The organism is Amycolatopsis sp. NPDC104863, assembly GCF_055582965.1.
The window spans coordinates 333,994-391,664 of the sequence record NZ_JBVJOW010000011.1 but is presented as its reverse complement, the minus strand read 5'-3'; the positions used below and the strand labels follow the sequence as shown (position 1 = coordinate 391,664).

Below are 57,671 nucleotides of genomic sequence, written 5' to 3'. Positions count from 1 at the left end.
AACCGGGTCGCCGTGATGTACCTCGGCAAGATCGTCGAGATCGGCACGGACGAGGAGATCTACGAACGACCGTCCCACCCGTACACCCAGGCGCTGCTGTCCGCGGTGCCGGTGGCGGACCCGGCCGTGCGCGGGCAGCGGCAGGTGATCCGGTTGACCGGCGACGTGCCGAGTCCCCTGGATCCCCCGTCCGGCTGCCGGTTCCGCACGCGGTGCTGGAAGGCGCAGGACAAGTGCGCCGAGGAGGTTCCCGAGCTCGTGCCGCGGACCGACGGTCACTTGTCAGCTTGTCACTTCGCGGAGCAGAAGTCGGTTGTTCCATAACGTACGTTTGGCCGTTGTAACCACAATGTCCGATCTATACGGTGCAGGAACCGCTTTCCGAGGAGGAGAAACGTGAAGAGACCCAGGCTTCTCGCCGCCGCGCTGGCCGTCCCGTTGTTCGGGGCGATGTCGGCCGGCGCGGTCCCCGTCGCGGCGGCGCAGCCCGCGCTGTCCGGCCCGGCCACCGAATTCACCGTGCTCGCCAAGGACACCCAGAGCATCGGCACCGCCCAGCAGGCGATCCGCGCCGCCGGCGGGACCGTGCTGGAGACCAACAGCGCCGTCGGCCTGATCAAGGCCAGCGCCCCGGCCAGTGGGTTCACCGAGCGCGTCTCGGCGAACCGGGCCGTGTTCGGCGCGGCCAAGGCCCAGGTCATCGGCTCGCTGCCGAAGGACGGCAAGAAGACCAAGAAGGACAGCACCGAGAAGGAAGGCCGCGGCGCCGCCGCCAAGAAGGCCGCCGCGAACAAGGCCGTCGGGATGGACCCGCTGGACGACCAGCTCTGGGGCCTCAAGTCCGTCCGCTCGGACCTCTCGCGCACCAAGCAGCCCGGCAGCAAGCAGGTCAAGGTCGGCGTCATCGACACCGGCATCGATGGCACGCACCCGGACATCGCGCCGAACTTCGACGCGGCCGACTCCCGCAACTTCGTCAAGGACATCCCGTTCGACGTCAACGGCGTCGAGGTCGACGGCCCGTGCGAGTTCCGCGGCTGCGTCGACCCGGTCAACCACGACGACGGCGCGCACGGCACGCACGTCGCCGGCACCATCGCCGCCGCGGCGAACGGCTTCGGCATCTCGGGTGTCGCCCCGAACGTGACGCTGGTGAACATCCGCGCCGGCCAGGACTCGGGCTACTTCTTCCTGCAGCCGACCGTCGACGCGCTGACCTACGCCGGCGACGCGGGCATCGACGTCGTCAACATGAGCTTCTACACCGACCCGTGGCTGTACAACTGCACGGCGAACCCGGCCGACTCGGCCGCGGAGCAGGCCGAGCAGCGCACGATCATCGAGGCGACCCAGCGCGCGCTGAACTACGCCCACAAGAAGGGCGTCACGATGGTGGTCGCGCTGGGCAACCAGCACACCGACCTCGGCGCGCCGCAGCCGGACACCACGAGCCCGGACTACCCGGCCAACTCGACGCACCCGCGCACGGTCGACAACAGCTCCTGCCTGAACCTCCCGGTCGAGGGCAACCACACGATCGGCGTCGGCGCGTTCGGGCCGTCGCAGGCGAAGGCGGACTACTCGAACTACGGCACCGAGCAGATCTCGGTGTCCGCGCCGGGCGGGTACTTCCGCGACGGCTTCGGCACGCCGTGGTTCCGCACGGTCGAGAACGAGATCCTCTCGGCGTACCCGAAGAACGTGGCCGTGGCCGAGGGCAACGTCGACGCGGCGGGCAACGTGACGCCGGCCGGTGTCGCGCTGGGCGTCCAGAAGGCGACGGCGGCCGACGGCCGGGTCGGCTACTACCAGTGGCTGCAGGGCACGTCGATGGCGACGCCGCACGCGGCGGGTGTCGCGGCGCTGATCGTTTCGCAGTACGGCAAGAAGTCGGGCGCCGGCTTCGGGCTGGACCCGGACAAGGTCCAGCGGGTCCTCGAGGGCACGGCCTCCGAGATCGCCTGTCCGGTGCCGCGGACGGTGGACTACCTGGACGAAGGCCGGGACGCCACGTTCACGGCGACCTGTGAGGGCAGCCCGTCGTTCAACGGCTTCTACGGCAACGGCGCGGTCGACGCCTACGCCGCCGTGACGCGCGGGACGCAGTACCTCAAGTAAAGAAAGTTCCGGAAAGAGCGCCCCGAGGAGGCAACCTCCTCGGGGCGCTCCGCGTTTCACAGGGGAACGAGGGGGGACTTCGGGGTGGACGTGCGTGAGCCGGCGTTGCCGGTGGATCCGAGACTGCCGGGCGAGCCGACGGTGCTCGAGGTGGGCCGGACCCGGATGTGGCTGGTCAAGCGCGGGGTGCGGCTGTGGCTGCCGACCAGGCTGCTCGCCCTCCGCCTCGGCGGGCGGGCCCTCGGGGGCCAGGGGGTGCCCACCTTCGCGATCGTCATCGCGGTCCTGTGGTGGTTCACCTGGTTCGTGCTCGACACCGCGGAGCTGCCGGGTTCGCTCGCGGTCGAAGTGGTGCTCTTCGCGGTGTTCCAAGCGCTGCGCTGGCGCCGGGTCCAGCGTCGTGAGCAGGTCGCCGAGCGGCTGGCCGGCACCGGCGAACCGCCCCCGTTCCGGGTGGCGGCGAAGCAGGTGGGCTGGTGGTACCTCGGCTCGACGGCCATCACGTTCCTCGGCGGCGCGGCGCTGTGTGCGGCGACCTTCCTGACCATGCCACAGGCCAACCCGAAGCACTGGTACCCGCCGGTCGTGGAGATCGGGATCCACACGTTCGCGCTGGCCCTGGGGGCCGGCGCGACCGCACTGGTGCTCGGCCGGGTGCTCCGCGCACCGGTGATCGCCGAGGACGAGACGTCCCGCCGGGTCGACGACCTGCTGCGCGCCGAGGACCCGTACCGCTTCGCCCCGAACGCCGTGTACGCCGTGCTGGCGATGCCGGTCTTCGGGGTCGACTGGGCGACACCGGGCTGGCTGGGCTGGTCGGCGCTGGCGTACCTGGTGGTCGTGGTCGTCCTGCAGCTGATCGGCTGGCTGGTCACCTACTACCGGTACCGGCACCTCCCGCCCGGGTACTACGGCAGGTAAACCTTTTCGCCCGGTGGTGCGTGTTCTCCTCGAAACGGGGAGGTTTTGATGCGTGAAGTGGTGCCGACACGAGGCGAGATCGTGACGGCCGCGGTCTGGCTGGGCCGGCACGGGGTCCGGGTGGGGATCCCGACCCGGCTGCTGGCGACCCGGCTCGGCATCCGCGGGCGCGCGCTGCCGAAGGGGCTGCTGGTCGCGCAAATGGTGATCATGCTCGCCGCGATCGGCTGCGCGGTCGCCTACCAGTGCCTGCAGTACCTGCCCGGCGTGCGCGGGGTGGAGATGACCGAAAGCAAGGTCGCGTACTTCATCGTCTTCGGGGCCCAGAGCGCGACCTGGTTCTGCTTCCGGCGCCGGGACCGGCAGGCCGCGGCCGCGCTGGGCCCGCGGGCGCTCCACCACCCGCGGCCACCGCGGCGCGAGGTGCTCGACGGCTGGTTCCTCGCGTCCGCCGTGGTGACCTTCGCCGGGGGCGCCGCGCTCGGCCTGACGATGTACTTCGCGACGTCGTACCGGACCTACGCCTGGAGCTGGCTCGGGCTGCTGGCGTTGGCGTTTGTGCTCTTCGCGGTCGCCGTGACCCGCCTCGTGCGCCGGCCGGTGATCGCCGAAGACGAGCCGTCGCTGGCGGTCGACGCCGTGCTGCGGCGCGACGACCTCGCCGTCACGCTGCCCGCGGGTTACGCGTTCCTGGTGCTCACGGACCTCGTGACGACCCACCGCCAGCCGCCCGGGTTCGCGCTCTGGCTCGTCGGGTACGCGGTGCTGGCGGCGGCCCTGCAGATCACCGGCGCGCTGGTGTCCCGCGGGCGGCGGCCGATCCTCCCGGCGGGCGACTACGGCGTCCCCTTGCCGGCTCAGGCCGGTGTCCGGTGATCACGCTGACGGCCCGGGAGCGGGCCGCGGCGCAGTGGCTCGCGCGGCGCGGGATCCGGGTGGACGAGCCCACGACACTGCTCACCGCACGGTTGAGCGTGCGCCGCGGGAAGTCGTCGCCGGGCGCCTTCACCGCGGTCTTCTTCTTGACGGCGCTGATGTGCGTCTGCGTCGGCGGGTACCAGTTCCTGCGGCTGCTGCCGTCGGTGGACGCCGCCGACCTGCCCGTCGGTGGACCGGCCTTCTTCACCATCACCGTGGCGGTGCTGGGGACCTGGCTGAACGTCCGCGGCGGTGACCGGGAGGCGCGCGCGCAGCTGGGCGACCGGCCGGTCCGCCCGCGCCTGTCGTGGCGGGAGGTGCTGGGCGGCTGGTACGCGGCCGCGTTCGCGGTCACCTTCGGCGGCGGCGCGGTCCTGGGTGCCGTGCTCGCCGCGTCGGGCCTGCTCTGGGCGTGGTTCTGGCTCGGCCTGCTGGCGCTGGGCGCGGTGGTGGAGACGATCATCGTGGCCGGGACGCTCCGGCGCCCGGTGCTCGCCGAGGACGAAGGCTCCCTGGCGATCGACTTCGCGACGCGGCTCGAAGACGTCCAGCTCACGATGCCGTCGGCGTTCGCGGTGCCGCTGGTCGGCGACCTCGTGTTCACGGACCTGCCCGGCAAGCCGTGGCTGGTCGTTTACCTCGTGCTCGCGGTCGCCACGCACGTCGTCGCGTGGTTCACCCAGCGGCGGCGGATTCCCGCGCTGCCTTCGGACGCTCACTACGGGGAGGTCTCGTGAAGACCGAATACGAGGTGGGCCTGCGCTGGCTCGCGAAACGCGGCCGGCCGGTCGCCGACGCGACGTCGTACATCGGCCAGCTGCTGGTCATCCGCAACGTCAAGTTCGACCGCTTTGCGCTGCGGTTGCTGCTGTTCGCCGTGCCCGGGTCCCTCGTCATGGTCGGCTACGAGAGCCTTTTCGGGGAGACCGCGGCCACGCTGGCGTACTTCATCTGCTTCTTCATCGAGCTGGGGTTGTGGCAGAGCGTCCGGAGCCGGCAGCGAGAGCTGGCTCGTCGCACTCGACCCTGGGAGGGCGCGACGCGCGACTACAGCGCGGCAGGCGGCTGGTTCGCGGCGGCGCTGGCCCTCGCGTACGGCGGCGGTGTGGCGCTGGCCGTGGTCATGCTCTCCACGGCGCCGGCCTACGCCCGGAGCTGGCTCGGGCTGCTCGGCCTGAGCGCGGTCTGCGCCGCCGTGGTGCTGACCGGGTTCCTGCGCGGCCCGGTGCTCGCCGAGGACCCGGAGTCCCTGGCGGTGTACCGCGGGATCCTGGCGGAGAACCTCCACACGGCGGCTCCTTCGCTGGTGGCGGTCCCGCCCCTGCTGGACGTCGCCGCCGGCGGACGGGTGCCGCCGGGGTTCGGGCCGTGGCTGATCGGGTACGCCGTGCTGGTGATGGCCGCGGAGTTGCTGGCGTACCGGCGGAACCGGCGGCCGCTCCCGCCTGGACACTACGGCGACCCGTTGCCCGCGCAGACCGCGGTGAACTGGGCACCACCGGAGTTTCGCTGAAGGATCCAGGTCGCAGAGTGGTGGCCCGCCCGCGGAACGGACCCGCGGCCGCAGGGCGCCTGGGGCGTCACGGTGATCAGCTTCGGCGGGAGAGCCGCGCTGGCGGGGCTGTGCGCTTGGCTGACCCGCAAGGCCGCCTGCACATCTCCGGCCACGGACGGCAGCCGCCCGGGTTCACCGGCTGGCTAATTGCCTACGTGATCCTGGCCTGGATGGCGCAGACTGTGTCCGTGATCCAGGTTCGCCGAGCCCGGGGGGTGGCCGCATGATCGACGACGCCGGGTACGACCGGTTCCTCGCCGAAGGCCGGACCGCCTTCGCGGCCGGGATCGCCCTCGACACCGTGCTGGTCCAGCTGCGCCGCCGGGGGTTCTCGCAGATCGACTGCGTCCGGGCGGTCCGCGACCTGACCGGCGCGCGGCTCGGCGAGGCCAAGGTCGTCGTGCACGAAAGCACGGCCTGGGCCGACGTCCGCGAGCGGAACGAAGCAGCCCACGCCGACCTGGCCGAGGCCCTCGAGAAGGAAGGCCCCGGCCCGGACGTCAGCGGTTCGACGCCTTCTTGACGAACTTCGCGAGGTCCTTCGACTGCTGCACCCGCGTCGGCTCGTGGACGTACATCATGTGCCCCGCCGGGTAGTACGCCGTGTCGATGTTCTCCCGCAGCTCCTCGGGGATCTGCAGGTGGGCCAGCACGTGCTCGGCCGCGAAGTACGCCGTCGCGCCGTCGTAGTGGCCGAACGCCACGTGGAGGTGCAGGTGCGGGTTCGCGCGCATCGCCGCGCTCACCGAGTCGGCCACCGACACCGAGCGGCCCTCGAAGTCCGAGTACGACCACGCCTTGAACGTGTCCTCGTGGATGATCTCGTACGGCAGGTCGTTCTCGTAACCCAGCTCGGCCCGCACGTAGTGGTTGAACGACGCCGCGTACGCGCCGATCACCCGGGAGATCGACGGGTCGTCGCTCATGTGCTCGCGGCCGCCGTCCGGCTCCCACGTCGTGAAGCGGCCGTCCATCCGGCCGACGGTCAGCGCGCGGTCGCGCAGCAGCTCGGTGAAGAACCGGACGTGCTCGATCCGCAGGTTCACCCGGTCCACATAGGACTCGGTGAGCCCGGTCAGCGACGCCAGCGCCGCCACGGCGTCCGCGCGGTCCTGTGTGGACAGCCGCGCGCCGCGGGCCAGCGCCCACGGCAGGTCCTTCGCCGCGAAGTCCTCGGCGTCGGCGAGGACGTCGTCGAGCGGGCGCTCGCCGTGGAAGCCGTGGTAGTGCGCGATCGCCGCGTACGTCGGCACGTACAGCGAGTACGGCAGGTCGTTGCCCTCGGTGAACCGCAGCGTGCCGAGGTCGAGCACGGACGAGATCAGCAGCAGGCCGTTGAGGTAGAGCCCGTGCCGCTCCTGCAGGTGCGCGGCCAGCCCGGCGGCGCGCAGCGTGCCGTACGACTCGCCGGCCAGGAACTTCGGCGACAGCCAGCGCTCGTGGCGTGACACCCAGAGCCGGATGATCTCGCCGACCGACTCGATGTCGCCCTTGAACCCGTGGAAGTCCTTGGTCTCGCCGCCCTCGGACGCGCGCGAGTAGCCGGTCGACACCGGGTCGATGAAGACCAGGTCGCTGTGCGCGAGCAGCGTCTCGGGGTTGTCGGCCAGCCCGTACGGCGGCGGCACGAGGTCGTCGACGTCCCCCGAAAGCACCCGCCGCGGGCCCAGCAGGCCCATGTGCAGCCAGATGCTCGACGAGCCGGGGCCGCCGTTGAAGGCAAACGTCACCGGCCGCGAGCCCGGGTCGGCGTCGTCGAGGGTGTAGGAGGTGATGAAGACCTCCGCCTTCGCCTTGACACCCTCGGACTTGCCGTCCTTCACGACCTCCTTGCGGAGGACGATCCGCCCCGCCTTCGCCGTGTACGCGAGCTTCTTCCGCTTCACGGTGATCGTGTGCTGGGTGGTGACGATGTCGTCGGTGGGCTCGGCCGGGATCTCCGTCGTTTCCGGAGCCTTCTTCTCGGGAGCCTCTTCGGGGGTCGTGTCCGCCATGGACCCAACCTAGTTGTGGCAGGGTGACTCGGTGCACACCGGGGACTGGCCGACGACGGTAGAAGACGCGCTTGCGGTGCAGGAACGCCTGCGCGGGCAGGTCGACGTGCGCGACGACTGCCCGGAGCTGCCGCCGACGGTGACCGGCCTTGACGTCGCCTACGACGACGCCGGCGACATCGCCGCGGCGGTCGTCACCCTCGAGACCGCGGGGCTCACCGTCGTCGAGGAGCGGACGCACCGCGCGCAGGCCGTCTTCCCGTACGAACCGGGCCTGTTCGCCTTCCGCGAGCTGCCGCCGCTGCTGACCGCGCTCGAGGGGCTCGACCGTGAGCCCGACGTGCTGGTCTGCGACGGTCACGGCCTCGCGCACCCGCGGCGCTTCGGGCTCGCCTGCCACCTCGGCGTGCTGACCGGGCTGCCCGCGTTCGGCGTCGGCAAGACGCGGTTCGTCGGCTCGCACGACGTTCCCGCGGCGGCCCGGGGCTCGTCGGCGCCACTGGTCGACGCGGGGGAGGAGGTCGGCGCGGTGCTGCGGACCCAGGACGGCGTCAAGCCGGTGTACGTCTCGGCCGGGCACCGGATCGACCTCGCGCACGCCTGCCGCCTGACCCTGGCGCTGACTCCGCGCTACCGGCTCCCCGAGACGACGCGCCGCGCCGACCACCTGTCCCGGGCGGCGCTGCGATGAGGACGCTCGCCGAGCTGGACGTGGCCGTCGCCGGGTGTCGTGCCTGTCCGCGGCTGGTCACCTGGCGCGAAGGCGTCGCGGGCACCAAGGCGGCGTTCCGGGGTGAGGAGTACTGGGCGCGGCCGGTGCCGGGCTTCGGGCCGGCGGACGCGTCGCTCGCCGTCGTCGGGCTGGCGCCTTCGGCGCACGGCGCGAACCGGACCGGCCGGATGTTCACCGGCGACCCGTCGGGTGACTTCCTCTTCCGGGTGCTGCACGAGGTCGGGCTCGCGTCGCAGCCGACGTCCGAGCGGCTCGGCGACGGCCTCGAGCTGTACGGCACGCGGCTCGTCTCGCCGGTGCGCTGCGCCCCGCCGGAGAACAAGCCGACGCCGGCCGAGCGGGACACCTGCCGGCCGTGGCTCGCGGAGGAGCTGACGCTGTTACGTCCGACACTGCGCGCGGTCGTCGTGCTCGGGGCGTTCGGCTGGCAGGCGTTGCTGCCCGTGCTCGCCGCGGCCGGCTGGCCGGTGCCGTCGCCGCGGCCGGCGTTCGGGCACGGCGCCGTCCTGGAGCTCGGCGACCTGCGCGTATTCGGCTGTTATCACGTCTCGCCGCGCAATGTCCAGACCGGACTGCTGACGCACACGATGGTGGCCGACGTCTTCCGTGCCGCGACCTCGGTGACGGCCTCGGACTGAATCGTTACGGAAGGTGCAGCGACGCTGGTCACAGCGAGATGGGGTCCCCTCGCAAGGTCCGTGTGAAGGTGCGACTATGAGGTCATGGCTGCTGCGAAGTCGAAGTCGGAACCGACTCGGATCCTCGTCCTCGGTGGTGGGTACGTCGGGCTCTACACGGCGTACGGCCTCCAGAAGATGCTCCGGGCCAACGAGGCCTCCGTGACCGTCGTTGACCCGCAGCCCCACATGACCTACGCGCCGTTCCTCCCGGAGGCCGCGGCCGGCGCGATCGAGCCCCGGCACGTGGTCGTGCCGCTGCGGCGCGTCCTCAAGCGGTGCCACGTGCTGACCGCGCGCGTCACCAAGATCGAGAACGAGAAGAAGTCCGTCACGGTCGAGGCGGCCGACGGCCACATCGAGCAGCTGGGGTACGACGTCCTGGTCGTCGCGCTCGGCGCCGTCGCCCGGATCCTGCCGATCCCGGGCCTGGTCGAGCAGGGCATCGCCTTCAAGACCATCGGCGAGGCGATCTACCTCCGCAACCACATCATGACGAAGCTCGACGAGGCCGCCAGCACGCTGGACCCCGAGCTGCGCAAGCGCCTGCTGACGTTCACCGTCGTCGGCGGCGGGTTCGCAGGCATCGAGGCGCTGGCCGAGCTCGAGGACATGACCCGGTTCGCGGTGGAGAACTACTACCCGAACATCCAGCCGGCCGACGTCCGCTGGGTTCTCGTCGAGGCGGCCGGCCGCATCCTGCCCGAGGTCCGCGAGACCCTCGGTGTGTACACGGTCGAGCAGCTGGAGAAGCGCGGCATCGAGGTGTACCTGTCGACGGCGGCGAAGTCGTTCGAGAACGGCCACGTCGTGCTCTCGGACGGCACGGAGTTCGACACCGACACGCTCATCTGGACGGCGGGCGTGAAGGCCAACCCGGTCCTGGCCGACTCGGACCTCCCGCTCGACAAGCGCGGCCGCGTCGAGGCGACGGCCGCGATGCAGGTGGTCGGCCACCCGGACGTCTGGACCGCGGGCGACAACGCGGCGATCCCGGACCTCTCGCGCACCGAAGAGGACCCGACGGCGACGTGCCCGCCGAACGCGCAGCACGCCGTCCGCCAGGCGACGCTGCTGGCGAAGAACATCATCAAGGTGATCCGCGGCGGAAAGCCGAAGGACTACTACCACAAGAACCTCGGCGCGGTGGCCAGCCTCGGTCTGCACAAGGGTGTGGCCGACGCGCTGAACCTGAAGATCAAGGGCTTCCCGGCGTGGCTCTTCCACCGCGCGTACCACCTCAAGGCGATGCCGACGTGGAACCGCAAGATCCGGATTCTCTTCGACTGGATCCTCGGTGGGTTGTTCCGGCGTGAGGTCATTTCGCTGGGTCAGATCAACAACCCGAAGGACGAGTTCGCGCGCGTCTCGAAGTCCTGAGTCAGAACCAAAAAACGGGGCCCCGGATTCTCTCCGGGGCCCCGTTTTTTGTGCTTACTTCTCCGCCTCGTCGTCCTCCGGCGGGTCGTCCTTCGCGGCCGGCGGGATGGCCTTCATCATGTCGATGATGGTCTTCCCGCCCAGGCCCTGGACGCCGTACGTCGGGTCGCTCATGACCTTCACGACCTTCTCGATGCCCTCCAACGCCTTCTTGGAGTTGCCGCTCGTGAAGGTGATCGGCGCGCCGGCCCATTTGTCGAAGTTTTCGAGGAGCTTTTTCATCTCATCCTTCTCCTCCTTCGTCGACGCTTTCGCTTCCAGTTCCTTGGCCAGCTTGTCGCGCACCATGCGGGTGACCTTGTCGCCGAGGGTCTTCGGCTTGTTCGGGTCGGGCGTGGTGTCCTCCGGCTTCTTCCCCTCCGGGGTGGTGTCCTCCGGCTTCTTCCCGCCGCCCGCGTTGGGATCGTGCTTGACCACCTGGTTGCCGCCGTGCGGTTCGCCGGCCGGCGGCTTGGGGGTGTGCGGCCCGGGCTTCGGCAGCTTGACCTTGCCGAGGCCGTCGCCGATCGCGTTCTTCACGACGTCGTCGGCCGCGCCGCGGGTCTTGGCCAGCAGCTTGAGCATCTCGGCGAGCTTCTTGGCGAGGTCGGCGATCTTCGTGCCGATCTTGCCGATCGCCACCCCGACCTCGACGATCGTGCTGGTGATCGCCGCGATGATCGAGCCGCCGAACGTCACCGGCGCCAGCGCCACCGCGATGATCGCGGCCTTGACGATGCCGGCCAGCGTCATCGCGATGAGGTCGCGGATGATGCCGCGCACCGTGCCGATGAGGCCGCCCGCGATCGCCATCTGCTTGCCGGCGAAGTCGACGTAGTCGGCCAGCGCGTCGATCTGGGCGGTGACGCCCTCCATGTCGGTGCGGAACTTCTCCGCCGCGTCACCCGACCAGGTCTTCAGGACCTCTTGGGTGGCCGTCTTGTGCTTCTCCGACTCCTCCCGGACCTTCTTGCCCTCGGCCCAGATCGCCTCCTTGGCCGCGTCGATGCCCTTGGGATCACCCATCAGGACGTCCAGCGGCCAGCGGAAGATGACCAGGTGCTCGATCAGCCAGCCGATCCCGGCGGTGAGCAACGACCCCAGCGGGTCGAGGACCATGCCGAGGATGTCGACCGCCATGCCGACCGACGCCATGCCGATGCTGAGGCTGTCGCCCTCGGCAACCGCTTTCTTCAGCCCGAACGCGGTGTCGAAGAAACCCGCGCCGGCGGTGTCGCCCCCGCCCGGGTTCTCCGGGTCCTTGAAGTCGTCGGCCTTGACCCCGGCGTTGTTGCCGAAATCGCCGCGGTGGTACTCGTCGCTCACTTGACCTTCACCTCTCCCAGGCCCTTGGCGGCGCCCGTGATCGTGGCCTCCGCCTCCTGGTCGCCCTCCTGGTACTTCTTCGTGGCGTCGCGGACCTTGTCCGAGAAGTCCTTCACCTTCGACGAATAGTCGTGCAGGTGGTCCCGCGCCTTCGCGCAGTGCATGCTGGCGCCGGCCCCGTAGAGCTGGCCGCCGGTGATGCCGAAGATGCCCGGGTCGCCCACGCAGCTGCCGACCATGTCCGCGCTCTGCTGCAGGGTCTGTTCGAGGTCGTCGAGGTACGTGGCGAAGGTGCCCAGTGCCTCCCAGCGTGCTGCGATCCCGTCGCTCACCAGGGCCTCATTTCTTCGTCGTCGAAGGGTTGCGACCGCCGCGGCGGCGCGGGGGGCGGTGGCGCGGGCCGGCCCGGCTGCGGCGGCATCGGACGCCCCGGCTGCGGCGGCATGGCCCCACCCGGCGGCGGCATCGGGCGCCCCGGGGGCGGCATCGGGGGCATCGGGCGGCCCGGCGGCGGCATCCGCCGTCCGGCCGGCTCTTCGTCGTGCGCTTCCGGAGCCCACTTGTCCTGCTCGGGAGCGCTTTCTTCGGCCTCCTCGACCTTCGGCAGAAAGGTCCGGACCAGCTGGGCGGCCTGGTCGTCCCCGTTGATCTCGGAGTAGGTGTCCACGACCTTGCCGGCGGTCTTGCGCTGCGCCTCGCGCACCGTCTTCATGACCAGCGCGCCGAGGTTGGCCGGTCCCAGCCCGCAGGCCCGGTTGCCGAACTCGATCGAGCTGAGCGAACCGTTGGCCTCCACGGTCACCGTCACCGAACCGTCCGGGGACCGCACGGTGGACCCGGCCGCGGCGAACGCCGCCGCCAGTGCTTCGCCGCGTTCCTGGAGTTTCCGGGCCTCCCGCTCCAGGAGCAGGGCGAAGTCCTCGCCCGGTTGAAGTTCAGGGTGCATGCGCCGCCTCGACTCGAACGTTCGGGCGAGGTGGAGCGTCACCTCGCCTTAACCTGAATGGGGTCTGTTGGACAGAGCGACGTTACTGCATGCTCATCGCCCGGCAGGCGCGAAGTGCCCGAAATAATCAAAAAGTATGACCTGGTCGGGCAGTGTGGGAGAGCGTCGCTCAGGGCTTCGAGCCCGGCTGGCTTGTCTGGTTTGTCCGCATTCGCAGGATCAGGGCGACGGCGTCCGCCGAGGGTGTTTCCGGGCTCAGGACCGCCTGCAGGAGCAGCCCGCGAATCGCGGCGATCGTGACGGTGGCCGTCGTCAGTGCTTCCTCGGCGCCGAGCCCTTCCTGTTCCGCGAGCGAGGCCAGCATCCGGGTCAGGTCGTCGAGCGAGTCGACGAAGTCGCGGAAGTCGTCCGGCCGGTACGCGGCCAGCCCCACGACGTGAAAGAAGCCGCGGGCGCGCGAGAGCTGTTCCGGGCGGATGTAGGCCCGCCAGATCGCGACGACGAGGTCGTCGAAAGTGGCGCCTTTCCGGGCGGCCTCGAAAAGCGCCTCGTTGTCCCGGGATCGCTGCGCCTCGAGCATGGCCGCCAGGACGCCCGAGAGGGACCCGAAGTGGTAGCGCAGCAGGGCGTGGCTGGTCTCGGCCCGGGCGGCGATCTCGCGGAGCGAAACGTCCGGCGAGGGAAGGGCCTCGTCGAAGGCGTCGAGAAGCCGGGCCAGGAGCCGCTCGCGCGCGTCGCCCTTCGGCGCTGAGCTTGACAGGTTCACCCCGGCAGTTTATCCATTGGAAAAGACAGGCTGCCAACGGAGGGGACTTGCGATGAGCGTCATGTGGCAGGGCTGCCTGGCCGACACCGACTACTTCGAGCTGCGGTCGAGCGGCGGGCACGACTACGGCGTCTGGGTCACGACGCCGCCGGGCTACGACCCGGCCTCGACACGGGCGCCGGTGGTGTACGTGCTCGACGGCAACTGGGCCGTGGGCATGACGGCGCCGCTCATCGTCACGCAGCTGGACCCGATGCAGCGGATCGAGCCGTACCTCCAGGTCAGCGTCGGCTACGCGGGCGAGGAGGCCCGGCACTGGGCGCGGCTGCGCAACAGGGATCTGGTGCCGCCCGGCGAGCCGATCGCCCCGGAGTTCGTCGACGCGGTGGAGCTGGGCCTGCAGGCCGGGGCGATGACGCGCGAGGAGGCCGACGCGTATCTCGCCGAGTTGCGCGACACTCACGCCGATGCGTTTCTGCACTTTCTCACCGCGGAACTGCATCCGCGAATCGAGCGTGACTACGGCACGGCCGCGGGCGGTCACGGCCTTTTCGGGTATTCCTATGGGGGACTTTTCAGCCTTTACGCGTGGCTCAGCGATTGCGCGCTCTTCGAGAGCGTCGGGGCGGGCAGCCCTGGTGTGGCCAGCGAGGGCAGCCGGGTCTTCGCTCAGCTTCAGGAGCTGGGTGACAGCCGGCTCGCCGCCAAGCTTCACGTGACTTTCAACGACCGGGAGCTTCTCGGAGATCTGGCCATCTATCAGAACCTCGCCCGGAACACGGCGGCTGTTCTGCACCGTCTCGGTTCACGGGGAACCGTCAGCAGTGCGGTCCTGCGTGAAACGCATGTGACCGGCCTGCAGGCTTCGTTCCTCAGCTACCTCAGGACGTGCCGCGCCCGGTAAGTCGTGTTGCGCGAGAGAACGGGTGTTTCAGGAGTTTTAAGGGGAATTGACCGACTGTGTGCCGGTGAGCGACATGGTCTGGACAACTGGGCCGCTGAGCGGGTATCCCTTTCTTCACAACGCGGAATAAGTCCGCTCCGGCTCCCTCCCCACGGTCCCCCTGGAGCTCAGTCATGCCCTTTTCCCGCACCAGAGCGGCACTCGTCGCGGCCTTGCCGGCCGTGCTGAGCGCCGCCGTCCTCGTGACCACCCCGGCGACGGCCGCCGCGGCCGGGCCCGCCTTCCCGGCCCACTACGCGGCGCCGTACCTGCAGATCAGCGACTCCGACGCCGGCGACATGGCCGCCGACATGAACGCCACCGGCACGAAGTTCTTCACGCTGGCGTTCCTGACCCCGCAGTCCGGCTGCACGCCGGTGTGGGAGGCGAACGGCACCGGCGTCGGCTCGTTCAAGTCGCAGATCAGCGCCCTGCAGGCCGCGGGCGGCAACGTCATCCCGTCGTTCGGCGGCGCGGAGGGCGGCGAGCTGGCCCAGACCTGCACGAACACCGCGAGCCTGACGGCGGCGTACGCCAACGTCGTCAACACCTACGGCACGCCCCGCCTCGACTTCGACATCGAGGGCGGCGTCCTGAACGACACGGGCTCGAACCAGCGCCGCAACTCCGCGTTGGCCGCATTGCAGCAGCAGAACTCGGCGGTCCAGGTCGACTACACGCTCGCGGTCGACCCGACGGGCATCCCGTCGAACGAGCTCGACCTGCTGCGCGACGCGAAGAACAAGGGTGTGAAGGTCAGCGTCGTCAACCTGATGGTGATGGACTTCTACGACGGCCAGCCGGTCCTGGGTGACGCCCTGTCGGCGGCCCGCGCGTCGGCGTCCCAGCTGGCGAGCCTGTACGGCATTTCGACGTCGGCGGCGTACGCGATGATGGGCCTGACCCCGATCGCCGGCCGCAACGACGACGGCGCGCAGTTCAGCCAGTCCGACGCCCAGCAGCTGGAGACGTTCGCGGCCCAGAACGGCGTCGCGGAGCTGTCGTTCTGGGAGGTCCAGGACTACGACCGCGCGACGGGCTACGCGTATTCGCGCATCTTCAACGCGATCACGGGCGGCACGACCACCCCGCCGCCTCCTTCGGGCGGCACGATCACCGGCTACGGCGGCAAGTGCGTGGACGTGGCGGGCGCATCGTCGGCCAACGGGACGACGGTGGACCTGTACACGTGCAACGGAACGAACGCCCAGCAGTGGACGTCGACCTCAGGCACGCTGCGTGCCCTCGGCAAGTGCCTGGACGTGAACGCGGCGGGCACGGCGAACGGGTCGAAGGTCCAGCTGTACGACTGCAACGGAACGGGCGCCCAGCAGTGGTCCCGATCGGGAAACCAGCTGGTGAACCCGACATCGGGCAAGTGCCTGGACGCAACGGGCCCCAGCTCGGCGGACGGCACCCCGCTCCAGATCTGGACCTGCACGGGCGCGGCGAACCAGTCGTGGACGCTGAACTGACGGCCATCACCTAGAGTGTGCGGTGCCCCCGTAGCCCAACCGGCAGAGGCAGTCGACTTAAAATCGATTCAGTGCGGGTTCGAATCCCGTCGGGGGCACCAACCGCATCGGCAAAGTCGAGCGGCATTGTGGACAGTTTCCGGACAATGCACCTGGACCTGCCGAAGCCTCGCCCGAGTGAGGCCCGTCTGGTCGTATCGTGGCCGTCTTCCGAGAGGGCACGGTGTTGACCAGTATCTTCGTGAACTACCGCACGCGGGACACGGCCTTCGCCGCATCGGCCGTGGCGCGGGAACTGACCGGGCATTTCGGCCCCGGTAGTGTCTTCCTGGACCACCAGTCACTCGAGCCTGGCCGCAGGTACCCGGACGATATCCGGGCGGCGCTGAAGCAGTCGCGGGTGCTGCTCGTCCTGATCGGGCGCGACTGGCTCGCCCCCGACCCGGAGAACTCCGGCACACGCCTGATCGATCGGCCGGGCGACTGGGTCCGGATGGAGATCCGGCAGGCCCTCGACCAGGGCACCGCGGTCATTCAGGTGATTATGGAGGACGGCGTCGCGCCTCGGGCCGAGGACCTGCCCGACGACCTCGCCGAGTTGGCCCGGCTGCAACGATGCCACTTGAGGTCCCGCGAGCTGGACGAGAACCTTCGCCTTCTCCTGGCGGGGATCCTTCGCTGTGCTCCGGAACTCGCGCTGCCGGATGTCATCGATGCCGACCCGAAGCCGCTGGACGGAGCTCGTGGCTTCACTCCCAGCGAGCTGCTGCGACCCGACCGCCGAGTGGTCGGCTTCGTCGAGGACGGCAGTCCGCTCGGCGAACTCGTGGAATGGCTCGGAGCGACGCCTGCGGTCGAAGCCAGGTTGATCGTCGGTCCCGGCGGCCGGGGAAAGACCAGGTTGGCGACGGAGATGATCCACCGAGCCCGTGACGACGGCTGGCACGCCGGGTTCGTCCGAGCCGACGCGACCCCTGAGGTGCTCGATCGTGTCAAGTCCGTGCCTGGCGACGTCCTGCTCGTCGTCGACTACGCCGAAGGGCGACCTGACCAGGTCCTCCACCTGGCCGAGGTGCTGCTTCACCGCTCACCGAGCGCCGACAGGTCCCGGCTGCTGCTCCTCGGCCGCGCCGCGAGTGCGTGGCACGACGCACTGATCGGCATCAAGGATGACGTGATCTCGAAGCTGTTCCTGGATCCTGTCAGCCACGAAGTCGGTGAACTACCCGTCGGCCCCTCCCGCGCCAAACACTTCGGCACCGCCACGCAAGCGTTCAGCCGCTGTCTCGGATACTCCGAAACAGCAGTCCCGTCGCCGATCGATCTGGACCATCCGCGCTACAACCAGTTTCTCGACATCCAGGCCGCCGCCCTCGCCGCTGTGCTGGACGCGCACGCCGGCGCGCAGCCGTCCGCCCCCGAAACCCCGGTGCTCCGCGTGCTCCATCACGAGCAGAGGTATTGGCAGGAGTCCGCCAAAGCAGCCGGCCTGTCCGGCAGGCTGAAGCCGCTGCGCCTGGCTGTGGCAGTCGCCACCCTGGTCGGGGCGCAGAACACGAACCAGGCTCTGGCCGCCCTCGAGGTGGTTCGACCGATCCGCGGCAAAGCCGCCGAATACCTCGAATGGCTCCGGGACTGCTTTCCCGGGCCGAACGTGGTGAACCCCCTTCGGCCGGACCGGCTCGGTGAACACCTCGTTGCCGATGTGCTGACCGAAGATCCGGAGCTCGCGGCTGCCCTCGCGCCCCTTCTGGACGATTCGCAGGTGACTCGCGCGCTGACCGTTCTCGCTCGCGTGGCGGAATGGCACGAGGACGCGCGTGAAGCGATGGCCGCCATCCTGTCCGCCGACCTGGAACATCGCCTGGAGCAAGCGAAGAACGTCGCGACACAGACCCCCAACCGAACGATCGTCGAGGTGCTGAAGGAACTCCTGAGCACCGGCGACCTCACCGCCGGGATGGCCGATCACCTGCCCCTGAGCAGTTTGGCCTTCGAAGACGTCGCCGTCGGTTTCTTCGAGCGGCTGGTGCGGCAGGAGACGGAACGCGACCCGGTCGATCCCCACCAGATCGCGGAGCTGCGGGGACAGTGGGCACGATGGCTGGCGAACACCGGGAATGCCCTCGAGGCGTTGAACGTCATGTCCGACGCCTTGGCCTACTGGAGGAGCACGGACGACACTCTGATGGTCGTCACGTCGCTGTGCGAAATGGCCGCGGCGTGCAACCAGCTCGGAGAGTTCCGGCTCAGCCAGCACCACGCGATGGAAGCCTTCACCACATTGAAGGACATCGAGGATGCACCGCCCTTGGCGACGCTCAGGACGTTGCACGAGCTGAGCGTCGCGACGGAGCGACTCGGCCAGACCGACCGGGCGGCCGACCTGGTCCTTCGCGCAGCGAGGTTGATCGACGAGTTCGCTCGGCAGAGCGGAGACGCATCGGAGTTCCTGGCCTTCCGCGCGGGTTTTCTGACGGTGCAGAGCCGGCTTCTCGACACTCTCGGCCGGCCCGAGGACGCCTTGGCGGTCAGTGCCGGGGAAGTACGCGCCTACGGTGAGCTGGCGAACGAGCAGCCGGACACGCATCAGCTGGGGCTGGTCGGGGCGTTGTTCAGGCTCTCGGACCGGTACAGCGAACTCGGACAGTGGCGGAAAGTGCTCCGGACCGCGCAGGAAGTCGCCGACCTTTCGACGGTGATGGCAAAGCAGTACGGCGCCAGGTACGGCGTCTTTCTCGCCGAGTCCCTGACGAGAATGGCGTCCGCACACTTGAACCTCGACGAGGCCCTGGACGGGCTCGGCCTCGCCGAGCGGGCGGTGGTGGTGCTCACCGAGCTGACTGACGATCAGCCCGCCGAACACGCAGGCAATCTCGCCGGAGCCCTCTTGGTGCACGGATCTTGCCGGCTCGCCGCGGCCGACGCCGGTGAGTCGATCGAGCCCTTCACCGGACGGCTCGGCGTGACTCGGCCGGTCGATGGCAACCGGGTCCGCAACGCTTTGCTGGACTGGGCCGAGGCCATCGCCGACGACGAAGTCCTCCTGGCAATGGTGACCGCCGAGGCCGCCGAGCTGGTACGAAGGCTTGGCGTCACGTAATACGGCGTGCATCGACTACCGCTGTGAGGACAGCGGGTGCCATCGCTACACGTAAAGCACCACGAACCCGTCCTCGGCGTCCACCTCATACGTAGCCGCGCGAGACCGGCGGCCCAGTTTCACCACCGGCCGACCAGTTCGCACGTCGATCTCGTAGTTGTGGAACGGGCACACCACCACCCAGCGGTCCTCGTCCGGCACGTGCCTGCCGCACGCGTCCGCCTGCCACATTCGCTCCAACGAACCCGACGACAAGGACCCGCCGTGGTGGGGGCAGTGGTCCGACAGCGCCCGGTACTCGCCTCCCGGTAGCGCCGCTATCACTATTCGGCGGTTCTCGTGCGTGAACAGCCTTGTGCGGCCGGGTGGGAGCTCGGCTGTCGGGCACACCACGTGGCGGGTCACTTCGCGTACTCCCCGAGCCGGTAGAACTTGGCCGCGTTGTCGTACAAGACCTTTCGCTTCAACTCCGGTGAGAAGCTCGTCGGGAGCGACCGCTCCGGGGTGTCGGAGTCCCAGTGGGGGTAGTCCGAGGAAAACATCAGGAACTCGTCGTTGCCGACCATCTCGAACATCTCCAGCATGTGCCTCGGGTTCTCGACGTACTCCATCGGCTGCGTCGTGAACTTCACCTGCTCGCGGATGTACTCGCTCGGCAGGCGCTTGACCCACGGCACCTCACGGCGCAGGGCTCGATAGTTCTGGTCGAACCGCCACATCAGGTGCGGCAGCCACGTCCAGCTCGACTCGACCATCACCACCCGCAACGTCGGGAACTTCTCGAACACGCCGCCCGCCACCAGGCTGATCAGCTGGGACTGCCACGCCTGGGTGACCGCCGTGTGCCACTCGAGGAAGAACGGGGGTAGGCCGACCGCCGTCTCTGATGTCGTTCCGTGGTGGAAGCCGACGGCCAGGTCGTGGCGGACCGCTGCTTCGTACACCGGGTGGTAGAACTCGCGGCCCAGCGTGTCGTGGGAAATCGCCGGCAGCATGATCTGGACGATGCGGGGGTGCGGGCCGACCCGGTCGATCTCCGCCACCGCCGAGGCCGGGTCCTGGGCCGCGATGTGCATCGACCCCAGGAACCGCTCGTCCTTGCGCAGCCACTCGCGCATCAGCCAGTTGTTGTAGCCGCGGGCGATCGCCGTCGCGAAGTCGGGCTGGGTCTTGAACTCGGTCGGGTACACCAGCCCGGTCAGGACGGCGTGCTGGACGTTGTAGCGGTCGAGGTGCTGCTCGCGCATCAGCTGGTAGTCCGAGCCGGCGCGGGTGCCGGGGCTGCTGATCGCGTCCGGGCGGGCGATGCCGCCCGTCGTCGGCCACGTGTAGGGCAGGTGGACGCCGGTCCAGTTGTTGATGTTGATCCGGCTGCGGTACGGCTCGTCGATGTAGAACGCGAACCGCGGGCCCGAAATCATTTCGTGCACGTCGGTGTCGATGACCGGGGCCGGTGGCGGCAGCGTCTCCTCCTCGGAGACCTGTTCGGAAACGATCGTCGTCATGAAGTCCCCTTATCCCGCCAGAATCGCCGAACCGGTGCCGCCCGAGCGTAGCTCCTGGTCCGGCCCTGGAAAGCGGCCTTGCCTGTCTTTCCGGCACTTGCCCCTCCAGTTGCCGCTTTTGCCGTTCCGGCGGCATCAATGATCGGTCAACGAGCCGTCAGCGCCCATTGCTACGTTGGCCTCTGCGGAAAAAATCACCGGGAAAGCACGTCATGCCCGAGAGATGTGCTCGAAAACAAATGGGGACCGATGACGACGGTTGATATTTCCACTCACCACGGGAAAAGCGCCGGAAACCCGGCGGCAGGCACGGCGCCTGCCGCGGGGTTGGCCCCTCTGGTGGACAACGCGAAGCTGGTCAGCGATCCGCGGGACACCGCGGTCGTGCGGGCTTCCCACCGGATCTACGAGCACCTGATCGCGATGTTCGCCCCCGGGATGATCGAGGCCGCGTTCGACCTCGGGGTGTTCACCGCGCTGGCCGACGGCCCGGCGACGGCCACGGACCTGGCCGGCCGGCTGGACGCCGACCCCCAGGGCCTGCGGATGCTGCTCGACGGCCTGTACTGCTACGAAATCGTGCACCGCACCGACGGCGGCCGGTACTGGCTGGTCGAGGGCATGGCCGAATGCCTGCTGCCCGACGGCCTCTACAGCCTCGCCGGGCGGATCGGCTACGACCGCACGATCGGCTGGGACGCGTGGCGGGACTTCGCCCGGCACGTCCGGCGCCCGGCCGTCGACGACGGCGGTGAGTACCAGACCCAGGCCAACCAGCTGTCCACCGAAGACTACGAATCCGTCGCCAAGGGCATCAACTTCTGGGCCCCGCCGATCGTCGAAGCGCTCACCGCCGAGCTGACCGAACGCGGCTGGACGGCGGACGGGCCGCGGTCGATGGTCGACGTCGGCTGCGGCACCGGGATCTACAGCCAGCTGCTCCTGCAACGGTTCGACGGGCTGGACGCGGTCGGCCTCGACGCCGAACGCATGGTGCTGATCGCCATGGACCAGGCCGCCCAGCTCGACGTCGGCGACCGCTTCATGACCCGGGTCCAGGACTTCTTCGTCGGGGACTGGGAAACCGGGCACGACCTCGTGCTGCTGGTGAACATCATCCACCTGCAGACCCCCGCCGGCGCGCAGGACCTGCTCCGCAAGGCGGCCGACGCGGTGGGCGAGGGCGGCGTGGTCGCCATCGTCGACCAGATCGTGGACGACCGCCGCGAGCCGCAGTCGGTGCAGAACCGGTTCTTCCGGCTGTTCGCCGCGTCGATGCTCGTCACCGGCGGCGGCGACTCGTACTCCCTCGCCGAGTACGACGGCTGGCTCGCCCGGGCCGGCCTGCGGCGGACCGCGCTGGTCGACACCCCGATGCACCGGATTCTCCTCGCGCAGCGCGCGTGATCTCACCGGCGGCCCGGCCGGGCCCGCTGTCAGTGCACCAAGCCTTGGGAGGCACCGAAGTGACCGAACAACTACTGCTGGCCCCGGCCAGGATGACCGCTGCCGACATCTACAACGCCGCCGTGGCCTCGTCCGCGATCAGCGCGGCGTGGGAGCTCGGCGCGCTGGACGAGCTGGCCGCCAACGACAAGCTCGAGGTGGCCGACTTCGCCGCCCGGCACGACCTCGACGTGGCGTCGACCGAAGCCCTCTTCCACGCGCTCGCCAGCGTGCGGGTCGTGGAACGCCGGGACGGCGCGGTGTTCTGCGACGTGAACTTCGCCGAAGTGGTGCGGACGCGCGCGTTCCACCACTGGCTCTCGCGCGGGTGCGCCGAGCTGTTCGCGGACATGACCGCCGTGCTGCGCAACGAGAACCGGGTCGGCGAGTACTTCCACCGCGACTCGGCGGCCATCGCGATCGCCTGCCGGGAGATCAACACCAACTTCTTCGACCCGATCTTCAACGAGATCGTGAAGACGCTGGAGTTCACGAAGGTCGCCGACCTCGGCTGCGGCAGCGCCGAGCGGGTCATCAAGGTCCTGAAGCAGCGCCCGGGCTCGACCGGCCTCGGCATCGACATCGCCGACGGCGCCCTGCGCGTCGCCCAGGAGTCGGTGGCCGCGGCCGGGCTCGCCGACCGGGTGTCGTTCGTGAAGGACGACGCGACCGCCCCGCGGCCGCGCCCGGAGTTCGCCGACGTCGACCTGCTGACCTGCTTCCTGATGGGGCACGACCTGTGGCCGCGCGAGGACTGCGTCGTGTCCCTGCGCCGGCTGCGCGAGGCGTTCCCGAACGTCCGGCGGCTGCTGCTCGGCGACACCGCCCGCACGACCACGATCCCCGACACCGACATCCCCGTCTTCACCCTGGGGTTCGAGGTGGCGCACCGGATGATGGGCGTCTACCTGCCGACGCTGGAGGAGTGGAACGGCGTGTTCGCCGACGGCGGGTGGCGGCTGATCGCCCAGCACCGCGTCGAGACGCCGGCCGACAGCGTGATCTTCGAGCTGGAGCCGGCCGACTAGGACCCGGGACCCGGCCGCACGGCGCCCGAGCGCGGACGTGCGGCCGGACCGGCGGGGAAGGGCTCGGCCAGGGTGGGGGCCTGCACCAGGATCTCCTGGTACCGCTGCTGCAGCGTCGGGTTCGGGGTCAGCCCGAACTCGTCGGCGAGGTGCCGGCGCGCCTGGTGGAAGACGGTGATCGCCTCGGCCTGCCGGCCGCACCGGTACAACGCCAGCATCAGGTGCTCGGTGAGCCGTTCGCGACCGGGGAACTGGCTGAGCAGGCGACGCAGCTCCGGCACCACCTGGTGGCCGTGGCCGAGGGCGAGCCGGGCTTCGAGCAGGTCCTCGGTCGCGGTCAGCCGGCGTTCTTCGAGCAGCGCGGCGGCCACTTTCGCGCGCTGGCCTTCGTCCGCGTCGGCCAGTGCGGGGCCGCGCCACAGGCGCAGGGCCGATTCGAGGGTTTCGATCGCTTTCATCGGATCGCCACGGACCTGCGTGCCGCCCTGGTCGGTCAGCTCCAGGAACAGGTTCGCGTCGACGTCGGTCCGCGGGACGTCCAGCAGGTACCCCGCGCCCGCCGTCACGAGCAGCTCTCCGTTGCCGGAGAAGGGTTCCAGCAGCCTGCGCAGCCTCGTCGCGTTGGCCTGCAACGCGTTGCGGGCGTTGTTGAGGTGGCTGGCGCCCCACAGCTCGTCGATCATGTCCTGATAGGACACGGCGAGCCCGGCGTTCAACGCGAGCAGCACCAGCATGGCGCGCACCTTGCGGGCCCGGATCGGGCTCCGGCCGGCCGCGGTCGCGATGGCCGTCGCGCCGAGCAGCTCGATTCTCACAACCACCCCCAACGCGGTGCCGTGCGGTGTGAGGCCGATCGTAGGGAGCGCCTTCACGGGTGGCGTCCCCCTTGCCGGTCACTTGCCGATCGATTGCCGAGCAGGGGAGTTCTCCTCCCACGGGTGGAGAACGTCCCTGTCCCGAGGTGGAAGCCGGGCGCCCGGCGCCCGCCTACGATCGGGTCGTGGCTAGGAACCGGGCACGAAGAGCGCGGCTCGCGGCGATCCGGTGGGGTTCGAGGGCGCTCGGCGTCCTGCGGCCCCGCCCTCGGGCCGACGACGCCGGAAACTGGCGTCCACGGCTGATCGCCGAGAGCTACGACGCGCTGGCGCACGCCTTTTCGGCTCAGGTCGTGAGCCTGGAGGGCGTTCGCCTGCTGCTGCTCGACGGAGGCGCGGGCGAGGAGGTGCTGAGGCAGGTGACGCAGGTGGGTGAGCTCGCCCGGTCGGGCCTCGCCGAGGCCACCTACGTGCTGGGCTCGACCGCCGCGCCGCGCGCGTCGGTCGGGGAGCTGCTGCGGTGGCTGGCCGGGGAATTCGCGCGGAACACCGGCCGGGAATGTCCGGTGCTGATCAGCGGCGACCCGGAACAACTGCCAGCGCAATACCGCCTGATGGTGTTGCGCGGCGCCGAAGAAGTGCTGGACGACATCCGCAGGCACGTTCCGGGGGCGTCGGCGAGAGTCACTCTCCACCGGAACCCGGTGTATTGTGAGCTCGTCGTTTACGGCGGATCCGGTGATCCGGCGGGAAATGACACGGAGGTCGCACTGGTGTCGAGAGTGGCGCTGGGACTCATGGGGATTCGGGAACGGGTGGGAACTGTGGGCGGCACAGTGCGGGTCGCGCCGGCCGGGCCGGGGTTCGCCGTGCGGATCCGGTTGCCGGCATGAGCGGGGAGCCGATCAGGGTCGTCGTGGTCGACGACCAGGAGGTCGTCCGCCACGGGCTGGTCCTGGTGGTCGGGCTGCTGCCGGGCCTGGTGGTCGCCGGTGACGCCGGCAACGGCGCGGAAGCGCTGCGGCTGGTGGAAGAGCAGCGCCCGGACGTCGTGCTGATGGACCTGCGGATGCCGGACATGGACGGCATCGAGGTGACGCGGCGGATCCGGGCCGGGTTCCCCGGCGTCGAGGTGCTGGTGCTGACCACCTACGCCGACGACCAGTCGATCCTGGCCGCGTTGCGCGCGGGCGCGCGGGGCTACCTCACCAAGAATTCGCGCGGCGAGGAGATTTCCGCGGCGATCCACGCGGTGATGCGCGGCGAGGCGCCCCTCGACCCCGCCGTGCAGCGCCGGCTCACCGAGCTGGCGACGGCCGAGCGCAAGCCAGCCGCGGCGGTCGACGCGCTGACCCCGCGCGAGGCCGAGGTGCTGGGCCTGATCGCCGAAGGCCTGTCCAACAGCGAGATCGCGCAGCGGCTGTACGTCACCGAGGGCACGGTGAAGACCCACATCAACAACCTGTTCGCCAAGGCGGGGCTGCGCGACCGCGCCCAGGCGGTGAGCTTCGCGTTCCGGCACGGGCTGGCCCAGGTGCCGGTCGACGAGGAGCCGGGCTAGCCGGGACGCGTAACGGCGGCCCGGCGCCCGGTCAGGCCACGGCGGGCCATTCGCCGCCGAAGCGGCTGAAGATCGACTGCAGGTGCGCGACGCTGGGCAGGGTGGCCCCGCCGTCGGCGAGTTCTTCGTTCGTCAGGGTGATGATGTCCTGGATGGTCTCCAGCGACATCGTCCGTTCGGGAGGCAGGGTGTCGATCGTGAAGAGGTCTTCCACCGTGAAGCCCAGCTCGGCGAGGGCCAGCGAGTGGAAACCGAGGTCGTTGATCAGCCGGGACTTCGGGCCGACGTCGTCGGCCTTGATCGGGGCGACGAGGTACACCAGCCGGCTGATCACGTCCGGGACCAGTTCGGCGTCGAGCACGGGAGCGAAATCGGTCATGCCCCGATCCTGGCCGCCGCGGCGTCCGCATCCCAGGCAATCGCGCGGCAACACCGCCCGGCCGCCGGCCCGGCGCGCACTTGCCCCCGGATTGCCGCGGATTTGCCTGGAGGGTTCCCGGCGGGCGGGTCACCCTCGAACCATGAACGGTGACACGGCGACGCAGCTGTCGGACGCTTGGGTCGTGGGCCGCGTCGCCACCGCGCGGCCGTCGTTGCGGCTGGTCTGCTTACCGCAGGCCGGGGCCGGGAGCGGGTCGTTCACCGGCTGGCGGGCGCACCTGCCGGTCGGGGTCGAGCTGGCGCCCGTCGAGCTGCCCGGCCGCGGCACCCGAGTTGCCGATGTTTTGCCGGGTACCGTCGACGAGCTCGCCGACCAGCTGCACGCCGGCCTGGCCGGCGAGTTCCGGCTGCCGTACGTGCTGTTCGGGCACAGCTTCGGCGGGATGCTCGCCTACGAGCTCGCCCGGCGGATCGAGCGGGACGGCGACCGGCCGCCGCTGGCCGTCGTGGTGGCGGCGTCGCGCGCTCCCCAGGTCGAGCCGGTCGAACGGCTGGGGAACGCGAGCGGCGAGCAGCTGGTCCGCTGGTTGGTCGCCCACGACGGGATCCCCCGCGAGCTGTTCCGGTTCCCGGACTACCTGCGCTCGGCGCTGTCGGCGATCCGGGCCGACCTGGCGCTCGCGGAGTCCCACTTCACGGCGGACCCGGTCCCGCTGCGGAGCGCGTTGCACGTCCTGGGCGGCACGGAGGACCGCGTGGTCCCCGCCGCCGGGCTGGGCGCGTGGTCGGCCTGCGCGGCCGGCGAGTTCTCCCTGACGGTCCTGGCCGGCGGGCACGACTTCCCGCGCACCGGACCGGCCGCCGTCATCACGGCGCTGAAGACCGTACTGCCGCCGGGAGTGTGGCCGGACGAACCGCGAAAGGTGCACGCATGACCTCGATCGCCGCCGCGCCGCCCCTGGCGCCGGACGACCCGATCTTCCTCCTGATCAACACGGCCGTCATCGTGGTCGTCGCGGCGATCGTCATCGTCAGCCAGTTCAGCGCGCGCGAGGTCCGCAACCAGACCTTCCTGTGGGTCGCGCTGCTCATCCTGCGCGGCCTGCTGCCGCCGGGACCGGCCAGCCTCACCACCGTCGGCATCGTCTTCCTGGTCGTCGGCCTGCTGGTCTCGGCGCTCTTCGGCGTGCTGCGCGGGCGGACGATGCCGATGTGGCGGGACGACACCGGGAAACTGATGCGCAAGGGCGGCCGCACGACGCTCGTCCTGTGGATCCTCACCGTCGTCGCGCGGCTGGGCCTCGGCGCCGTGGAGTCCCTCGGCTTCGGCGAGGCGTTCAACAGCAACGCGCTCTGGCTCGGCGTCGGCGTCACCCTGGGCGTCCAGCAGTGGATCATGCTCCGTCGCGCGCCCGGCGTCACCGCGGCACGAGCTCGACCGGCATCGTCGAGTAGCCGCTGAGGAAGTTCGAGAACACCCGCCGGGCCGGTCCGGTCACCCGGATCTCGGACACCAGCTCCCGCAACGCCTCCAGCAGCGCGTGGAGCTCGGCCTTCGCGAGGTAGGCGCCCATGCAGTAGTGCGGCCCGTGCGCGAAGGTCAGGTGCTTGTTGGGCTCCCGGCCGAGGAGGAAGCGGTCCGGCTCGGCGAAGGCCCGCTCGTCGCGGTTCGCCGAGGCGTTCCAGAGGGTCACGATGTCGCCCTCTTCGATGAGCTCGCCGTGCAGCAGCAGGTCCGTCGCGGCCCGGCGGCCGCTGTGCAGCGTCGGGGTCGTCCAGCGCAGGACCTCCTCGACCGCGGCCGCCGTGCCGACGTCCCCGGCGAGCAGGGCCCGCCACTGGTCCGGGTGGCCGGCGAGCGCGTGCACCCCGCCGACCATCGCGAACCTCGTCGTCTCCAGGCCGCCGATGATGATGCTGTAGCAGTTGAAGATGATCTCCTCGTGCGACAGCTTCCGGCCGGCCACCTCCTGGTCGACGAGCACGCTCAGCACGTCCTCGAGCGGCTCGGCGCGGCGGGCCTCGGCCAGTTCGGAGATGTAGAGCAGGAGCTCGTTCCGGGCGGTCCACGTGCTTTCCGGGGTGGGCGGGCCGTCGGCGGAGGCGAGCGTCGACGACGTCAGCTCGACCAGGTGCCGCCGGTCCGCGTCCGGCACCCCCAGCAGGTCGCAGATCGCCGCCAGCGGGATGTGCGCGGCGACGTCGGAGACGAAGTCGCATTCCCCGCGTCGGACGGCGTTCTCGATCAGCCAGCGGGTACCGCCCTTGACGCTGTCCACGATCGCCGTCAACGCGCGCGGCGTGAACGGCTTCGTGAGGACAGCGCGCAGGGCGGTGTGGTCGGGCCCGTCGGTGACGGTGAGCATGCGGCCCACCGCCGAGTCGTTCGCCCGCAGCAACGTGTCGAGCATGTTGCCGCGGGCGGAGGTGAACGACGTGTTGTCCTGGTAGATGTTCGCGATGTCGTCCCGGCGCGTGACCACCCAGAACGCTTCGCCCCGCTCCGTGGCGCGATGCCGGTAGACCGGCGCTTCGGCGCGCAGCCGGCGCCAGACCTCGGTGAGGTCGCGGGTGGCGTGGAGGACGGGGTCGGCCAGGTCGATCGTGTCGAGCTCGGCCGGGTCGAAAACGGTGCGGGTGTCCATGACCGGTGGGCTTTCCTTCCTTGCTCAGCCGCGCCGCGGCGACGGGGTGGTCGGCCCGGGGAAGAACGCGGTGGTGGCGCCGGCCGTCTCGCCGCCGTCCACCACCAGCTCCTGCCCGGTGAAGAACGACGCCTCGGCGGAGGCGAGGAAGTGGAACGCCGCGGCGATCTCCGCGGGGTCGGCGTGCCGGCGGGCCGGGATCCGGTCGTTCACCTCCGCCAGCATCTCGTCGGTGTACTCCGCGCGCTGCATCGGCGTGAGCACCGCGCCGGGGGTGACGCACCCCGTCCGCACGAGCGGGCTCAGCTCCATCGCGAAGGTCTGGCACAGCGACGCGACGCCGGCCTTGGTGGCGTTGTACCCGGCGTAGAGCGGGTAGCCGCGCGAGCCGTTGACCGACGCGGTGGCCAGCAAGACCCCGTGCCCCTGTTCGAGCATGAGGGGCGCCGCGTGCCGCCACAGCGCCAGCACGCCCATCAGGTTGACGTCGATGGTGCGCCGGACGTCCGCCTCGGTCATCTCCAGCACCCCGCCGCGGATGCTGATCCCGGCGTTGGCGATGACGACGTCCAGCCGGTTTTCCTCCGCGTGCACGGATTCGACGGCTTCCCCGACGGCCGGCCAGTCGGCGACGTCCACCTCGAGCCAGCTGATCGAACCGGGCCCGTCGCCGGGCCGGCCGGTGTCCTCCGGCTTGGCGACGTCGAAGTTCACGACGCGGTCGCCGCCGTCGGCGAACCGCTCGGCGGTCGCCCGCCCGATGCCGCTGGACGCTCCCGTGACGATGATCGTGCGCATGGTCGTCCCCTTCAGATGATGACGCGGTGGCGGCCGGCGCTGACACCCGCGAGGTTGCGGCGCAGGTTGCGGCTGATGGTGAGCTTCTTGAGCCAGCGGTCCGTGCCGTCGTAGCGCGCCTGGAACGACCGCCTGCCGTGCGCGGCGAGGTAGTTGTCGACGATGAGCAGCGTGCCGGGGCCGACCACGACCTCCTGCTGCGCCCGCGTCAGCTCGGCCATGAAGCGGTCGAGCGCCTCGGCCGCCTCCCAGTCGTCGTCGGCGCAGCGCATGAACGGGCGGTCGATGCGCATGTACGGGAACTGCCGGTCGCCGAAGAGCACGCTGGTCGGCTTCGGCGAAGCCACCATGCGGCGCAGCTTCTCCAGCGCGGGGTGGGCCGGGTCGCTGGTCGCCAGCTGCCGGATGTGCTCGGCGTCCGGGAAGATGTAGTACCGGTCCTCGGACAGGATTTCGAAGTCGCGGTCGTCGAGGCGGACGTCGCGGACCGAGGAGACGATCGTCGGCACGCGGTCGGCGTTGCGCAGGCCCAGCAGCATCAGGTAGTCGCACCGGTTCGGGTGGAAGCCGTCCTCGGTGTGGAACTCCAGCAGGCTTTCGCTGCCGTACCCGCTCTGCTTCTTCTCGTCGCCGCGGATCGGCAGCACGTTCTGCACGATGCTGCCCTCCTGCAGCGTCGCCCAGCCGAACGGCTCACCGAGCACGGTGCCGCACAGCGCCAGGATGATCTCCTGCGTGCGGGCGGACGTCGTGGTGATCGCGTCACGCCAGTGCGGTGGGGTGGCGCCGATCCGCGTGTCGTCGACCGGGATGCCGTGGATGAGGCAGGCGGCGGCCGGCTCGGTCCGCCGGAAGTCCTCCAGGAACCCGCGGAGCCCGGCCGGCAGCCGCGAGGCCAGCTGCCACACGCGGTCGTAGAACGACTCGGCGAGCGGGTCGCCGCAGGTCTCCTCGACCTGCGGGACGAGCGCGAGCAGCTCGGCCGCCTCCGCGGGCGGCAGCACGTACTCCCGCGGCTCGACGCCGGCCGGATCCTGGACAGGGGTGGGTGCGGACAACGGCTGAGTTGTCATCTTCGGTCCTTTCGCGAAACTCTGCCCGGATCGGCCGGGGTGGTGAGGTGGTCCTGTGCCGGTGGCCCGGCGAGGGTCACGAGCGGAGCGCGGGCAGGGTCCCGCGGTGGTCTCCGCCCGGGTCAGAAGGTCGTGCCGAAGTGGGCGATGAACTCGTTGAGCTCGTCCTCGTCCAGGTCGATCAGCGGACCGTCCCGGTCTTCCGGCTCGTCGGCGACCGCCACGGCTTTGGGCGCCATGCCCGCCAGCGCCGCCACGGTCTTGTGGGTGAAGACGTCCCGCGGGGAGATGTCCAGGCCGGCCTTGCGCGCCGCGGTGACCAGCCGGATCGACATGATCGAATCGCCACCCAGCCGGAAGAAGCTGTCGTCGATGCCGACCGCGTCGAGCTCGAGGACCTCCGCGAACAGCCGGCACAGCAGCGCTTCCCGCTCGTCGCGCGGGGCCCGGCTGCCTTCCGACGGCCCGAACCCGGGCGCGGGCAACGCTTCCCGGTCCAGCTTCCCGTGCGGCGTGGTCGGCAACGCGTCGAGCTCGACGACGGCCGCCGGCACCAGGTACTCGGGCAGCTGGGCGGCGGCCTGGTCGCGCAGGGCCGCCGGGTCGAGCTCACCGGGCCGCTCCGCGAGGACGTAGGCGACCAGCTGCTTGACGCCGGGCACGTCCTCGCGCACGACGACCGTGGCGTGCCGGACGCCCGGAGCGGCGGCGAGCACCGCTTCGATCTCGCCCGGTTCGACGCGGAAGCCGCGGATCTTCACCTGGTCGTCGGCCCGGCGCACGTAGTCGAGCCGGCCGTCCGGCCGCCACCGGGCGATGTCGCCGGTGCGGTACAGGCGGGAACCCGGGCCGCCGAAGGGATCGGCGACGTACCGGCCGGCCGTGAGCGCCGGGCGGTGCAGGTACCCGCGGGCCAGGCCGCTCCCGGCGATGTAGACCTCGCCGGGCACACCCGCGGGCAGGGGCCGCAGGTTGTGGTCGAGCACGTGGACGCGGGCGCCGGTCACCGGCCGGCCGATCGACGGCGGCTCCTCGCCGGTGAGCGGCTCGCTGATCGTCGCGACGATCGTGGTCTCGGTGGGGCCGTAGATGTTCAGCATGCGGCGGCCCGCCGACCAGCGGCCGGCCAGGTCCACGGGGCAGATCTCCCCGCCGACGACAACCGTGACGTCATCGGGCAGGCTGCCGTCCGGCATCGCGGCCAGCGAAGACGGCGGCACCGTCAGGCAGTGCACCCCGGTCCGCGCCACCCAGTCCGCCAGCGGCTGACCCGGCAGCATCTCCTCGAAGGAACCGACGACCACGCAGGACCCGCTCAGCAGCGCGGTGTTCAGCTCGCCCATCGCGCCGTCGAAGCTGGGCGAAGCGAACCACAGCACCCGCCGGCCGGGCCCGAGGTCCAGGTTCCGCCGCTGGGTGGCCACAAAACTCGCCAGGCCGGCGTGCGTGACGAGGACTCCCTTGGGCTGGCCGGTCGAGCCCGACGTGTAGATCACGTACGCGCCGCAAGCGGGCAGCAGCGGGCGGGGCCGGTCCTCGTCGGTCACCTCCGCGGCGTCGGCGGGCACGGCCAGCTCGTCCAGAGACAGGATCCGGTCCGGCGGGGTCCCGGCCACGGCGTCCGCGGGCACTCCGCCGGTCAGGACTAGGTCCGGGTCGGCGTCGGCGAGCATGAACGCGATCCGCTCGGCCGGGTAACCGGCGTCGACCGGCATGTGCGTGGCGCCGGTCTTCCAGACCGCCAGGATGGTCACCACCAGCCGCGCGCTGCGGGGCAGCATGACCGCGACGATCCGGTCGGGGCCGGCGCCGTGGTCGAGCAGCACCCGCGCCAGCCGGTTGGACTCGGCGTCCAGCTCCGCGTAGGTCAGCGTCTCGGAGCCGGTGAGCACGGCGGGCGCGTCCGGGTGCGCGGCCACCCGGGCCGCGAACAGCGCGGGGATGGTCGCGGCGGGCTCCGCGGGGGCGCCGGTGGCCCATTCGCCCAGGACGGCCTCGCGTTCCGGTTCGCTCAGCAGCTCCAGCCGTCCGACCGGCGTTTCCGGCGCCTCGACGACCGCCGTCAGCACCCGCAGCACGCGCGTCAGCAGGCCCGCGGCCGCATCCCGGGTGTAGAGGTCGGTGCGGTGCAGCAGCTTGAGGTCGAGCTCCTCACCCGGCCGCACCAGCAGCCGCAGCGGGTAGTGTGCGGTGCCGGCGACCGTCGGCTCGCGCAGGGAGATGCCCAGCCCGGGCACCTGTTCCTGCACCGGCGAGTGGTCGGTCTGGGCGTTTTCGAAGCCGACGATGGTGTCGAACAGCTCGCCCAGCCCGGTCAGCCGCTGCAGCTCCGGCAGCCCGACGTGGTGGTGCGCGATGAGCTCGGCCTGTTCGGCCTGCATCCGGGCCAGCGCCGTGGTGAGCGGTTCGGCCGGGTCGAGCACGGCCCGGACGGGCACCGTGTTCATGACCAGCCCGATCACTTCGCCCGCGGCGGGCAGGTCCGGCGCCCGCCCGGAGACGGAGGCGCCGAAAACGACGTCCCGGCGGCCGGTCAGCTGCTCGAGCGTCATGGCCCAGGCGCCGTGCAGCAGGGTGTTCACGGTCAGGCCCGCGGCGCGAGCCGCCTCGGTGAGCCGGGTGGTGGCCGCGGCGGACAGCCGCTCCGTCACGACGGCTTCCGCCGCGGACGTGGACAGATCGGCTTGCGGGGCAACAAGAGTCGGCTCGTCGACGCCGGCGAGCGCCTCGGCCCAGGCGCGTCCGGCGGCCTCGGCGTCCTTTGTGGACAGCCAGGCGAGGTGGTCGCGGAACGGGCTGACCGCCGGCATCGACGTGCCGTCACCGCCGCGGGCGTACAGCGCGAACAGGTCGCGGAAGACCAGTGGCAGGGACCAGCCGTCCAGCAGGATGTGGTGGTCGGTGAGCACCAGCAGGTGCCGGTCGGCGGCCAGCCGGACCAGCAGCACCCGCATCAGCGGCGCGGTCGCGACGTCGAACGGGCGGTCGTGCTCCTCGGCCAGCAGCTGCTCGACGCGCGTCTCCTGCGCCGCCGGGGCCAGCCCGGCGAGGTCCTGCTCGCGCCACGGCATCGTCACCGACGGGAGCACGACCTGCACCGACCGGCCGGAGCCCAACCGCGTGAAGCAGGCACGCAGGTTCGCGTGCCGCGTCAGCAGAGCGTCGAAGGCCGACCGGAGCACGGCGGGCGCCAGCTCGCCGGTCAGCTCCAGCACCTGCTGGGTGAGGTACGGGTCGATCCGGTCGGGCGCCAGCACCGCGTGGAAGCTCATGCCCTGCTGCAACGGCGTCAGCGGCCACACCTCGGCCGCGTCCGGGTAACGCGTGTCGATTTCGGCCTGTTCGTCCTCGGTGAGGGTGAGCAGCGGTCCGGACGGCGGCGCTTCGGTGGCGGCCGGGCCGGTGGTGACCGGCCGGGCGGCGAGCGCGGCGACCGTCTGGTGCACAAAAACGTCCCGGGGGCTGACGTCCAGCCCGGCCCGCCGGCTCCGCGCGGCCACCTGCATCGACAGGATCGAGTCGCCGCCGAGGGTGAAGAAGTTGTCGTGCACGCCCACCGTCTCGACGTTCAGGACCTCGGCGAACACCTCGCACAGCAGCCGTTCCCGGTCGTCGCGGGGGAGCACACCGCCCTCTTCGCCGCGGAAGCTCGGCGCGGGCAGCGCGGCCTTGTCGACCTTGCCGTTCACCGTGACCGGCAACGCGGTCAGCTCGACCACCGCGGCCGGGACCATGTACGCCGGGAGAACGGCCGCGACCGCGGTCCGCAACGCCGTCGAGTCCACCTTCGTGCCGGGCTTGCCGGTCACGTAGGCCACCAGCTGCGGGACACCCGGCCGGTCTTCGCGGGCGACGACCACACTGCGGTCCACGGCCTCGGCCGCGTCCAGCACGGCCTCGATCTCGGCCGGCTCGACCCGGAACCCGCGGATCTTGATCTGGTCGTCGGCCCGGCCGGTGAACGCGACGACGCCGTCGGCCTGCCACCGCCCGCGGTCGCCGGTGCGGTACATGCGGGACCCGTCCGCGGCGAACGGGTCGGCGACGAACCGCTCCGCCGACAGCGGTGAGCGGCCGAGATAGCCACGCGCGAGACCCGCGCCCGCGAGGTACAGCTCGCCGTCGACCCCGGGCGGGACCGGCCGCAGGCTGTCGTCGAGGACGACCACGCGCAGGCGGTCCGCCGGCCGGCCGATCACCTGGCGGTCGTGCTCGGCGACGCGGCTGTACATCGCGTCGATCGTGCATTCCGCCGGGCCGTACAGGTTGTAGACGGAGACGCCGGACGCGGCGCGCAGGCGGGTCCACAGCGCGTCGTCGATCGCTTCCCCGCCGAGGGCGAGCGTGCCGACGCCGGTGTCGAAGAGGCCGGCGGAGATCAGCTGCCGGGCGAAGCTGGGGGTCGTGTCCAGGACGTCGACCGAATGGCGGCGCACGTAGTCCAGCAGGGCCTCGGGGTCGGTCCGGACGGTGTCCTCGACCAGGTGCAGCTCGTGCCCGGCGACCATCCACAGCAGCTGGCTCCACGACGCGTCGAACACCAGGGAGTTGGTGAGCGCCGCGCGCAGCTGCCGGCCGCCCGCGGCCGCCGTCTCCGGGGCGAAGAAGTGGTCGTGGTGGCTGTGGAACATGTTGACCAGGGCGCGGTGCTCGACCGCGACACCCTTGGGCCGCCCGGTCGACCCGGACGTGTAGATGACGTACGCGAGGTTCTCCGGGCGCAGACCGGTGCCGGTGAGGGGCGCGGCCGGCTCGCCGTCGTGCGGGTGTTCGTCGAGCAGCAGCCGGGGGATGTCCGCGCCGGGCAGGCCGGCGGCGATCTCGCCGGTGGTGACGACCAGCGCGGGGGACAGCTCGGTGAACACGGCGGCGATCCGGTCGGCGGGCTGCTCGGTGCTCACCGGCACGTACACCGCGCCGGCCTTGAGGATCGCGAGCAGCGTGGTGACCGCGCCGGCCGACCGCGGCAGCGCCATCGCGACGGACCGCTCGGGCCCGGCGCCGAGCGCGGTCAGCCGCCGGGCGAGCCGGTTCGCTTCGCGGTCCAGCTCGGCGAAGGTCAGCCGCTCGGCGCCGCAGGTGACCGCGGGGGCGTCCGGCGTGCGCGCGGCCTGCGCTTCGAAGAGGTCCACCAGCGTGCCGGAAGGCGCGGGGCCGGCCGGCGGGTTCCACTCTTCGAGCACCCGCCGGTGCTCGTCCTCGGTGAGCAGCGGCACCGCGCCGGCCGCGGTGTCCGGCCGTTCGACGATGTGGCGCACCAGCAGGGCGAGCCGGTCCACCAGCGTCCGCGCGGCCGCTTCGGAGTACTGGTCCGCGCGGTAGTTCAGCTCGAAAGTTGTTGGCGTGCCGGGGAAAACGGCCAGGCTGAGCGGGTAGTGGGTGCCCTCGGGCACGTCCTCGACGATGCCCTGGGCGAGCGCGACACCGAGGCCCGGGATGCCGCCGGCCGACGGCGGGAGCGGGTAGTTCTCGAACGCGATCGTCGTGTCGAACAGCTCGGCGTGCCCGCTCACCCGGTGGATGTCCGCGAGGCCGAGCTGGTGGTACTCCCCGAGCATCGCCTGCTCGTCCTGGATCCGGTCCAGGAGCGCGGACACCCGCTCGGCGGGGTCGACGCGCACCCGGACCGGGACTGTGGTGATCAGCAGCCCGACCATGCGCTCGATGCCGGGCACCACGGGCGGCCGGTCCGCCACCGTGCACCCGAAAACGACGTCCCGGCGGCCGGTCAGCATGCCCAGCAGGAGCGCCCACGCGCCCTGCACCACCGTGTTCACGGTCAGGTTGCGCGAGCGGGCCGTCTCGGTGAGCGCCGCCGACAGCTCGCCGGACAGCTCCAGCCGGACCCGCTGCTGCCGGTGTTCGCCGGCGGCCTGGCCGCGGCCGAGCAGGGTCGGCTGTTCCAGGCCCGCCATCGCCGCCGTCCAGGCCGCTTCGGCCTTGCCGCGGTCCTGCGCCGCCAGCCAGCCGAGGTAGTCCCCGACCGGCGCGGCCGCCTCGAGGCCGGAGCTGTCACCGCCGGCGCGCAGGATCCGGAAGAGATCGCCGACGACCACGGGCATCGACCAGCCGTCGAGCAGGATGTGGTGGTTGGTCAGCACCAGCACGTGCCGCCGCTCGGCCAGCTTGACCAGCGTGAACCGCAGCAGCGGCGGGTTCGTCATCGTGAACCGGCGCTCGCGGTCCTCGGTCAGCAGCCGGACCAGCCGGGGGTGCTGCTCGGCTTCGCCGAACCCGCTGAGGTCGAAGGCCGCCCACGGAACCTGCACCTTCGCCGCGATCGCCTGGAACGGCTCACCCGACCGGCGCTGCAGGAACCCGGCCCGCAGCGCGGGGTGCCGGGCGACGACGAGCTCGCACGAGCGTCGCAGCAGGTCCGCGTCCAGGTCCCCGGTGAGCTCGATCGGCACCTGCACGTTGTAGAAGTCGGTGCCTTCGCCGTCGTAGAGCGCGTGGAAGAGCATGCCCTCCTGCAACGGCGTCAGCGGCAGCACCGCTTCGAACGAGGTCGGCTTCATTTCTGGGTCTCCCATTGCGCTTCGAGTTCGGCGAGCTCATCGGCGTCCAGCGTGAGCAGGGGGGCGGCCGGCGGGACGTAGGCCGCGGTGTCCGGGCCGGCGGCGCCGGCGACCGCCGCCAGCGCCGCGACGGTGCGGTGGCGGAAGACGTCGCGCGGGGTGAGCGCCAGCCCGGCGATCCGGGCCCGCCCGGCCAGCCGGGTCGAGGCGATGGAGTCCCCGCCGAGGTCGAAGAAGTTGTCGTCGATGGCCACCCGCGACCGGCCGAGGACCTCGCCGAACAGCCGGCACAGCAGGCGTTCGCGGTCGTCCCGCGGTTCGCGGCGCTCGCGGGCCGTGGTGACCCCGGGGGCCGGCAGCGCCGCCCGGTCGAGCTTTCCGTTGGGGGTCAACGGAAGCACCGGCAGCACCACGACGGCGGCCGGGACCATGTACTCGGGGAGGACGGCCGCCGCCCGGTCCCGCACGCTCCGGACGTCGAGCTCCGTGCCGGGCCGCGGCACCACGTAGGACACGATGTGGTGCCGGCCGGGGCTGTCCTCACGGACGATCGTGGCGACCTGCCGGACCGCTTCGGCGGCCGAAACCGCCGCGTCGATCTCGCCGAGCTCGATCCGGTGCCCGCGGATCTTCACCTGGTGGTCGGCCCGGCCGAGGTAGGCGAGCGCGCCGTCCGGACGGCGGACGCCGAGGTCGCCGGTGCGGTACATCCGGGTCCCCGGCGCGCCGAACGGGTCGGCGATGAATCGTTCCGCGGTCAGCGCCGACCGGCGGGTGTACCCGTGCGCGACGCCGGTGCCCGCGATGTACAGCTCCCCGGGCACGCCGATCGGGGCCGGCCGCAGGGCGCCGTCCAGCACGAACACCCGCAGGTTGTCCGCCGGGTGCCCGACCGGGACGGCGGCGGTGCCCGCGCCCGGCTCGGCCTGCCACGACGTCGTGTAGATCGAGACTTCCGTTGGCCCGTAAAGGTTGTGGAGCGTGGCACCGCTGACGCGGGCGAACCGTTCGGCCAGCCCCGCCGTCATGATCTCGCCGCCGCAGAAGACCTGCCGCAGCTGGGTGCACTCCGCCGCTCCCGGCGCCAGCAGGAAAAGCTCCAATGTGGACGGTACGAACTGGGCCGTCCCCACGCCTTCCGCGCGGATGAGGTCCGGCAGGTACCCGGGCGCCTGGTCGGCCTCCGGCCGCGCGATGACCATCGTCGCGCCGGCGTGGAGGGTCCAGAAGATCTCCCACACCGACGGGTCGAAGCTCATCGACGTCCGCTGCAGCACCCGCTCACCCGGCGCCAGCGGGAACCGCCGTTGCATCCACCGCAGGTAGTTCACGATCCCGTGGTGCGCGACGACGATGCCCTTCGGCCGCCCGGTCGAACCGGACGTGAAGATCACGTACGCCGGGTGGACGCCGTCGACCGCGCGGTCCGGCGCCTGCTCGTCGTGGTCGGTCAGCTCGGCGAACGTGGTGCCGTCGACGGTGAGCGCCGGCCGGGCGTCGGCCGTCATCGACCGGACGCGCTCCGCCGGGTATTCGGGGTCGAGCGGCAGGTACGCGGCCCCGGTCCGGAGCACGCCGAGCAGCGCGACGATCAGCTCGACCGACCGTGGCAGCGCCACCGCGACGACGTCGCCGGTCCCGATGCCCCGGCGGGCCAGGCCCGCGGCCAGCCCGGCCGCGCGGTGTTCGAGCTCGAGGTAGCTGACGCGCTCGGTCCCGCAGACCACGGCTTCGGCGTCCGGGGTGCGCCGGACCTGGGCGGTGAACAGCTCGTGCAGCGTGCCCGGCGCGGCGTCGCGGTGCGTGGAGTTCCAGCGGTGCACCAGATCCCGGCGTTCTTCGGCGCCGAGCAGGTCGACCTGGCCCAGCGGGATCTCCGGCCGGTCCGCGAAGGCTTCGAGGAACCGGGTCAGCCGGGCCAGCAGCGTCTCGGCCTGCCCGGCGTCGAACAGGTCACCGCGGTAGGTCAGTTCCAGGCGCAGCCGCGCGCCCGGGTAGACGATCAGGCTGAGCGGGTAGTGGGTGACGCCGGTGCGGTCGGCTTCGGTCATGGCGATCCGCAGGCCGGGCACGGTCCGGCGGATGGCGTCGCGGTCGACCGGGGCGTTCTCGAAGACCATCGTGGTGTCGAACAGCTCGCCGAGCCCGAGGTCACGCTGGATGTCGATCAGGCTGTGCTGGTGGTGCGGGGTCAGCGCGGCCTGCTCGGCCTGCACCTGGGTGAGCACGTCGGTGAGGCGGTGGCCGTCGGTCAGCTTCACCCGCACCGGGACGGTGTTCATCACGAGCCCGACGAGGTCGCCGACCCCGGCCAGGTGCGGCGGGCGGGCCGACACCGACGTGCCGAACACGACGTCACGGCGTCCGGTGAGCAGACCGAGCACCGTCGCCCAAGCCCCTTGGAACACCGTGTTCAGCGTGAGGTTCCGGGCCCGGGCCTCGCGGGACAACGCCGTCGAAAGCTCTTCGGAGAGCGTGTGCACGGCCAGCGCGGGCATCGCGGTGGACGGCGGTGCGCCGGCGGCCACCAGAGCGGGCTGCTCGAACCCGGCCAGCGAGTGCTTCCAGGCGTCGGCCGACTGCTCCTGGTCCTGCCCGGCGAGCCAGCGCAGGTAGGCCGCGAAGGACACCGCCGTCGGGAGGTTTTCGCCGCTGCCACCCGCGGCGTAGCACGCGAACAGGTCGCGCAGCATGATCGACATCGACCAGCCGTCGAACAGGATGTGGTGGCTCGTGAAGACGAGCAGGCGCCGGTCTTCGGCCAGGGTCACCAGCGTGAAACGCAGGAGCGGGGGTGACGCCATGTCGAACCGCGTCGCTTTGTCGACGGCCAGCAGTTCGGCGAGCCGCGCTTCCCACGCCGTGCCCCGCAGGTCGTGCTCGGCCCACGGGACCGTCACGGTGTCGGCGACGATCTGCCGGGCCTCCCCGAGCTCGTCGTGGTCGAAACCGGCGCGCAGGGCGTCGTGGCGGGCCACCAGCGCGGTGACGGCGGCGCGCAGCACCGGCGCCGAAACGTCGCCGGTCAGCTCGAAGACCTTCTGCCCGATGTAGGGGTCGGCGCCGTCGCCCGCCGCGAACACCGTGTGGAACAACATGCCTTGCTGCAACGGCGAAAGCGGCAGCACCGGCGACTCCGCCGGAGCGGACTCACGCAGCAGCGAGCGGTCTTCGGCGGGCGCGTCGGAGTCCCGGACGGCGGTGGCCATCGTCGCCACCGTCCGGTAGGTGAAGACCTCCTGCGGCGTCAGGGCCACGCCCGCCCGGACCGCGCGCCCGGCGAACTGGACGGCGGTGATGGAGTCGCCACCCAGGTCGAAGAAGTTGTCGTCGATGGTGACGTCGACCGCGCCGAGGACGTCGTGAAGCAGTTCGCACAGCACGGTTTCGACGCGGTCGCGGGGCGCGCGGCCGTCCGTCGCGCCCCGGAAACCGGTGACGGGCAACGCGTCCCGGTCGATCTTGTTGTTCGTGGTCAGCGGGAAGCTTTCCAGCGCGACGACCGCGGTGGGCACCATGTGCTCCGGCAGGGCCGCGGCGACCCAGGCGCGCAGGGCCGCGGGATCGACCACGCCGCCGTCCGTCGGCACCGCGTAGGCGACAAGACGGTGGACGCCGGGCGGCTCCTCGCGGGCCACCACGGCGGCCCGGGCCACCGACGGGTGCGCGTCCAGCCGGGTTTCGATCTCCCCGAGCTCGATACGGAAACCGCGGACCTTCACCTGGCGGTCGGTCCGGCCGATGAAGTGCAGCTGACCGTCACTCCGCCAGAAACCGGTGTCACCGGTGCGGTACATCCGGGCGCCCGCGGCGCCGAACGGGTCGGGCACGAACCGCTGGGCGGTGAGCCCGGTCCGCCGGTGGTAACCGTAGGAGACACCGGGACCGGCCAGGTACAGCTCGCCGGAAACCCCGGGCGGGACCGGCCGGAGCGCGTCGTCGAGCACGTACACCCGGGCGTTGAGGATCGGCGCGCCGATTGAGGGCACACCGGGGCCGGACAGCGCGGGGCTCATCGTCGTGAAGACGGTGCTTTCCGTGGCGCCGTAGACGTTGTGCAGCTGCTGCGTGTCACCCCAGCGCTGCACCAGCTCGCCGGGCAGGGCCTCGGCCCCGACCGCGATGATCAGGTTTTCGGGCAGCGAACCGGGGGCGAAGGTCGCGAGCACGGACGGCACCGTGCCGACACACGTGACGCCGTGCGCGGTGACGAACTCCGCCAGCTGCGCGCCCGGCAGCAGGTGGGCCGGCGCGATGACGGCGCAGCCGCCGCTCGTCAGCCAGGTGCACAGCTCCCACAGCGACGGGTCGAAGCTGGGCGAGCTGATCATCAGGACCCGCTCACCCGGCCGCGGCCGCAGGACGTCGACCTGCGTGGCCGCGAAGTCCGCGAGGCCGGCGTGCGGCACCAGCACACCCTTGGGGCGGCCGGTCGAACCCGACGTGTAGATCATGTACGCGATGTCCGCCGGGACCGGCGCGATGTCCAGGTTGTGGTCGTCGGACGCGGCCAGCTCGGCCGCCACCTCCGGGTCGTCGAGGTACAGCCACGGCGCGTCGCCCTGCTCGGTGAGGCTGGTGGCGCGGTGGGTGACGACGAGCGCCGGTCCGGCGTCGGCGAAGACCCCGGCGATGCGCTCGGCCGGGTAGGTCGGGTCCACCGGGAGGTAGGCCGCGCCGGTCTTCATCACCGCGAGCTGCGTCACCAGGGTGTCCAGGCCGCGGGACATGACCACGGCGGCAAACCGGCCGCGGCGCACCCCGCGCGCCAGCAGGAGCCGCGCCAGCCGGTTCACGCGGGCGTTGAGCGTCGCGTAGTCGAGCGTCACGTCGTCGGCCACCACGGCGTCGGCGTCCGGCGTGCGGGCCACCTGCGCCTCGAACAGGGCCGGGAGGGTGGTCCGCGGGACCGGGCGGGCGGTGTTGTTCCAGGCGCCCAGGACCCGCGCGCGCTCGGCGTCGGTCACCAGCGGGATTCGCGACGGCGGGGTCTGCGCGTCCGCGCGGGTGAAGCTGCGCAGGAACGCCAGCAGCCGGTCGCGGTGGGCGTCCACCTCGTCCTGGGTGTAGCGCCCGGCGTCGGCCGAGATCTCGACGACCTGGCCGGCGCCGCCGCCGGCGGGGTGCACGGTGATGTTGAGGTCGCCGACCGGGCCGCTGTTGAGGACGTCGACCGTGCACGGGACGCCGCCGAGGGCCGTCCGGTCGCCGGTCTGCACGATGTTGACCACCACGTCGAACAGCCGCTCCGCGGCGCCGCGCAGCTCCAGGTCCCGCCGCACGTTCTCGTGCCGGTACCGCTGGTGGGTGAGCAGGTCGCCGAGCTCGCGGGTGACGTGCCCGATCAGCTCGGCGGCGGTCAGCTCCGGCCGGAGCGCGAGCCGCAGCGGCAGCTCGTTGACCAGCATCGCCGGGGTGGTGCGCGCGGCGTCCGTGCGGCGCGCGGCGACCGGGACGCCGACGACGATGTCACGCTGGCCGGTCAGGCCGTTCAGGTACGCGGCGACGGCGGCCATGATCACCGCGGTCCACGGGGCGCGCGCCTGCCGGCCGAGCCGCGCCAGCGCCGCGCTTTCGGTCGGCGGCAGGACGGCTTCCGCGCGCAGGACGCCGGTGCCGCCGTGGGAAGCGCGGGTGGCGAGGGTGACCGGTTCCGGGCGGTCGGCCAGGCGCGTGAGCCAGTACTCGCGGTCGATCCCGAACTGCTCGGACGCCTCGTACGCGGCTTCCTCGACGGCCATCACCCCGACGGCGCCCAGCGGCGCGTCCGGGATCGGGGCGCCCGCCACCAGGGCCGCGTAGACGTCGCTGATGCGGTCGGTGAGGATGTTCAGCCCGTGCGCGTCGATCAGCGCGTGGTGGTAACAGCTGTACCAGAAGTGGTGCGCCGCCCCGAGTTTCAGCAGGACGTCCACCGCGAGCACGTCACGGCGCAGGTCGACGGGGATCCGCAGCTGCTCGTCGATCCATTGGTGCGCGGCCTTTTCCGGCTCGGCGTGGTCGGCGAAGTCGATGACCCGGAAGCTCGCGTTCGGCCGCCCGAGGTATTCCTGGTACGGCCCGGAGCCGTCGTCGTCGAAGCGGACGTCGAAGGTCTGGCACTCGTCCTGGGCCACCCGGATGGCGTGCTCGAGCAGGTCCGGCCGCAGCTCGCCCCGGATGTCGAAGCGGCGCACGAAGTTGAAGGCGGCGGAGCCGGGGGCGAACTTCTGCCCGAGCCACACACCCCGGGCCGCGGCGGTCAGCGGCACCGGGGCGCCGACGGTCGTGATCCGGCCGCGCGGACTCGTCCGGTGCCGTTCACCTTCCTGCTGCACGGGGTGCTCCTCTCAGCGGCGGACGCCCGATGCTTTCGCGCGCGGGGCGCGGGGACCAGGAAACGAACCGGCAATCGAGTTACCGGCTCACTGCCTGGAAAACCGCCGGTGCCCGCGCGCATGATGCGGCTGCGGACGACTACGACGGCGAAAGGACGCGGCCGATGAGCGGCATCCCTGACAGGGGACTACTCGACTGGCTCGGCGACACGGCCACCGAACGCGGCCTGCACTTCGCGGCCCCGAACGATTCGTGGACCCACCACCCCTACCCCGAGCTCGCCGCGCTCACCCTGCGCACGGCGGAAGCGCTGCGGGCGGCGGGGGTCGAGCGGGGTGACGTCGTGGTGATCGTCCAGCGGTCGAGCCCGGCCTTTGTCGCCGGGTTCTTCGGGGCCATCGCGGCGGGAGCCACGCCGTGTTCCATCCCGCCGCCGTTCGCGTTCCAGCGCGCGGGGGAGTACGCGAAGCACGTCCGGCACCTCTTCGACACCGCGCGGCCGGCTCTCGTCGTGTGTGACGAGGAATGGCTCACGCCCGTGGAAGCCGCCATCGACGGCCTCGGCCTGCCCGCGCCGGTCGCGTTCGACACGCTCGTCGACGGCGTCGAGCCCGCGCCGCGACCCTACCCGGCGGCCGAGTTCGCGTTGCTGCAGTTCACTTCCGGCTCCAGCGGGTCCTCCCGCGGGGTGCTGGTGACGAACTCCGCGTTGCGCGCCAACGTCTCCGCGATGCGCGAGTGGCTGCAGTGGAAGCCGGAGTACCCGGGCATCGCCTGGCTCCCGGTGCACCACGACATGGGCCTGATCGGCTGCCTGATCAACATCGTGACCACCGGGTGCGACGGCTGGATGATGCAGCCGGAGGACTTCATCCGCTCGCCGTTGCGGTACCTGCGGTGCATCAGCGACAACCACGTCGGGCTGGCCGCGATGCCGAACTTCGGCCTCGCCTACATCCTGCGCCGGGTCCGCCCGGCCGACCTCGCCGGGCTGTCCTTCGGCTCGATCCGGTCGGTGATCCTCGGCGCCGAGCGGATCGACCCGCAGGTGCTGGAGTCGTTCGACGAGCTGCTGCGGCCGCACGGGTTCGACCGCGAGTCTCTGAAGCCCGCGTACGGCGGCGCGGAGGCCACGCTCGCCGTCACCGGTCTGCCGATCGGTGAGGGCTGGAGCGCGGCGGCGCCGGACGGCGCTTCGGACAGCCGGATCGTCGGCTGCGGCCGCCCGCTCGCCGGGACCACCGTGAGCGTCGTCGACGACGAGGGCGCCGTGGTCCCGGACCGGACCGTCGGGGAGATCCTGGTGACCGGCACGTCGGTGGCGACCCGGTACGTCGGCGACCCGGGTTCGGCGTCGGGCACCGCGCTCGACGGCGGGGTGCTGCGCACCGGCGACGCGGGCTTCCTGCACGACGGCCAGCTGTTCGTGGTCGGCCGGCTCGGTGACGGCCTCAAGGTGCGCGGCCGGATGGTGTTCGCCGAGACGCTGGAGTCGCAGCTGCACGCCCTGGGCATTCCCGAGCGGCGCGTCGCGGTCCTGCTCGGCCACCGGGACGGCCGCGCCACCGGCGTCGCCGTGCTCGAGAAGCCGGCGCCGGACTGGGAGGTCGCGGCCCACCAGGTGCTCAGCGAGGCGCTGGGGGACGCGAGCCTGCTTGTCGCCCAGCTGCCGCGGGGTGGCCTGGCGGTGACGTCGAGCGGCAAGCCGCGTCGCCGGGTGATGTGGTCGGCGCTGTGCGACGGCCGGATCAACGGTGAGGTCCGGGAGCTGCTGCCGGCTTGAGAGCGGACAAAAAGGGGCCGTGCGGGGCGAAAAGCCCGCACGGCCCGTTTTTTTCAGTGGTTCAGGGTGCGGAAGGCGAGCACGACGTTCTGCCCGCCGAAGCCCGCGCAGTTGCTCAACGCCGAGAGCGACCCGGCCGCCAGCGGGCGGGGGTCGTCGCGGACGACGTCGAGGGTGATGGCGTCGTCCAGGTCCTGGATGTTGATGGTCGGCGGCGCCGTGCGGTGGTGCAGCGCGAGCACGGTCGTCGCCGCGGACAGCGCGCCGGACGCCCCGATCAGGTGCCCGGCGGACGCCTTGATCGCGGAGACGGCGTGGCCGCGGGTGCCGAGCACCGAGGTGATGGCCGCCGACTCGGCGAGGTCGCCCAGCGGGGTGGACGTCGCGTGGGCGTTGACGTGCCGGACCTCCGCGGCCCGCATCCGGGCGTCGTCGAGCGCGCGGCCGATGGCCTGGGCCATCCCGCGGCCGTCGGGGTGCGGGCGGGTGATGTGGTGGGCGTCCACGCTCACGCCGGCCCCGGCCAGCTCCGCGTAGACACGCGCGCCGCGGCGCCGGGCGTGGCGGCCGGACTCGAGCACCAGGAGCGCGGCGCCTTCGCCGAGCACGAACCCGTCCCGCTTCTTGTCGTAGGGCCGGGAGGCGTTCGACGGCGTTTCGTTGGTGCGCGACAACGCTTTCATCGTCGCGAACGCGGTGAGCGCGGTCGGGTTCACGATCGCCTCGGTGCCGCCGGCGACCACGACGTCCGCCCGGCCCAGCCGGATCATGTCCAGCGCCGCGGCGATGGCGTCCGCGCCCGCGGCGCACGCGGTCGACGGCGCGTGCGCGGCCGCCGTCGCGTTGAGCTCCAGCGCGGCCAGCGCGGCCGCCGAGTTGTTCATCAGCATGGGCACCGCGAACGGCGACACGCGCCGGCTGTCGTCGTCGCGCACCAGGTCGTGCGTGGCCAGCAGCGTGCCGAGGCCGCCGATGCCACTCCCGATGGCGACCCCGACCCGCGCGGGCTCCGGCTGGCCCGGCTCACCCGCCGCGGCGGTGAAACCGGCGTCACGCCAGGCTTCGCGCACCGCCACGAGCGCGAACTGCGACGCCCGGTCGGTCCGCCGGGCCAGCACGCGGTCGAGCAGCGGCGCCGGTTCGGCCGCGGCGCGCGCGGCGATCCGCACCGGCAGCGCCGCGGCCCACGGCTCGGCCAGCGCGGCCGCGGCCGACGTGCCGGCCAGCAGCTCGCGCCAGGTGGACCGCATGTCCCCGCCCAGCGGCGTGGTCGCCGCCAGGCCGGTGACCACAACGTCTTCGCACTGCGAACGCACGCCGGTTCTCCGATCCGTGGGCCTAGGACATTCCGCGGAACGCGTCCGGCTTGGCCAGTGACTCGCTGAGGAACAGGTCACGCAGCTTCGGGGTCAGGATCCCCAGCTGGCGCAGGATGTGGATCACCTGCTGGAACAGCAGCTGCCGGTAGCCGAACATCATCGGGTCGTTGCGGGCGAAGGTGATCCCGCGTTCGACGTCGAGCTCCATGCGCTCCCAGACCTCGCGGAGCAGGAACCGCCGGGACATCAGGTGGATCGACTCGAGCAGGAACGCCTCGCGCTCGTCCCGCTCGGCCGTGGTGATGCTGTCGTACATGCCGGTGAGCGCGACCACGCCGAACCCGATGTGCCGGGCTTCGTCGCGGGCGATCATCTTGGTGATGGCGGTGATGATCGGGTCGCCGAACCCGGTGCTCGCCAGCCGGGTCGCGGCCAGCGCCAGCCCTTCGACGATCACCTGCATGCCGAGGTAGACGATGTCCCAGTTGGACTCCTTGAGCAGGTCGCGCAGGAGTGCCTTGAGCCCGGCGTTGATCGGGTACGACGTCTCCAGCTTTTCGTCGATGTACTTGGCGTAGGCCTCGACGTGCCGGGCTTCGTCCGCGACCTGGGAGGCGGCGTAGATCTTCGCCTCCATGTCCGGCACGGTCTCCACCAGCCGCGCCGTGGTGACCAGCGCGCCCTGCTCACCGTGCAGGAACTGGCTCACCATCCAGGCCTGGTACTCCCAGCGGAACTGGTTGAGCAGCTCCGCGGGCACCGGGCTGTCGGTGCCGACGACGAACGACGCGACCCCGCGGCTTTGCCACTCCTCCAGCGGCGCGCCGAACTTCACGTCGTGGTCCCAGTCGATGTCCGTCGCGGCGTTCCACTGGCTGACCTTGTTCTTCTCGTAGAGCGCCCAGATGCGGTTGTTGCGCTCCCCGTAGTTCCAGTTCAGGTTGGCCCGGAAGGACGCGTCGACTTCCATCAGGCTGGCGGTGGTCTGTTCGAGGGTGAACAGTGTGGAGTCCTGTTCCTCCTGGGACTCGGTGATCATCGTGGGTGATGGTCCCTTCGGGCTGGAGTGCGGCGGTTTCAGGACGAGGGGTCGGTGCCGACCTTGACCACGGCGTTGACCTCGTTGACGAACACGACCTGGGGCGCCAGCGAGGCGGCTTCGGCGTAGTCGACGGTGGCGTAGGCGATGATGATGACGATGTCGCCGGGGTGCACCAGGCGCGCGGCGGCGCCGTTGATGCACACGACACCGGAGTCGCGCTCGCCTTCGATGACGTAGGTCTCCAGTCGCGCGCCGTTGTTGACGTCGACGACGTGCACGAGCTCGCCCGGCAGGAGGTCGGCCTGGTCCATCAGGGCCGGGTCGAGGGTGAGCGAGCCGACGTAGTTCAGGTCCGCCTGGGTGACGGTGGCTCGGTGGATCTTGGACTTGAGCATGGTGCGCTGCATGGCTGGCGCCCTCCGGTCGTCAGGGGTGGGGGGTGAAGGCGAGGGACACGTTGTGGCCGCCGAAACCCGCGGCGTTGCAGATCGCGGCGCGCGGCCCGCCGGTCAGCTCCCTCGGGAAGGTCCCGACGACGTCGACGTCGATCCGCTCGTCGAGGTCGTCGAGGTTGGCGGTGGGCGGCGCGACCCGGTGCACCAGGGTGAGCACGGACGCGACCGCGCCGAGGGCGCCGGCCGCGCCGAGCAGGTGCCCGGTCATCGACTTGATCGCGGAGACCGGGACGGTCCCCAGCCCGAACACCGTGCTGATCGCGCGGCTTTCGGCGACGTCGCCGGCGCCGGTCGAGGTGGCGTGCGCGTGCACGTGTCCCACGTCGGCCGGGTCGAGCCGCGCGTCGGACAGCATCCGGCGCAACGCGCTCGCCAGGCCCGCGCCGTCGGGGTGCGGGCTGGTGATGTGGTGGGCCTCGGCGCTGATGCCGGCCCCGGCCAGGGTGCAGTAGACCCGCGCGCCCCGCGCCCGGGCGTGGGAGGCGCGCTCCAGGATCAGCACGGCCGAGCCTTCGGCGAGCACGAACCCGTCCCGCGTGTGGTCGAACGGCCGGGACGCGCGCGCCGGCTCGTCGTTGCGGGCCGACAGCGCCCGCATCTGCGCGAACCCGGCGACGACCAGCGGGTGGATTCCCGCGTCGGCGCCCCCGACCGCGACGACGTCGGCGCGGCCGAGGCGGATGAGGTCGAGCCCGGCGGCGATGGCCTCCGCGCCCGCCGCGCAGGCGGTGCTCGGCGCCGTCGCCAGCGCCCGGGCGCCGATCTCCAGAGAGGCCTGCGCCGCCGCGTGGTTGTTCATCAGCATCGGCAGCGCGAGCGGTGACACCTTGCGCGGCCCGTGCTCCCGCAACTGGTCGTGGTTGTGGACGACGGTGTGCACCCCGCCCACGCCGGTGCCGAGCACCACGGCGACCCGTTCCGGGTCCGGCCGGCCCGCGGAGTCACCGTCCGCCGGGCCGACAAAACCCGCGTCGGACCACGCTTCGCGCACCGCCAGGACGCCGAACTGGCCCACCCGGTCGAGCCGCCGGGCGGGCACCCGCCCGAGCAGCTCGGCGGGGTCCGCCGCGGCCTTCGCCGCGATCCGGACCGGGAGGCGGGCCGCCCACGGCTCGTCGAGCTTCGCGACCGCGCCGCGGCCCTCGAGCAGCGCCGCCCAGGTTTCCTTGACCGTGGCGCCGAGCGGGGTGATCGCCCCGAGCCCGGTCACCACGACCGTGTCGTCGTCGCTCATGCCGAGTCCATCGCGTCGACCAGGCTCTGCGGCCGGATGTCCGTCCAGTGCTCTTCGACGTAGTCGAGGCACGCCTGCCGGGTGTCTTCGGGGTGCACGACCGTCCAGCCCGCGGGGACCTCGACGAAGGACGGCCACAGGGAGTGCTGCCGCTCTTCGTTGCGAAGGACCAGGAAGGTGCCGTCCGGGTCGTCGAAGGGGTTCTGCGTCACCGGGTGCCTTTCGTCGTGGGCTGCGGGTGTCCGTCACCGGGGGAACCCGGCGACGCCAGCACGCAGAGCGTGGCGATGCGCCGCACCGTGCGTGCGTGGAAGATCGAGCTGATGTCCACTGTGGACTGAAGTGCCGTCCGGATCCGGCCGGTCAGGCGCATCGCGAGCAGCGAGTCGCCGCCGAGGCTGAAGAAGTCGTCGTCGAGACCGGGCGCCTCGACGCCGAGCAGCCCGGCCACGAGCGCGGTGACGGTCTCCCGGACCCGGCGCACCCGGGCGGGGTCCGGCAGGAAGTCGCCGACGACCGAGGACGGGCGGTTCGCCAGCTCCGCCAGCAGGCCGGTGAACACTGTCGCCGCGCGCTCCGCGGTGGCCGCGCTCAGCAGGTCCGGGCGGTGGCCGAACGCCAGGTGCAGGCGCTCTTCCGGCGTCACGGTCAGCTTGAGCGGGAAGTGGTACGGGTCGTGGCCGCGCACCTCGGCGATGCTCAGCGTGCCGGACGGCGAGTGCTGCTGCGGCGTGGCGTAGTTCTCGAACACCAGGCAGGTGTCGAACAACGCGCCCGCGTCCGCGGCCCGCCGGATCTCCCCGAGCGGGAGGTGGTGGTGCCCGGTCAGCTCCGCCTGTTCTCCCTGGACGTCGGCCAGCAGCGCGCCGAGCTTCTCGGCGCCGGCGAGCCGGACCCGCACCGGGACCGTGTTGATCATCAGGCCGACGATGTCCGCGTACCCGGGCAGGTCCGGCGAGCGCCCGGAAACCGTGCTGCCGAACACGATGTCGGACAGGCCGATGAGCCGGTGCAGCGTCAGTGCCCAGGCGACCTGGACCACCGTGTTGAGCGTGACGCCGTGGGTGCGGGCCAGCTCGGTGAGCGCCGCGGTGGTGGCCAGGGGCACTACGACGGTCTGCGTTTCCGGCATGGCCCGCACGAGCGCGGTGTCGGTGTGGGGCGCCAGCAGGGTGGGCGAGGGCAGGTCCGTCAGCGCCTTCTGCCACGCGGCGCGGGCCGCGCCGGTGTCCTGGCGGTCCAGCCATTCGAGGTAACGGCGGTAGGGCGTGACGGCCGGCAGGCCGGTCGGGTCACCGTGGCGCTGGTAGAGGTGGGCCAGGTCGCGCAGCACGATCGACCCGGACCAGCCGTCGGCCAGGATGTGGTGCTGGGTCAGGACGAGTGCGTAGTGGTACTTGCCCAGGCGCACCAGCTTGGCGCGCAGCAGCGGCGCGCGTTCGGTGTCGAACGGCTCGAGCCGGTCCCGCACGAGCAGCTCGTCCAGCAGCTGCCGTTGCTCGGGTTCACCCGGCTCCCGCAGGTCGACGCTCTGCCAGGGCAGCGGGACGTGCGCCGAGACGACCTGCGCGGGTTCGCCGGAGGCCAGCCGGACGAACCGGGTGCGCAGCGTGTCGTGCCGGTCCACCAGCTTCTGGCACGCCCGGCGCAGGCGCATCGGGTCCAGCGAGCCTTCGAGCTCGAACACCAGCTGGACGTTGTGGACGTCGAGGGCCTCGCGGTCGTACAGCGCGTGGAAGAGAAGACCTTGCTGCGTGGGCGAAAGCGGCAGGACGTCGGTCACCGGCGATTCCTCGGCCAGCCGGTCGAGCTCGTCCTGCGTGATGTCGTCCAGGGGGACGTCCGACGGGGTCAGGCCGGCCAGCGCCGGGCGCTCGGCGTACGCGGCCATCACCCGGAGGGTGGCCAGCCAGGCGTCGCTCAGGGTCTGAACGTCCTCTTCGGACAGCAGCGCGGACGCCCAGCTCCACGTCGCGGTCAGGTGCGGGCCGTCTCGGCGGTCCTCGGTCACGGCGTCGAGCTCGAGCACGTGTGAGAGCGGGAAGTCCGGCGGCACCGACGGCGCCGGGGACTCACCGGCGGCCCGCCACTCGGAGTCCGCCTCGGTGGTGAACCGGCCCAGGTAGTTGAACGCGATCTGAGGGTCCGGCCGGCCGGCGAGCGCGGCCCGGCCGTCTTCGGTGAGGTACCGCGCGAGCCCGTAGCCGATGCCGTGGTCCGGGACGGCGCGCAGCTGTTCCTTGACCCGCCGCAGGGCCTTGCCGAGCGACGCCTCGCCGACGCCGGAGGTCCCGGGGTCGAGACGGACGGGGTGCAGGGTCGTGAACCAGCCGGCGGTGCGGAACAGGTCCAGGCCGCCGACGTCCTCGCGGCCGTGCCCTTCGAGGTCCACCAGGACGTCGGTGCCGCCGCCGGTGCCGCGTGCCTGGCGCCAGCTCGCGACGGCCAGCGCCAGCGCGGTGAGCAGCACGTCGTTGACGCCGCCGCGGAACGCCGCGGGGAGCGTGGTCAGCAGCGGCCGGGTCTCCTCCGGGGTGAGCCGCACCGCGAGGGTGCCCGCCGTGCGGTGGACGTCCCGGCGCGGATCGAGGCTTTCGGCGGCCAGCGCCGGGTCGTCACCGGAGAGAACTTCCTGCCACTGAGCCAGTTCCTCGGTCCAGCGCGGCTGGGTCGCCGCATCGGACAAGGCCAGGCTCCACGTGCGCAGCGACGTCGGCACCGGCGCCAGCCGCGCGGAAGCGCCGTCACGCGCGGCGCGCCAGGCGGCGTGCAGGTCCGGCAGCAGGATCCGCCACGACATCCCGTCGACGGCGAGGTGGTGGACCACCACGAGCAGCCGGCCGGGCTCGCTCCCGGCGTCGAACCACGTCACCTGGACCATCCGGCCGGCGGCCGGCCGCAGCCGGTCCACGGCGAGCGCCGCGTGGTCGGCGACCGCCGACGCCAGCGCCGCCCCGGTCAGACCTTCGACGTCGACCCGCTGGACGCAGTCGGCGGCGTCGGCGAACCCCGGCGGCGGCACGGCGAGCGACCAGTCGCCGGTCAGCTGCATCCGCAGCGCGTCGTGCCGGTCGAGCAGCGCCTGCACGGCCGTGGTGAGGTGCTCGACGCCGAGCCCGGCGGGCACGGTGAGGAGGGTGGACTGGTTGAACGCGTCCACCGGGCCGCCGAGCTCCCGCAGCCGGTGGACGATCGGCGTCGCCGGGAACTTGCCGGTGCCGTCCTGGTCGTCGGCCGGGGCCTGGCCGGTCAGGCCGGCGTCGGCCAGCCCGGGCAGCGTCGCCAGCGCGGCGACCGTGCGGTGGGCGAAGACGTCCTTCGGCGCGAGCACCAGCCCGGCCTGCCGGGCCTTGGCCACCAGCTGGATCGACAGGATGGAGTCGCCGCCGAGCTCGAAGAAGCCGTCGTGGACACCGACTTCGGGGACCCCGAGGACCTCGGCGTACAGCCGGCACAGCACCTGTTCGACGTCCGTGCGCGCGGGCTGGGCCGTCACCGGCGCCCGCTCCGCCGCCACCGGCGGCAGCGCGGCCCGGTCCACCTTGCCGGTGGCGGTCAACGGCAGCTCCGGCAGCCGCACGAACGCTTCCGGCACCATGTAGTCCGGCAGCTGGGCGGCGGCGTGCTCCCGCAGCGGCTCGGCGTCGAAGTCGTCGTCGGTCACCACGTACCCGATCAGCCGCTTGGCGCGCCCGCTCTCCTGGACGGCGACCACGGCCTGGTGCACCGCGGGGTGCCGGGTGAGCGTGCCCTCGATCTCGGCGAGCTCGATGCGGTGGCCGCGGATCTTGACCTGGTCGTCCCACCGGCCGCTGAAGACCATCTGCCCGCCGGCCGACCACCAGACGACGTCGCCGGTGCGGTACATCCGCTCACCCGGCGCGCCGAACGGGTTGGCCACGAACCGTTCCGCGCTCAGGCCGGGCCGGCCGAGGTAACCGCGCGCCAGCCCGATCCCGCCGATGTACAGCTCACCGGGGACCCCGGCGGCGACCGGCCGCAGCCACGGGTCGAGCACGTAGGTGTCGATGTTGGGGATGCCGCGGCCGATCGGGACCGCGCCGGGGGAGACCTCTTCGCCGGGTTCGATGCGGTACTGCATGCAGCCGATGGTCGTTTCGGTCGGCCCGTACTCGTTGATCACGGTGACGGTCGGGATCGCCGTGCGCAGTTCGCGCAGGGCCTCGCCGACGAGCTGTTCCCCGCCCAGCACGAGTTCGTCCGTCGAGGCCAGCCACGGGTGCGTGCCGGTCAGCAGCGGCAGGTGGCTCGGGGTGGCCTTGCCGAACGGCGCCGGGCCGATCGGCGGCGGCTCGGTTTCGTCGAGCCCCGCGAGGTGCACGTGCCCGCCCGCGCTGAGCGTGCCGTAGACGCCGGTGATGGTGAGGTCGAACGAGATGGGCGAGTGGACGACCGCCGAGGTGGCGAGCCCGGGGTAGGCCTCCCGCGCGTAGGCGAGGTAGGAGATCACGGACCGGTGCAGGGTCTGCACACCCTTGGGGCGGCCGGTCGACCCGGAGGTGTAGACCACGTAGGCAGGGTGGTCGGGGCGCAGCCGCGCGTCGGTCACGGCGTTTGCGGAGTGGCGGTCCAGATCGAGGTCGGCCAGGGTCAGCGCGCCCTCGGGCACTCCGGCGTGGACACCCTCGGCCACGAGCGTCAGCACGGGCGCGGCGTCGGCCAGCAGGAACGCGATCCGGTCGGGCGGCAGCGTGAGGTCGATGGGCAGGTAGGCGCCGCCCGCCTTCATGATCCCGAGCAGCACGACGATCTGTTCGGCGCTGTGCGGCCACAGCACCGCGACGTGGTCTTCGGGACCGACACCCCGTTCGAGCAGCTCGGCGGCGAGCCGGTTCGCCGCCGCGTCGACCTCGACGTAGGTGAGGGACGTCGTGCGGTCGGAAAGCGCTGTCGCTTCCGGGGTCCGGCGGACCTGCGCCTCGAAGAGCGTGGGCAGCGTGTCGGCGGGGAAGTCCATTTCCGGGCCGGTGGCCCAGTCCAGCACGGTGTCCCGCTCGGCCGCCTCCAGCGGCTCGACGCGGCCGACGAGAGCCGTGGGCTCGCCGGCGATCGTGGCCAGGACGGACTCGAGCAGGTCGAGCACGCGCTGGGCCTGCGCGGCGGAGTACGAATCGGTCCGGTGGTTCAACTCCAGCAGGATCCGGTCCCCGGGCACCACGAGCAGGCTCAGCGGGTAGTGCGTCGACCCGAGCGCGCCGTCCCGCGCGCCGCCGTCGGCGTCCCCGGTGATCGGGGTGACGTGCAGGCCGGGCAGCGGTTCGGTGGCGGTGGAGTCCGCGTCGGTCCGGGCGGTGCTGATGGCGACGAAGGTGTCGAACAGCGGGCCGCGCCCGGCGAGCCGCTGGATCTCCGGGAGTCCGAGGAAGTGGTGGTCGGAAAGGGCGGACTGCTCTTCCTGCACCCGGTTCAGCAGTGCTTCTACCGTTTCCGCCGGATCCAGGCGGACGCGCACGGGCGCGGAGTTGATCAGCAGCCCGACCATCTCCTCGACCCGGCGGACGCCGGCGGGCCGGACCGAAACCGTCTGCCCGAACACGACGTCCGTGCTGCCGGTGAGGGTGGTGAGCACGAGCGCCCACGCCGCTTGCACGATCGTGTTGAGGGTCAGGCCCCGCGTCCGCGCGGCGGTGACAAGCGCTGCAGTGGACTCCGTGGACAGTTCGGCCACGGACAGCGCGGGCATGCGGTCCCGGCCGTCGGCCTGTCCCGGCGCGACGAGGGTGGGCGCGGGCAGCCCGGCAAGCGCTTCCCGCCACGCGGCCGCGGCCGCGTCCTTGTCCTGTTTTGCCAGCCACCACAGGTAACCGGCGACGGAGACGGCCGGCGGCAGGGCGCCGGTGTCGCCGTCCGTGGCGTACAGCGTGATGAGGTCGCGCACGACGATCGGCAGCGACCAGCCGTCGAGCAGGATGTGGTGGTGGGTCAGGACGAGCACGTGCTGCCGCTCGTCGAGCCGGACGACGTCGAACCGCAGCAGCGGCGGCCGGGTGAGGTCGAAGCCGCGCAGCCGTTCTTCCGTGAGGTGGGCGAGCAGCCGGGTTTCGCGGTCTTCCGGCGCTTCCGCGCCGAAGTCCACAAAGGCGACCGGGACGGCGACCTCGCGGTGCACGAGCTGCACCGGCTGACCGGACTTGCGGTGCTGGAAGCTCGTCCGCAGGGTGGCGTGCCGCGCTACGACGGCTTCGCACGCCGAGCGCAGGCGGGCGGGGTCGATCTCCCCGTCCAGCCGCAGGGCGAGCTGGCTGGTGTACTCGTCCAGGCCGTCCCGGCTCAGCTGGGCGTGGAAGAACAGGCCCTCCTGCAAGGGGGACAATGGAAGTGCCGCTTCCAGCGGGGAATCGACGGTTGTCACAGGCGGCATCTCCCACTCGGTCGGCAGCTGTGCCCGGGCTCGCCGGCGCGACACCGGTGGCCCGCGCTGACGGGCCGGTACGGTCCGCGTCGACCATGGTTGCGCGGGAGCGAATGCCCTACCAGGCAGGGAACCGGCAATCGGCGGGCGGTTCGGCGTTGCCGGGCGGCACGGGAGACCGGCACCGGTCTCCACCCGGGGGTGGAGGTGTGCACCTCTACCCCTACGCAGAGGTGAAACGGGGCGCCGAAGCCCTAGTCTTGCTTCAGCGGTCGGCGGCCCCCCAGCGCCGGCCGCGCCCATCCGAACGACACACAACTGGTACTCGGTGAGCCGAGCTCCCTCACCAGTGAGGACGGAGATTTCCGATGAGCGAGACGATCACTCCGGTACTGACGGTCGCAGTGCTGCTGTTCGTGTTCCTCCGGCAGTTCCGGCGGACCAAGCTGAAGCTGCTGACGTGGCTGCTGCCGATCCTTCCGGTGGCCGTCGGGTGCCTCGAGCCGGACCTGATCGACCACGCCAAGCCCGGGGCCTCGATCGGCCTGGGCGCCGCGGTCGTCGTGGTCGGCGCGTTGCTCGGCGCGGTGTACGGCATGCTGCTCAAGGTGTCCCGCGACGCCGACGGTGTCACGTGGCTGCAGGGCGGCTGGATCGCCGTCCCGATCTGGGCCGGCCTGGTGCTCAGCCGGCAGGCGTTCCACGCGATCGGCAACAGCATGGACACCGGCACGAGCTTCGGGTTCATCGCCATTTCCTTCGGCGCGATGCTGCTCGCCCGGGCCATCGTGGTCGCGGTCCGCTCCGCCAAGTCCGTCCGGCTCGTGCCGGCGGCGGCCGCGGCCGGCTGAGCCACCGGCGTTTGCCGCCGCCTGATGACTCCCAGTAGCCTGACCATGACCGAATATCGAGCGGATTCCGCCGTGGTGAGGAACTGGGTCATGGGGGCACAGGGCTTGTGGGACTCGTGGCCGGCGCCCGGAGCGGTCTACCGCTTCGGGTCGCCGGCGGCCCGCACCGTGGGCCGCGTGGTGCGGGCGGTGCTGACGGTCGGCGGTCTGGTCGTCGTGGTCGTCGAGCTGCCGGGCGCCGAGGACCGGCTGACCCGGCGCCTGGAGCTGATCGGCCTCGAGGTGGTCCTCCTCCTCGCGGCGGCCGTGGCCCGGTATGCCGCACAGCAGCGGAACATCGCGTTGCTGCTCGGTTGCCTGGCGGTGAAGATCGGGGTGATCGCCGGCGCGCTCCTGCTGGGCAGCGAGCTCCTGGCCCTGGCGACCACGAGCATCACCACCCTGGTGATGGTGCAGCTGGCGCCGGTGGTGGTGGCCGCCGGGTTCGCCGCGGCCGCGCTGACGGTCGTCGCCTCGACCCACCCGTGGCAGCCGTTCTTCATCGTCACCGCGATCGCCTTCGCCGTGGGTTTCCTGAGCAGGCGGGACAAAGAGGCCAGGGAGACCACCCGGTCGCTGCTGCGCCAGGAACGCGCCGCGCGAGCCGCGGAACAGGCAGCCCAGGCAGCCCAAGCCGAGGCGGCGGCCCTCGCCGAACGCGCGCGCATCGCGCGGGAGATCCACGACGTGCTCGCCCATAGCCTGACCGCCCAGCTGGTCCACCTGGACGCCGCCCGCTTGATCGCCGTGCGGATCCCCGGTGCGGACCAGGTCACCGAGCAGGTGGAGACAGCGCGGAGGATGGCCGAAAAGGGCCTGGTCGAAGCCCGGGAGGCAGTGCTCGCCCTGCGTGGCGAGCGGATCCCGTTGGCGGAGGAGCTGGTTTCCCTGGCCGCCGACCATGGCGCGAAGTTCGCTTCCACCGGCGAACCCCGCACCCTGTCGGCCGAGTCGGCTCTCGCGGTGCGCCAGGTAGCGGTGGAGGCAATGACCAACGTCCGCAAACACGCCCCGGCCAACGATGTCACCATCACACTCGAGTACCTGACGGACGCTGTCCGGATGAGTGTGCGGGATCGGCTGCCGGAGAACGGCTCGGTGCCGGAGCGGTCCGGAGAGCTGGCGGCCAGTGGCGCGGGGTATGGGATCCGCGGGATGCGGGAACGGGCTGAGCTGCTTGGTGGGGCGCTGGTTGCGGAGCCGAACGCGAGTGGCTTTCAGGTTGTTCTGGAGATGCCTGCTTAGGGATTCCGTTGGGGTGGCAGGAGAATCGGTGCTGGTCAGCCGGGTCGGCTGGGCTTCCGGACGCCGGGTCCCGATCCATTGGAGGCAAGGAATCCGGGCGAGCGCGGTCTGTCGGGCACCGGTTTCGGTCCGTTGGGCTGGGAGTCCTGGCGAGCGGCCGGGCGAGCGCGGTCTGCCGGGCGCGAGGTGGGGCGGGGAATCCCAGCGAGCGGCCAGGTCAGCGCGGTCTGCCGGACACCTGTCCCGATCTGCCGTGGTGGGGGGGGGGGGGGGGGGGGGGGGGGGGGGGGGGGGAGAAAAAAAACAACAAAGGGCGCGATCCCAAAGGGTGCTCTTTCCCCGTTTAGC

General features: G+C 71.6%; 41 protein-coding genes, 1 tRNA gene and 1 pseudogene (1 of these 43 running past the window's edge). 23 read left to right on the top strand and 20 right to left on the bottom strand.

Annotated features, from left to right (window positions below):
* The 7 genes from ACZ63J_RS45475 to ACZ63J_RS45445 all read left to right on the top strand — a co-directional run.
* Nucleotides 1-324 carry the end of an ABC transporter ATP-binding protein gene (locus tag ACZ63J_RS45475; RefSeq protein WP_465406960.1) on the top strand. Its footprint begins 675 nt before the window's first position, so the window shows 324 of its 999 coding nt (coding positions 676-999); its start codon lies off the left edge, out of view; the stop codon is at nucleotides 322-324.
* A 126-nt stretch (nucleotides 325-450) separates the two neighbouring features.
* Nucleotides 451-2,118 (top strand): S8 family serine peptidase, encoded by a 1,668-nt coding sequence (locus ACZ63J_RS45470; RefSeq protein WP_465407071.1) that lies wholly within the window; start codon nucleotides 451-453, stop codon nucleotides 2,116-2,118.
* 84 nt (nucleotides 2,119-2,202) lie between these two features.
* The gene (locus ACZ63J_RS45465) at nucleotides 2,203-3,039 is read left to right on the top strand and encodes a hypothetical protein (protein ID WP_465406962.1); all 837 of its coding nucleotides are present in this window, start codon (nucleotides 2,203-2,205) and stop codon (nucleotides 3,037-3,039) included.
* Between the two features lie 48 nt (nucleotides 3,040-3,087).
* On the top strand, nucleotides 3,088-3,915 hold the full coding sequence (locus ACZ63J_RS45460) for a hypothetical protein (RefSeq protein WP_465406964.1): 828 nt from the start codon (nucleotides 3,088-3,090) through the stop codon (nucleotides 3,913-3,915).
* On the top strand, nucleotides 3,912-4,694 hold the full coding sequence (locus ACZ63J_RS45455) for a hypothetical protein (RefSeq protein ID WP_465406966.1): 783 nt from the start codon (nucleotides 3,912-3,914) through the stop codon (nucleotides 4,692-4,694). The genes ACZ63J_RS45460 and ACZ63J_RS45455 overlap by 4 nt, the downstream gene beginning before the upstream one ends.
* Entirely contained in the window at nucleotides 4,691-5,470 is a 780-nt protein-coding gene (locus tag ACZ63J_RS45450) for a hypothetical protein (RefSeq protein ID WP_465406967.1), read from the top strand. Before ACZ63J_RS45455 ends, ACZ63J_RS45450 begins: the two co-directional genes overlap by 4 nt.
* Nucleotides 5,471-5,735: 265 nt before the next feature.
* Complete coding sequence (locus ACZ63J_RS45445) at nucleotides 5,736-6,035, top strand: hypothetical protein (RefSeq protein WP_465406969.1); 300 nt, start codon at nucleotides 5,736-5,738, stop codon at nucleotides 6,033-6,035.
* Here ACZ63J_RS45445 and ACZ63J_RS45440 read toward each other — a convergent pair.
* Nucleotides 6,013-7,506, bottom strand: coding sequence for a S10 family peptidase (locus ACZ63J_RS45440; protein WP_465406970.1), 1,494 nt, complete (start codon nucleotides 7,504-7,506; stop codon nucleotides 6,013-6,015). The genes ACZ63J_RS45445 and ACZ63J_RS45440 overlap by 23 nt on opposite strands.
* A gap of 31 nt (nucleotides 7,507-7,537) precedes the next feature.
* Between ACZ63J_RS45440 and ACZ63J_RS45435 the strand changes: the two genes are divergently transcribed.
* From ACZ63J_RS45435 to ACZ63J_RS45425, 3 genes are all read left to right on the top strand, one after another.
* A complete protein-coding gene (locus tag ACZ63J_RS45435) occupies nucleotides 7,538-8,197 on the top strand; it encodes an endonuclease V (RefSeq protein WP_465406972.1) in 660 nt (219 codons plus the stop codon).
* Nucleotides 8,194-8,877, top strand: coding sequence for a uracil-DNA glycosylase (locus ACZ63J_RS45430; protein WP_465341507.1), 684 nt, complete (start codon nucleotides 8,194-8,196; stop codon nucleotides 8,875-8,877). The genes ACZ63J_RS45435 and ACZ63J_RS45430 overlap by 4 nt, the downstream gene beginning before the upstream one ends.
* An 84-nt stretch (nucleotides 8,878-8,961) precedes the next feature.
* Nucleotides 8,962-10,296, top strand: coding sequence for an NAD(P)/FAD-dependent oxidoreductase (locus ACZ63J_RS45425; protein WP_465341508.1), 1,335 nt, complete (start codon nucleotides 8,962-8,964; stop codon nucleotides 10,294-10,296).
* A 54-nt stretch (nucleotides 10,297-10,350) separates the two neighbouring features.
* Here the strand turns inward: ACZ63J_RS45425 and ACZ63J_RS45420 are convergent, their stop codons facing one another.
* From ACZ63J_RS45420 to ACZ63J_RS45405, 4 genes are all read right to left on the bottom strand, one after another.
* Nucleotides 10,351-11,661, bottom strand: a complete 1,311-nt coding sequence (locus tag ACZ63J_RS45420) for a WXG100 family type VII secretion target (protein WP_465406974.1) — start codon at nucleotides 11,659-11,661, stop codon at nucleotides 10,351-10,353.
* Complete coding sequence (locus ACZ63J_RS45415) at nucleotides 11,658-11,993, bottom strand: hypothetical protein (RefSeq protein ID WP_465406976.1); 336 nt, start codon at nucleotides 11,991-11,993, stop codon at nucleotides 11,658-11,660. Before ACZ63J_RS45415 ends, ACZ63J_RS45420 begins: the two co-directional genes overlap by 4 nt.
* Nucleotides 11,990-12,607, bottom strand: a complete 618-nt coding sequence (locus ACZ63J_RS45410) for a YbaB/EbfC family nucleoid-associated protein (protein ID WP_465341513.1) — start codon at nucleotides 12,605-12,607, stop codon at nucleotides 11,990-11,992. The genes ACZ63J_RS45415 and ACZ63J_RS45410 overlap by 4 nt, the downstream gene beginning before the upstream one ends.
* A gap of 169 nt (nucleotides 12,608-12,776) precedes the next feature.
* Entirely contained in the window at nucleotides 12,777-13,373 is a 597-nt protein-coding gene (locus ACZ63J_RS45405; RefSeq protein ID WP_465406978.1) for a TetR/AcrR family transcriptional regulator, read from the bottom strand.
* A gap of 52 nt (nucleotides 13,374-13,425) precedes the next feature.
* Between ACZ63J_RS45405 and ACZ63J_RS45400 the strand changes: the two genes are divergently transcribed.
* The 4 genes from ACZ63J_RS45400 (at nucleotide 13,426) to ACZ63J_RS45385 (ending at nucleotide 18,894) form a co-directional block, all read left to right on the top strand.
* On the top strand, nucleotides 13,426-14,277 hold the full coding sequence (locus tag ACZ63J_RS45400; RefSeq protein ID WP_465406980.1) for an alpha/beta hydrolase: 852 nt from the start codon (nucleotides 13,426-13,428) through the stop codon (nucleotides 14,275-14,277).
* Between the two features lie 173 nt (nucleotides 14,278-14,450).
* Nucleotides 14,451-15,791, top strand: coding sequence for a ricin-type beta-trefoil lectin domain protein (locus ACZ63J_RS45395; protein ID WP_465406982.1), 1,341 nt, complete (start codon nucleotides 14,451-14,453; stop codon nucleotides 15,789-15,791).
* Nucleotides 15,792-15,815: 24 nt separating this feature from the next.
* Nucleotides 15,816-15,892 (top strand) — tRNA-Leu (locus ACZ63J_RS45390).
* A gap of 98 nt (nucleotides 15,893-15,990) precedes the next feature.
* Nucleotides 15,991-18,894, top strand: a complete 2,904-nt coding sequence (locus ACZ63J_RS45385) for a tetratricopeptide repeat protein (RefSeq protein WP_465406984.1) — start codon at nucleotides 15,991-15,993, stop codon at nucleotides 18,892-18,894.
* A gap of 45 nt (nucleotides 18,895-18,939) precedes the next feature.
* Here the strand turns inward: ACZ63J_RS45385 and ACZ63J_RS45380 are convergent, their stop codons facing one another.
* On the bottom strand, nucleotides 18,940-19,284 hold the full coding sequence (locus tag ACZ63J_RS45380) for a Rieske (2Fe-2S) protein (RefSeq protein ID WP_465439945.1): 345 nt from the start codon (nucleotides 19,282-19,284) through the stop codon (nucleotides 18,940-18,942).
* 11 nt (nucleotides 19,285-19,295) lie between these two features.
* A complete protein-coding gene (locus ACZ63J_RS45375) occupies nucleotides 19,296-20,399 on the bottom strand; it encodes an amidohydrolase family protein (RefSeq protein WP_465341518.1) in 1,104 nt (367 codons plus the stop codon).
* A 339-nt stretch (nucleotides 20,400-20,738) separates the two neighbouring features.
* Between ACZ63J_RS45375 and ACZ63J_RS45370 the strand changes: the two genes are divergently transcribed.
* Together ACZ63J_RS45370 and ACZ63J_RS45365 are read left to right on the top strand one after the other, a co-directional pair.
* Nucleotides 20,739-21,806 (top strand): methyltransferase family protein, encoded by a 1,068-nt coding sequence (locus tag ACZ63J_RS45370; RefSeq protein ID WP_465406988.1) that lies wholly within the window; start codon nucleotides 20,739-20,741, stop codon nucleotides 21,804-21,806.
* Between the two features lie 59 nt (nucleotides 21,807-21,865).
* Entirely contained in the window at nucleotides 21,866-22,873 is a 1,008-nt protein-coding gene (locus ACZ63J_RS45365; RefSeq protein WP_465406990.1) for a class I SAM-dependent methyltransferase, read from the top strand.
* On the opposite strand, the gene ACZ63J_RS45360 is transcribed toward ACZ63J_RS45365, so the two are convergent.
* Nucleotides 22,870-23,694, bottom strand: coding sequence for an AfsR/SARP family transcriptional regulator (locus tag ACZ63J_RS45360; RefSeq protein ID WP_465341521.1), 825 nt, complete (start codon nucleotides 23,692-23,694; stop codon nucleotides 22,870-22,872). The genes ACZ63J_RS45365 and ACZ63J_RS45360 overlap by 4 nt on opposite strands.
* Before the next feature lie 347 nt (nucleotides 23,695-24,041).
* On the opposite strand from ACZ63J_RS45360, the gene ACZ63J_RS45355 reads away from it, so the two are divergent.
* Together ACZ63J_RS45355 and ACZ63J_RS45350 are read left to right on the top strand one after the other, a co-directional pair.
* A complete protein-coding gene (locus ACZ63J_RS45355; protein ID WP_465406992.1) occupies nucleotides 24,042-24,581 on the top strand; it encodes a sensor histidine kinase in 540 nt (179 codons plus the stop codon).
* Nucleotides 24,578-25,249, top strand: a complete 672-nt coding sequence (locus ACZ63J_RS45350; protein ID WP_465341523.1) for a response regulator — start codon at nucleotides 24,578-24,580, stop codon at nucleotides 25,247-25,249. Before ACZ63J_RS45355 ends, ACZ63J_RS45350 begins: the two co-directional genes overlap by 4 nt.
* Nucleotides 25,250-25,280: 31 nt before the next feature.
* Here the strand turns inward: ACZ63J_RS45350 and ACZ63J_RS45345 are convergent, their stop codons facing one another.
* Nucleotides 25,281-25,628 carry a phosphopantetheine-binding protein gene (locus ACZ63J_RS45345; protein WP_465302531.1) on the bottom strand — a complete coding sequence of 116 codons (348 nt, stop codon included), beginning with the start codon at nucleotides 25,626-25,628 and terminating at the stop codon, nucleotides 25,281-25,283.
* Nucleotides 25,629-25,770: 142 nt separating this feature from the next.
* On the opposite strand from ACZ63J_RS45345, the gene ACZ63J_RS45340 reads away from it, so the two are divergent.
* Together ACZ63J_RS45340 and ACZ63J_RS45335 are read left to right on the top strand one after the other, a co-directional pair.
* Nucleotides 25,771-26,565: a thioesterase II family protein gene (locus ACZ63J_RS45340; RefSeq protein ID WP_465406993.1), complete on the top strand. Its 795-nt coding sequence runs from the start codon at nucleotides 25,771-25,773 to the stop codon at nucleotides 26,563-26,565.
* The gene (locus ACZ63J_RS45335; protein ID WP_465406995.1) at nucleotides 26,562-27,092 is read left to right on the top strand and encodes a hypothetical protein; all 531 of its coding nucleotides are present in this window, start codon (nucleotides 26,562-26,564) and stop codon (nucleotides 27,090-27,092) included. Before ACZ63J_RS45340 ends, ACZ63J_RS45335 begins: the two co-directional genes overlap by 4 nt.
* On the opposite strand, the gene ACZ63J_RS45330 is transcribed toward ACZ63J_RS45335, so the two are convergent.
* The 5 genes from ACZ63J_RS45330 to ACZ63J_RS45310 all read right to left on the bottom strand — a co-directional run bounded on the left by ACZ63J_RS45330 (nucleotide 27,049) and on the right by ACZ63J_RS45310 (nucleotide 42,981).
* Nucleotides 27,049-28,275 (bottom strand): cytochrome P450, encoded by a 1,227-nt coding sequence (locus ACZ63J_RS45330; protein WP_465406997.1) that lies wholly within the window; start codon nucleotides 28,273-28,275, stop codon nucleotides 27,049-27,051. The genes ACZ63J_RS45335 and ACZ63J_RS45330 overlap by 44 nt on opposite strands.
* A gap of 24 nt (nucleotides 28,276-28,299) precedes the next feature.
* Nucleotides 28,300-29,073 carry an SDR family NAD(P)-dependent oxidoreductase gene (locus ACZ63J_RS45325; RefSeq protein ID WP_465341528.1) on the bottom strand — a complete coding sequence of 258 codons (774 nt, stop codon included), beginning with the start codon at nucleotides 29,071-29,073 and terminating at the stop codon, nucleotides 28,300-28,302.
* Between the two features lie 11 nt (nucleotides 29,074-29,084).
* Entirely contained in the window at nucleotides 29,085-30,146 is a 1,062-nt protein-coding gene (gene gntD, locus ACZ63J_RS45320; RefSeq protein ID WP_465406999.1) for a guanitoxin biosynthesis L-enduracididine beta-hydroxylase GntD, read from the bottom strand.
* A gap of 122 nt (nucleotides 30,147-30,268) precedes the next feature.
* The gene (locus ACZ63J_RS45315) at nucleotides 30,269-36,664 is read right to left on the bottom strand and encodes an amino acid adenylation domain-containing protein (protein WP_465407001.1); all 6,396 of its coding nucleotides are present in this window, start codon (nucleotides 36,662-36,664) and stop codon (nucleotides 30,269-30,271) included.
* Complete coding sequence (locus ACZ63J_RS45310; protein WP_465407003.1) at nucleotides 36,661-42,981, bottom strand: amino acid adenylation domain-containing protein; 6,321 nt, start codon at nucleotides 42,979-42,981, stop codon at nucleotides 36,661-36,663. Before ACZ63J_RS45310 ends, ACZ63J_RS45315 begins: the two co-directional genes overlap by 4 nt.
* Nucleotides 42,982-43,145: 164 nt before the next feature.
* Between ACZ63J_RS45310 and ACZ63J_RS45305 the strand changes: the two genes are divergently transcribed.
* Complete coding sequence (locus ACZ63J_RS45305; protein WP_465341533.1) at nucleotides 43,146-44,765, top strand: AMP-binding protein; 1,620 nt, start codon at nucleotides 43,146-43,148, stop codon at nucleotides 44,763-44,765.
* 53 nt (nucleotides 44,766-44,818) lie between these two features.
* Here the strand turns inward: ACZ63J_RS45305 and ACZ63J_RS45300 are convergent, their stop codons facing one another.
* The 6 genes and pseudogenes from ACZ63J_RS45300 to ACZ63J_RS45275 form a co-directional block, all read right to left on the bottom strand.
* Nucleotides 44,819-46,081, bottom strand: coding sequence for a beta-ketoacyl-[acyl-carrier-protein] synthase family protein (locus ACZ63J_RS45300; RefSeq protein ID WP_465407005.1), 1,263 nt, complete (start codon nucleotides 46,079-46,081; stop codon nucleotides 44,819-44,821).
* A gap of 22 nt (nucleotides 46,082-46,103) precedes the next feature.
* Nucleotides 46,104-47,123: a ferritin-like domain-containing protein gene (locus tag ACZ63J_RS45295; protein ID WP_465407007.1), complete on the bottom strand. Its 1,020-nt coding sequence runs from the start codon at nucleotides 47,121-47,123 to the stop codon at nucleotides 46,104-46,106.
* A gap of 41 nt (nucleotides 47,124-47,164) precedes the next feature.
* Nucleotides 47,165-47,533, bottom strand: a pseudogene (gene panD / locus ACZ63J_RS45290) (aspartate 1-decarboxylase); the annotation flags it as partial.
* A 19-nt stretch (nucleotides 47,534-47,552) separates the two neighbouring features.
* Nucleotides 47,553-48,815, bottom strand: a complete 1,263-nt coding sequence (locus tag ACZ63J_RS45285) for a beta-ketoacyl-[acyl-carrier-protein] synthase family protein (protein WP_465407008.1) — start codon at nucleotides 48,813-48,815, stop codon at nucleotides 47,553-47,555.
* Nucleotides 48,812-49,027, bottom strand: a complete 216-nt coding sequence (locus ACZ63J_RS45280; RefSeq protein ID WP_465302552.1) for an MbtH family protein — start codon at nucleotides 49,025-49,027, stop codon at nucleotides 48,812-48,814. The genes ACZ63J_RS45285 and ACZ63J_RS45280 overlap by 4 nt, the downstream gene beginning before the upstream one ends.
* The gene (locus tag ACZ63J_RS45275) at nucleotides 49,024-55,188 is read right to left on the bottom strand and encodes an amino acid adenylation domain-containing protein (protein ID WP_465439942.1); all 6,165 of its coding nucleotides are present in this window, start codon (nucleotides 55,186-55,188) and stop codon (nucleotides 49,024-49,026) included. Before ACZ63J_RS45275 ends, ACZ63J_RS45280 begins: the two co-directional genes overlap by 4 nt.
* 368 nt (nucleotides 55,189-55,556) lie before the next feature.
* Here ACZ63J_RS45275 and ACZ63J_RS45270 point away from each other — a divergent pair, with 368 nt between their 5' ends.
* On the top strand, nucleotides 55,557-56,039 hold the full coding sequence (locus ACZ63J_RS45270) for a hypothetical protein (RefSeq protein WP_465407012.1): 483 nt from the start codon (nucleotides 55,557-55,559) through the stop codon (nucleotides 56,037-56,039).
* Nucleotides 56,040-56,129: 90 nt separating this feature from the next.
* Nucleotides 56,130-57,323: a sensor histidine kinase gene (locus ACZ63J_RS45265; RefSeq protein WP_465407014.1), complete on the top strand. Its 1,194-nt coding sequence runs from the start codon at nucleotides 56,130-56,132 to the stop codon at nucleotides 57,321-57,323.
* The last annotated feature ends 348 nt before the right edge of the window (nucleotides 57,324-57,671 follow it).

What these genes read in the sequence shown, in the direction of transcription:
- ACZ63J_RS45470 (WP_465407071.1), top strand. Translation starts at nt 451, where the DNA reads ATGTCGGCCGGCGCGGTCCCCGTCGCGGCGGCGCAGCCCGCGCTGTCC.
- ACZ63J_RS45460 (WP_465406964.1), top strand. Translation starts at nt 3,088, where the DNA reads ATGCGTGAAGTGGTGCCGACACGAGGCGAGATCGTGACGGCCGCGGTC.
- ACZ63J_RS45445 (WP_465406969.1), top strand. Translation starts at nt 5,736, where the DNA reads ATGATCGACGACGCCGGGTACGACCGGTTCCTCGCCGAAGGCCGGACC.
- ACZ63J_RS45440 (WP_465406970.1), bottom strand. Translation starts at nt 7,506, where the DNA reads ATGGCGGACACGACCCCCGAAGAGGCTCCCGAGAAGAAGGCTCCGGAA.
- ACZ63J_RS45430 (WP_465341507.1), top strand. Translation starts at nt 8,194, where the DNA reads ATGAGGACGCTCGCCGAGCTGGACGTGGCCGTCGCCGGGTGTCGTGCC.
- ACZ63J_RS45425 (WP_465341508.1), top strand. Translation starts at nt 8,962, where the DNA reads ATGGCTGCTGCGAAGTCGAAGTCGGAACCGACTCGGATCCTCGTCCTC.
- ACZ63J_RS45410 (WP_465341513.1), bottom strand. Translation starts at nt 12,607, where the DNA reads ATGCACCCTGAACTTCAACCGGGCGAGGACTTCGCCCTGCTCCTGGAG.
- ACZ63J_RS45400 (WP_465406980.1), top strand. Translation starts at nt 13,426, where the DNA reads ATGAGCGTCATGTGGCAGGGCTGCCTGGCCGACACCGACTACTTCGAG.
- ACZ63J_RS45395 (WP_465406982.1), top strand. Translation starts at nt 14,451, where the DNA reads ATGCCCTTTTCCCGCACCAGAGCGGCACTCGTCGCGGCCTTGCCGGCC.
- ACZ63J_RS45375 (WP_465341518.1), bottom strand. Translation starts at nt 20,399, where the DNA reads ATGACGACGATCGTTTCCGAACAGGTCTCCGAGGAGGAGACGCTGCCG.
- ACZ63J_RS45350 (WP_465341523.1), top strand. Translation starts at nt 24,578, where the DNA reads ATGAGCGGGGAGCCGATCAGGGTCGTCGTGGTCGACGACCAGGAGGTC.
- ACZ63J_RS45345 (WP_465302531.1), bottom strand. Translation starts at nt 25,628, where the DNA reads ATGACCGATTTCGCTCCCGTGCTCGACGCCGAACTGGTCCCGGACGTG.
- ACZ63J_RS45340 (WP_465406993.1), top strand. Translation starts at nt 25,771, where the DNA reads ATGAACGGTGACACGGCGACGCAGCTGTCGGACGCTTGGGTCGTGGGC.
- ACZ63J_RS45335 (WP_465406995.1), top strand. Translation starts at nt 26,562, where the DNA reads ATGACCTCGATCGCCGCCGCGCCGCCCCTGGCGCCGGACGACCCGATC.
- ACZ63J_RS45330 (WP_465406997.1), bottom strand. Translation starts at nt 28,275, where the DNA reads ATGGACACCCGCACCGTTTTCGACCCGGCCGAGCTCGACACGATCGAC.
- ACZ63J_RS45325 (WP_465341528.1), bottom strand. Translation starts at nt 29,073, where the DNA reads ATGCGCACGATCATCGTCACGGGAGCGTCCAGCGGCATCGGGCGGGCG.
- gntD (WP_465406999.1), bottom strand. Translation starts at nt 30,146, where the DNA reads ATGACAACTCAGCCGTTGTCCGCACCCACCCCTGTCCAGGATCCGGCC.
- ACZ63J_RS45315 (WP_465407001.1), bottom strand. Translation starts at nt 36,664, where the DNA reads ATGAAGCCGACCTCGTTCGAAGCGGTGCTGCCGCTGACGCCGTTGCAG.
- ACZ63J_RS45305 (WP_465341533.1), top strand. Translation starts at nt 43,146, where the DNA reads ATGAGCGGCATCCCTGACAGGGGACTACTCGACTGGCTCGGCGACACG.
- ACZ63J_RS45295 (WP_465407007.1), bottom strand. Translation starts at nt 47,123, where the DNA reads ATGATCACCGAGTCCCAGGAGGAACAGGACTCCACACTGTTCACCCTC.
- ACZ63J_RS45285 (WP_465407008.1), bottom strand. Translation starts at nt 48,815, where the DNA reads ATGAGCGACGACGACACGGTCGTGGTGACCGGGCTCGGGGCGATCACC.
- ACZ63J_RS45270 (WP_465407012.1), top strand. Translation starts at nt 55,557, where the DNA reads ATGAGCGAGACGATCACTCCGGTACTGACGGTCGCAGTGCTGCTGTTC.
- ACZ63J_RS45265 (WP_465407014.1), top strand. Translation starts at nt 56,130, where the DNA reads ATGGGGGCACAGGGCTTGTGGGACTCGTGGCCGGCGCCCGGAGCGGTC.